Source organism: Legionella saoudiensis (genome assembly GCF_001465875.1).
GTDB lineage: Bacteria > Pseudomonadota > Gammaproteobacteria > Legionellales > Legionellaceae > Legionella > Legionella saoudiensis.
Map to the genome: position 1 here is coordinate 288,357 of NZ_LN901324.1, position 57,671 is coordinate 346,027.

A 57,671-nucleotide genomic window follows, 5' to 3' on the forward strand; every position below is an offset into this window, starting at 1 on the left:
ATCACCCGGTTTTTCAGCCGTATTATTTTATCTACCTTAGAGAAAAAGCGTGAAAAACTTTTAGCTTACGATGAAGAAAACCACGTAACTGAATTACAAAAAGAGCAAACACTAGTTATTGAATGGTCTGGAGCAAATGACTTAATCACTGTAAATGCTGAGCCATCAATTGCTGAAGTTGATAGAGCAATTAAAGAACGAGTAAAAAATATTGAAGTGCTTCTGCAAAAGGGATACCGCAATTTTGTCTGGTTTAACTTACCTGATCTTTCATTAACGCCACGTTTTCAAAATAAGACGGGCGATTCAGGAGAAAAGGCTCGCGCTAATGCTCATCAATGTGTTAATTATTTTAATCAGGAACTGGCTAAAGCCTGTGAAAAATTTAAGACGATGTTTCCCCACTGTTATTTTGATGTTTTCGACATCAATAGTGTTTTTGTTCAGGCTTATAGTAATCCAGAAAAATATGGCCTGGATCCCGCTAAGTTAAAACAACCTTTTACTACCTCGCCAGATTTTAGGATTTTACCTAATAAAACAGCTCCAGCTAAGGGATATGCATTTTGGGATGATATCCATCCGACAGCAGATGTTCACGCAATATTAGGAAATGAGTTTTATAAAAAATACAATCCGCAATTTGCATTTACTGAACCAGAAGACAATGTTAATCCAGTGATAAATGTTTCTTCTGCTCAATTACAAAAAGCCTTTTGCACCCGCTATGCAGATAAATTGGCAAAAACGCATTCAGGTTTTTTTGGACATAAAAAAGCAAGTCTTCCATACCAAACGGCAACCCTTGATGAAATTTTGCAACATGCCTTTACTGAAAATGGAAGTGATGTTCGCGAAGTGCTTTCTGAGTTGCAGTGGATTAACAAGGCAGGGGAACTGAATTTAAGGATTCCTGCTTTAGAAAAAGCAATGGCTAAATTGCAAGCTCCAGAACTCAATGCAGTTACACCAATTGTTTAAAAAAATAGCCCGTATTAGACGAAGTTGTAATACGGGCTACTACGCTACTATGCCCTGAGTCCTAACCATTCATCCTATACTAGGATTCCACTTCAACTTACATTCAGTGTATAATGGCACCAATTTATTTCCAGGTTGCACCATGAATAAGCAGGACTTTTATTTTGATTTACCCGCTGAGCTTATTGCTCAATATCCCTTAGCTAATCGCAGTGATTCTCGGCTCTTAACTTATAATCGCCAAAGTGGCGAGTATGGCCATCACCAATTTAAAGAGATTGCTGATTTTCTTAAACCCGGTGATCTTTTAGTCATGAATAATTCTAAAGTTATCCCGGCGCGTCTTTATGGACAGAAGGCAACAGGCGGTAAGGTAGAGTTATTGGTTGAGCGGATTACTGGAGAGTTTACTTTTCTAGCCCATATAAAAGCCAGTAAAGCATTAAAGCCTGGCGCCGTAATTTATTTAGCTCAAGAAAAGCAGCTAGAGGTTATTGACCGCAATGATGATTTATTTGTTTGTAAAGCCAATATGGATGTATTGACGTTATTGCATGGAGTAGGGCATATCCCTTTACCCCCATACATTACACGCAGTGATGAAGATTTAGATGAAGATCGCTATCAAACTATTTATGCCCAATATGAGGGCTCTGTGGCAGCGCCAACAGCAGGATTACATTTTGATGATGCAGTAATAAACAGCTTAAAGGCACGTGGTGTCCAGATTGCTTATGTTACACTTCACGTAGGTGCAGGTACTTTTAGGCCTGTACGTTGTGACGACATTAAAGAACATAAAATGCACAGCGAGCACTTTACAATTACCCCCGAGCTTTGTGCGGCGGTGGAGGCGACTAAAGCTGCTGGAAACCGTGTGATTGCAATTGGCACCACGGCATTACGGAGTTTGGAAAGTGCGGCTCAAAATGGTGCGCTTACCCCATGCAGTCAAGATACGGATATTTTCATTTATCCTGGATATGAATTTAAAATTTGTGATGGCTTAATGACAAACTTTCATTTGCCTGAATCTACATTATTAATGTTAGTTTCTGCATTTATCGGCCATAAAGAAGCAATGGCTCTCTATCAAGAGGCAATTGCGAAAGGTTATCGATTTTTTAGTTATGGTGATACCAGTTTATTGCTCTAAAGGGAGATAGTGAATGTTGGCAACAACGCAAAGTTACATACCAGTAGGCACTTCAGAGGCAGGCTTATGCTTAACTGCTGCTAATTGGCAGGAAGCAAAAGTAAATACCTTATCATTCTCTTTAGAGTTTCTACTCTATAAGCCTGGTATTGCCTTGTTAAAAAAGATATCTTTGTCCAAATACTTGGGGTGGTCCGGCGCGATTATTTTAAATGCCAGTTCACTAAGTGCCAATCGAGAGGGCACTTATCTTCTTAAATCACCTTTTGATGGTTCTAAAACTAAACTATCTGCAATGGAATTGGTAGAGCTTATCGTGCATTTAAATCCTGACGCAGTAATTCTTCCTAAAAAAATTCTTCAGGATTGCCCACAACTTTGGACGATTTTGAAGAAATCTATTATGCCTTTTTTTAATGCAGAAGAGTTAAGCCAATACCAGCCTAGTCAAGAGCATGGGGTCTATTTCCATGAGACAGATGCTTCTTTATTGGAGAAATGGGCACAGGTTCCACGTTACGTGATGGGTGATTTTAATGCAGAATCCATAAACCACCTGCGTGCACAAGGCGTAGAGTATATTGAAACAGATGCGCCGGTCAATGCAGCCTTTAATGGCAAGGTTTATAGCCGACAAGGTGAGATTGATTTAACTAATAAAGTTACAGAAATACAATTTGAGCCAATTGATTCGACCTGTACTTGTCCTGTTTGCACCCAACAATTTACCAAGGCTTATTTTCATCACTTAATTGAGCATACCCCTTTACTTTGCCAGCGATTTTTAATTCAGCATAATGTATTTTGGATGGCGAATTAGCAAAAACCAATTAAGCTTATAGATAGTAAACAATAAAGGATTATTCATGATAAACGTTAATATCTTAGGCTTTGAAGACCTAACACTCACGGACGTGATCTTTGATTATAATGGTACCTTAGCTGTTGATGGTATTTTAATCAAAGGTGTTGCTGAGCAGCTCATTGCATTAGCCGAAAAAATTAATATTCACGTGGTGACTGGCGATAGTTTAGGCACCGCGAGAGACGAACTAAAAGGCATACCTTGTACGGTGTTTATCACTCCACAACGAGAGCAAGGTTTGGCGAAACAGGCGTATATACAGAAATTAAATCCCCAAAGTACTATCTCCATAGGTAATGGCAGAAATGATCAACAAATCATGAAGGAATCAGCGGTAGGGGTGATTATCTTAGGTCCGGAAGGGGCTGCAAAAGAGGCTGTGATGGCTGCCGATATTATAGTAACAAATATTTTCGATGCGATTAATTTACTACTTCATCCTGGACATTTGCTGTCCACTTTGAGATCTTGATAAATGCTTGGCGTAAAAAAAACTCTACGCCAAGCCTATTGGATCTTCTTATTTTAATCCAGGTACTTCTTCGTGTTGCACTACTTGATCTTGTGCAGATACTGTTGGTAGAGACTTGCGCAAAAGATTAGTATCAGGCACTGGCACGTAACCTACGCTAGAATCATCTTTGGGAACTGTACTGAAATTGAGCCCAGATGCCATTTTGTTATAAGATGATAGGTTCTCTTGGCTTTTGCTTATTGGCAAACGGAAATCAGCTGAAAGCGGTTGTACTGGCTCTACATGACCTTCGGTGCTCCATTGTGAAGGAGACTCATCCTTCTTCTCACGTGGAGATTCAAAATTATCCTCTTCATCTGAACTATAGTCTGATGAGTGTTCATCAGAAGAATGATTTGAATGGTGTGAATGAGAGGAGTGATTTGAATGAGAAGAAGATAATAAATCGTTTTCTTCGTCTGTATCTTCGTCATCAAAAAGATCGTTGCGTGGATTAGAACTATTATTTTTAGTAGATGGCTTGGAATTAAACACATTCACTACAGCCTTAGCTGCCACACCCGCTACTCCACCAACCAGCAAGAATGGAGACCAAAGAACTGCACCAATAGTATTGAATAAACCACCGTTAGTAAGGCGTGATTTTAATAAATCTAAAGGGCCATGCTCACTGCTATAACATTCTCTCGCACCAGAGAACATATAAGCTACACCAATAGAACCATAAACGATTAGTGCGCTAAGGCTTAAAGTAGATAGGCCTAAGAATGCGGTGCTACTTGTAGCAATCAACATAGGAGCGGTCATATATTCAAAGTAGCCAAGAATAAAAAGAAATGGTGAACCCAGTAAAAGGCCTGCAAACATTAAAAAAACACCGGTATCAGCTTGATGATTACGGTGACCATGATAGTGGCCATGACCGTAATAGCCGGGGCCGTTATAGACGCGAACGCGGGGCATATTCTCTCCTTTAGTATTAATTATTTTTAACCGGGCGCCATTATATTCAATAATTAATCATTTTTCATTATAATTGTAAATTTTATTCTCAGATTGTTAGGTCCTTACATTCAGGAGTCATAATGAAAACCATTAGGGTTATTACAGGAAGTACCGCAGATGTATTAACAGTGCAAGGGCTAGGTCTTACTTTTGCGAAGAGGAATGTAATTCCAGATGCTATAAAAATAGGGGCATCTACCTCAGCGGACGAAGCCGTTCAGGCTCTTCACACTTTAGATCAATACCCTGGTTTTGTCGTTGTGGATTGTTCTTTACCTTTGCAGAGCATCCAGAAAACAGGCTCTAAAATAGATCTGTGGATTCTTAAGGTTCATGAAGTAGAGCTTCTTTTAAATTGTATAATTAATTCACAAGAGGCCTGTGAAAAGGCGGCCGCGCAATTACTTGCATTTGGAGTAAACAGTGTACTTATTAAAGGGGAGCAACAACGTGAACCACTATGGGTTCATGATTATTGGAGCAATGGTACCCGTTCATTCTGGCTTACTCAACGCCGTTATGCTGAGGCTAACTACTCAGGAGCAGGGACTACATTTTCAACTGCAATTACCTCGGCATTAGTACTGGGTTATCCTCTGGAGGATGCATTGGTTATTGCGAAGATGTATGTCAATCAGGCAATACGTTTGGCTAAAACGGAACTTTATTATGGTGGTTTTCCTGAGGCTGAACTCGATCTTCCCTATATCGCTTCAAGCCCCTTACATGCAGCCCCCCAACCGTTTAAACCCGCTCATTATTTAGGACTGTATCCTGTTGTTGATAGCGCGGATTGGGTAGAGGCTTTATTAAAAATGGGAGTAAAAACTGTTCAATTACGCATTAAAGAGCGCACCGATAGTCTTGAAGATGAAATGAAACGTAGTATCACTTTAGCTAAGGAACATCAGGCAACATTATTCATCAATGATCATTGGGATATGGCATTGAAGCTTGGGGCAGAGGCGATTCATTTAGGTCAAGCTGATTTGGAGACAGCAGACTTGCAGACTATTCAAGCCAAAGGGCTTTTATTAGGTGTAAGCACTTATTGCTATCATGAAGTCGCACGGGCGCATGCAATTAATCCTTCTTATATTGCAATTGGCCCCGTGTATCCCACCCAGAGTAAAGATTTGGAATATGCGGCTCAAGGTATTGAAAATCTACTGCGCTGGAAACGTACTTTAAGCTATCCCTTAGTTGCTATTGGGGGAATAAATCAAGAGCGCATAACGGAGGTTGCCGCAACTGGGGTAAGTGGGGTTGCCCTTATTTCCGCTATTACGCAAGCTGCCAATCCACAGCTTGCTGTAAAACAGCTATTAGCATGCGTATAGGAATCATGATGATACCATCACGTTGAGATAAAACTAAAAATCTGCAAAATTAGCAATGGAATTCCGCATCGATTCATTTACCTTCTAATCAATTCCCTATATGATGTCACGCGATTAAATTAATAGCAGTTTTAAGGAGATATTATGAGTTTTTTTATTAGCGATGCTCTGGCCGCTGCAGGCACAACACCATCTGCCCAAGCTGATGGAACCTTTTCACTCATTATGATCGCCGCTATCTTTGTGTTGTTTTATTTCATGTTGATTAGACCACAGAATAAAAGAGCTAAAGAACATCGTGATTTGATAAGTCGCCTAAAGAAAGGGGATGAAATTGTTACTTCCGGCGGTATTTTGGCCCGAGTAGTAAACCTGGACGAGCAATACATTAAAGTGAGTCTTGCTGAAGGGGTGGAAATTAACTTACAAAAAGGTGCTGTTGTTGCTGTATTGCCAAAGGGCACTATTAAATCGCTTTAAGCCAGTCATAGGGACACGGAAATATGCAAAATAAATATCCTCTATGGAAAAACCTGATGCTGATAATTATTGCAGTGGTTGGGTTCATCTATGCTTTACCTAATTTGTATTCAGAAAACCCTGTGGTACAAATTTCCGCTGAATCACCAGTAGATTACGATGTGCTAAAAGGTCAGATTGAAGGAGTTCTTCAGAAAGATAAGCTAGCCTTTAAAGCAATTAATGCGACTGATGATGGAGTAGAGGTTGTCTTTACATCTACTGATTCTCAGTTATTAGCGCGAGATGCAATTAAGAATGCCTTAGGCAATCAATATACTGTTGCTTTAAACTTAGCGCCTTCAACTCCAGCTTGGTTGCGTTCTATTCGTGCCGAACCCATGAAACAAGGTCTGGATTTACGTGGCGGAGTACACTTCTTATTAGAAGTTGATGTTGATAGCGTAATTAGCCGACGTTACGAAGGCATCATGAAAAATATTGGTCAAGCCTTACGTGAAATAGGCGTGCGTTATTCCGGCATTCGTTATGTGGCTGATAAAGGCGTTAACTTACGTTTCCGTGATCAAGAATCCATGGAAAAGGCCCTTACTGCTCTTAGAGATAAAATGCCTGATGTGCTTTTTGTTAAAAGTAAGGCACAAAACGAGCTGGTTGCTTCTATTCCCCCTGCTGAACTCAACACCATGCGTCAAAATACAATTGAGCAAACGATGAGTATTTTGCGTAATCGTGTGAATGAATTAGGAGTTGGTGAGGCAGTGGTACAGCAACAAGGTGCTACTCGTGTCGCAGTTGACTTACCTGGAATTCAGGATGCTGCACGTGCGAAGCAGATCCTTGGTGGTACGGCAACGTTACAATTTTATTTGGTTGATCAGGATAATGATCCGCAAATTGCTAAGCAAACAGGTTCAGTGCCTGTAAGTGATAAGCTGTACATGATGGATGGGCATCCTATTCTTTTAAAAAGACAGGTTGTTTTAAGCGGGGATTCTATTACCTCTGCGGTATCCAGCTTTGATCAACAAACAGCTACTCCAGCGGTACAAATCCAATTAGGCGGTGGCGGTGAAAGTTTGTTCACTAAAGTAACTCGTGAAAATATTGGTAAGCGTATGGCAATTGTCTACGTAGAAACCAAGAATGACATGCAAACGATTAATGGTACTGAAACACGGGTAACTCATAAAGAAGAACGCGTGATCAGCGCACCAGTAATTCAAAATGCTTTAGGTAATAATTTCCAAATCACCGGGTTAACTGATGCGAAAGAAGCAAGCAACTTGGCTTTATTATTAAGAGCAGGAGCACTTCCAGCAGCGATTTATCCCATTGAAGAACGCACTGTTGGGCCAACTTTAGGTAAAGAAAATATACATCGTGGTATGGTTTCTTTAGCAGTTGGTATGGGTTTAATTTTAGTCCTGATGTTAGTCTACTACCGATTCTTCGGATTAATTGCAAACCTGGCCTTGGTACTTAACTTGATTTTATTATGCGCCTTGTTATCAATAATTGATGCAACTTTAACGTTGCCAGGAATCGCGGGGATAGTACTTACCGTGGGTATGGCCGTTGATGCCAATGTATTGATTTATGAACGTATACGCGAGGAGTTGCGTCATGGATTATCACCTCAAGCCGCAATTTATGCAGGTTATGAGCGTGCTTTTTCGACCATTCTTGATGCGAACGTGACTACTTTAATTGTAGCCATCATTCTGTTTGCAGTAGGTACCGGCCCTGTACGTGGATTTGCAGTAACCCTTTCTTTAGGGCTATTAACCTCCATGCTGACAGGTATTACATTCACTCGTGCTATTGTCAATTGGTATTATGGCGGTCGTACAGTGAAAAAATTATCCATTGGTATTTAAGGCGAGGCTCAGATGGAATTTTTTAATCCAAATTCAAAAGTGGACTTTATGGGCGCTCGTCGTTGGACAGCGCTGTTTTCTATATTAATTTTTGTGGTTTCAATAGGTGCTTTGTTAATTCATGGCCTAAAATGGGGGCTTGATTTTACTGGTGGAACGCAGATTGAAATATCGTACCCGCAGGCAGCTGATCTTACTGAAATTAGAAATAGCTTAAGCAATGCAGGCTTTAAAGAAGCTCAAGTGGTGAGTTACGGTACTTCTAGAGATGTTTTGATTAGTATTGCTCCCCGAGAAGATATTGATCAAACTCACCTGGTTAATCAGGTAATGAGTACTTTGCCAGGTGCAGTAAAACAACGTGTTGATTTTGTTGGACCTCAAGTAGGGCAGGAGTTAGCAACCAAAGGTGCTTTGGCGGTTCTCGTTTCTTTATTGGCGACTATGATTTATATTGCCATGCGTTTCGAATATCGTCTTGCAGTAAGTTCTGCTGTTGCGTTGATTCATGACCCGGTATTAATTCTAGGTATTTTTGCCTTTTTTGGCATAGAGTTTGATTTGAAGGCACTAGCCGGTTTGTTAGCGGTTATCGGTTACTCTTTAAATGATACCATCGTTGTATTTGACAGGGTTCGTGAGAATTTTATTAAAATTCGTCGCGGCACTCCAATAGAAATCATGAATATTTCCATTAACCAAACGTTGTCTAGAACAATTATGACCTCATTGTTAACCCTTTTTGTGGTGGTTGCGCTCTTCGTTTATGGTGGGGAAGCAATTCATGGATTCTCACTGGCATTAATTATTGGTATCGTTATTGGAACGTACTCATCTATTTACGTAGCTGGAGCATTAGCTGTAGCAATGGGATTAGATAGAAAAGACTTTATGCCAAGTCAGCGCAAAGAGCTGGATGACCGTCCTTAAAAAAAAGCAACCTGGTTGCTTACAACCAGGTTGCACCTCAACTAAGCCAGAGATTTAAGGCGTTAATAAAAACGATTTTTCCGGCGCACTTTCCTCAAGCTCTTCTATTAATGGGCCGCTAGGAGTCTTCGGTTCGAGCTTTTCCTTAAGTTCTTTAATAACCAGTGCCATCTTGTCATCAAAAACAGGCTCATCAACATGCTTACCATCTACAGTAATTTCACCATTTTCTGTTATTTGTAATCTTGGTTTAGGCATAAGCTGTTGAGGAACCACATTAAGCTGAATTGGTCGGCCCTGGACAGCAGGAACCCCCTTAGCAATGCAAATGCCGTCTAATGGAGCAAGACTTGGTGGCTGCGAGGAATAATGAACTAAAAGTGAGCCTGTGGCTTTAAGCAGATTATACGCGATATCAAAAGGCAAGCCAGCCGCCTGGCCTGTGACTTGACCAATAAATCGTCCAGCTTTTCCGGACATGCTTGAAAAACTGAAGTTGCAAAATGTAGAAATAAGACGAGAAGCGATTGTGGGGGCTAGTAACGCGACTCCAGCAACATTAGTTGGGCCAATGAATAATAAGGCGCTACTCACCCAGGAGGTAACTTCAAGACGTGGGGTAATTGCTGCAGATGAACTGCTCACCGCCCCTGCAACTACCCAGCCGATAGTTAAGCCAACATAATAAAATGTTTCACCAAAAACAGGAGCAAAAGCATTCCCAATTGGAAGATAATTTGATGGAGGTACCGGGATTGAGCGCTTTTTTTCTTGTCCAGTAATGAAATCAGAGAATAATTTCCACTCTGCTTCAGTAAATTCTTTGTGTTTTAATAACTGCAGCTCGTGGTTGAGATGTGTTAGTACATCTTGAGTTTTTATTAATGTATAGGCTGTTTCATAGCAACTCAATTTATCCTCATTATCCAGGAAGTTTTCCGCTGTAACACCTAAATACTCATTGATTAATTGATACAGAGCGGATTTTTCCTCACATTTACCGATTTGATGCTGCATATAAGTGCTTTTAATTTCTTCTTGTATACAAAGACAGGCAGCAATCATAATTCGTGAGGCCATTAAATTTGCCTGAAATTCTTGTTGTGTAGTGAATTGTTCGCCCTTATGAAGAAAATGCTCTAAAACGGCGAACATTTTTTCTAAAAAAGAAATTTGCCTATTCCTGGTTTCAACATCTGTAGCACCAAAAAAGGTGAGCCATGAGGTAGTGGCTTTATCTAAATTAATTTGTCGTCTTTCCTCATAATCGTGGCGCAAATTCTTAAATTTTTGTACTCTTCCAGCTACTAGAATGAATTGCATAATATCTCCCGTCCCTAGATGTTTCGACTTAAGCTTGCAAAAATGCAAACAGCGTTTATCCTCTTGTATATTTTATCTTACTTCGTCATTGTCTAAATGCAATGTTATTTGATTATTTTTTATTAAAATACGTTCCACTCCTTTTTATTTAGCAATTAACTTCTTGAAATGATGATTTTTTTCTAAATTATGATACTTTTAGTATCATTGTATTTACTGATGTATTGTGCAGTAATGCATGAGTTTTATTGAGTTTTGACCTAAATTAGGGTGATTGAATTGATAAATGACACGATAAAGGTAAGTTTCACAGAACGGCTTAAACATTTCTTCTTGCTGCTTCGTGTATCGCATTGGTCTAAAGCGGTTTTTGTGATGCTGGGATTTTGTTACACACCCATCCCAGGATATTTTGTGCCTGCCTTACTGGCTTCTTTGGCTTTTTGTTTAATTTCCAGTGCTGTTTATATTTATAACGATATTGAAGATCGTTCAGAGGATAGTTTGCATCCTCATAAACGTCATCGTCCTTTAGCCAGTGAGAAAATTTCATTAGCAGAAGCTATTTTTACGTTGTTTTTATTATTGGTTACTGGCCTGGCTTTAGGTTGGCTCATTTCGAAAAAATTAGCTTTGATCCTATGCTTTTATTTGGTAATTAACCTGGCGTATAACCATATATTTAAGCTTATTCCCATTTGCGATGTGTTATGTATTGCTGCTGGGTTTATGTTACGTGTTTTAGCTGGAACCGTTGGCATTGGGCTAACTATTTCAACTTGGCTTGTTATTGCGGCCACCTTATTAAGCTTATTTATTGCTTTAAACAAGCGACGTCTTGAGATGCGTTTAGGATTAAAGCACTCAACACGCTCCGTATTAAAAAAATATAATCCAGCAATGCTCCATGTTTTGATCATTGCCATAGGTATAGCCACATTTAGTACTTATATTCTTTATATTATTTATGCAAAGGACGAGTCATTTTACTTCATGTTAACGGTACCTTTTGCGGCGATTGCGTTGTGGCGTTTTGGTTGGCTGGCAACCTTGGATATTGAAAATGATGATCCCATAATCGTATTTTTAAGCGATCGATTATCACGTATAAATCTATGGTGTTTTGTAATATTGACCTTTATGGCTCTAACTCAATGAGATATCGTTTTCGCTGGTATGACAGTATTATTGCGCTACTGGCGATTTATTTGTTTGCATTTCAAATACAAGCAATTTGGCCTTTTACCATTGATGACATGTACATATCTTTACGCTATGCTAAAAATTGGGCGTCAGGATATGGGCTATTATGGAATGTACATGCACCGCCAGTTGAGGGTTACTCAAATTTTAGTTTTGTAGTTCTTGCTACTTTTGCTTTATTGTTAAAAGTGGATCCCGTTGTGGTCCTAAAAACGGCTGGTGTTTTAGGGCTTTTTTTTACCTGCTATTTTCTTTATTTGATAACGCGTTTTTGGTTTGATCAGAGAAGTTCTCTGCTCCCATGTTTTGCTTTGTTATTTTATAAAGGGCAGATTATTTGGACCGTAAGTGGTTTAGAAACTGCCGTTTATCAGGCATTTATTTGTGCGTCGGTCTATTTTTGTTTTCGGGGAATGGGGTATCAGCCATACCCAATGATTAGAGAAAGGTCGCAAAATCATGCGTTTATTTTAGCAGGATTATTCCTTACCTTAGCCGGATTAACGCGCCCGGAAACTCCTGCGTTAATGGTATTGTTTTTTATTCTTGTGTGCTTGGATAGGCCTAAGGAAACAAAGCTATACTGGCGTGGAGTTTTTCTATTAGGCCTTACAATAGCTCTTCTTTTTATTCCTTATTTTAGTTGGCGTTTTTTCTATTTTGGCTATTTGTTCCCCAATTCCGTATATTGCAAAGGGGTAACTAAAGCTTTTAGCCTATCTTTAGACCTAAACTACTTAAAGCTGGTTTGGCCTTTTGCTGTATGGGCTTTGCTTGCATGCATCAAGGTTCCTGATAAACGACATTATTTTTTATGGTTACCCAGCCTTACCTATTTGTTGATGTTAACTGATGCTGATCCCATTGTAGCTTTTGATAATCGCCTTTTTTTACCTGCCTTTACTTTAATAATCCCACTGGCACTGCAAGGTGTTAATTGGTTGTTATCACGATATTTACCCAACAATGATGGGCTCTACCCGTTAGCTTTGTATGTTTTGTTTTTGGTTATTGTGATTATTTTCATTCCAAGAATGTCTTTGCCAGATTATCGCTATTTCAGTGAAAACCCCTTGAAAGGGGAGCGACTACGGGCTGAGGTCGTGCAATGGTTAAAGACGAATATAAAACCTGAAGTGGATGTTGTTTTGGCTGACAGTGGTATGATTCCTTATTACAGTAACTTGAATTTTATTGACTCTTATTGTTTGAACAATCGGGAGATGGGGCATTATTCCACCAAACAACGATACGAACAGTTTTGTCGAGAGGTGATGCAGAAGAAACCTGAGGTGATTATTTTAACGTCGTTAGTTGAGCAGGGAAAGGTAATCTATACTCCAAGCGATCTGTGCTTAAAATCAGCCCTGGAAAACAACGATTATTATGTCTTGCGGCACTCGTTTAGCACCGATGACCCTAATTCTACTTATCGATATGAGTTATTTTCTCATTCAATATCAAGGCCATAAATATTTTTATCTAGATGACAGGAAATAAATTTATCTAAATTTCATACAATTTCTGATGTTATAACCAACAACATGGTGTACTATCTCTATCTAGAAATGGATTGAGCCCCTTATAGTTTATGATGCAAAAATTAACATTCTTTATGAGAAAATTCTTATTCAAATTGCCTGTCATCTCGTTTGACATTTTATCAATTCCCGTAGCATGGTATGCCGCGTATTGGTTACGTTACAACATGCAGCCATTCCCAAAAATGTTAACATCTACTCATTCATATATAGCTTTAGCTTTATTAACAGGGATTCAGACTGCTTGCTATTTTTATTTCAAAACCTATAGAGGATTGTGGCGTTTTTCTTCACTCAATGATGTGATGCGTATATTAAAAGCGGCACTGACTACAGTCATATTAGTTATCCCGGTTTTTTATCTCAGTTCAATAGTGCACCATTTACCCCGCTCTATTTTGCCATTGTATTTTATGATTTTAACGACATTGCTTTGTGCTGGCCGGTTAATCATACGCTTATATTGGGATAAAAAGGCACGAGGGTATGCCTTGGCGGATATTAAACGCGTTTTAATTGTGGGCGCGGGTTTGGCTGGTGAAAGTCTGGTTCGTGATTTAAAGCGCAGCCAAAATTATAAGCCAGTGGGTTTTGTTGATGACAACATTGGTAAGCGTGGTTTGGAAGTCCATGGCGTTCCCGTTATAGGCACGATACGTCAACTTGCTGACCGCGTTAAAGAGTACTCTATTGATTTGGTTTTTATTGCCATTCCATCAGCGCGTTCGGCAACAATGCGGCGTATTGTTACTCATTGCGAAAATTGCAATGTTCCTTTTAGAACTTTACCAAGTCTTACCGCCTTAGCTTCAGGAAGGGTAGAAGTTAATTCATTACGGCCAGTTAATATTGAAGACTTATTAGGGCGAGATGAAGTTTATTTAGAATGGGACAAATTAACCGCAGGAATTGCAGGAAAAAAGGTATTGGTTACTGGTGGTGGTGGCTCCATTGGTTCCGAACTCTGTCGGCAAATTATGGCGCTTAACCCTGCGAGTATTGCCATTGTAGAAAATAGCGAATTTAATTTATACCAAATTGAGCAGGAGCTAAGAGATAAATTTCCTAGTGTGTCTCTAAAGCTTTATTTGGTAAGCATCACCGATGAGGTAGCTATTAAAAATGTATTTACTGAACTCAGCCCTGAGCTTGTGTTCCATGCGGCTGCATATAAGCATGTTCCGCTGTTGCAGGAACAAATCCGGGTTGCCGTACTGAATAACGTATTGGGGACTCAGATTGTTGCTAAAGCGAGTGCGGCTATGGGGGTGGAAAAATTCATTTTAATTTCTTCGGATAAGGCAGTTAATCCCACCAATATCATGGGAACAACTAAACGTGTCGCTGAAATTTATTGCCAGAATATGAATCGTCGAGTCAAAACTCAGTTTATTACTGTACGATTCGGTAATGTTTTAGGCTCTGCTGGCAGTGTGGTGCCCTTATTCCAAAAGCAATTAAAAGCAGGTGGTCCTATTACAGTAACTCATCCTGATATGCAACGTTACTTTATGACTATTCCCGAAGCTTGTCAGTTGATTTTACAAGCAATGGTTAATGGTTCGGGAGGAGAGATTTTTGTATTGGACATGGGTGAACCCGTTAAAATCAGTTACCTGGCAGAACAAATGATTCGCTTAGCAGGAAAAGAGCCAGGAAAAGACATTCAGATTGAATACACAGGCTTACGCCCAGGTGAAAAGCTCTTTGAAGAATTATTTCATGAATCAGAACAGCTCGCACCAACGGAACATGAGAAGCTATTTAAAGCAAAATATCGTGAGTTGAATTGGGATGAACTATCGCAAACAATGTCTTTATTGAATCATGCTTGTGTCGAGTATCAAACCGGCGAGTTATACGTTTTATTAAAAAGCTTAGTACCGGAACTTCATTCAACTGATTTGCCCGTATCAGTGGCATAAGAGAGATTAACATGATAATAACCTATGATGACTTTGCGAAGGTAGATCTACGTTCCGGCACAATTGTTAAGGTTGAACCTTTTCCTCGCGCGAAAAAACCTGCCTATAAAGTATGGGTCGATTTTGGTAATGATATTGGAATACTGCAGACGTCAGCACAAATTACCGTGCATTATACCCCTGAAACTCTAGTAGGGCGCTCGGTAGTAGGTTGTGTCAATTTAGGCGAGAAAAATATAGCTGGATTTGTATCTCAATTTCTCTTGGTGGGTTTCACAGATGCTAATGGCGCCATTTGCTTAATAACTACTGAGCCACAAGTACCCAACGGCGAAAAGCTGCATTAATTCTGAATCCTACTTTGTTTGCAACTTGACGCACGATGTCGTAGCCCGATTAGCGCAGCGTGATACGGGCTACAGTTTCCAATAAATACTAATAGTTATACTGGCGGAAACAAATCCTGGAACTTAACTCGAGTTTTATGATGCAAAGCCTTACGTCTTTTCTTAGACAAATCAAATGCCTTATAAATAATAATAGGCACAATAAAGCTTACCATTCCAATATAAAATGCTAACTTGTATGCAGGATCTTTATTAAGTACTAGGAAAAATAAAGCAATGCACATTAAAACAATGGCGCCAATCCCCGTATAAGGAGAATAAGGGGTCACGTAACGAAGGTTCTCCGTAGTATATCCAGCCTGATACAACCGGCTTCTAAACCGAATTTGTGAAAGGCATAAAGAAATCCATGCTAAGGTGCCCGTAAAGCCAGAAACTAACAGCAAAGAAATATATAGTTTTGTTTGACCAAAAAAGAAACCCACGCCCAGCAATACCCACACCATAACTAACGTTGCGATTACGGCATTCTGCGGGACCGAATTCTGATTGAATTTAGCAAAAGTATGCGGAGCCATCCCATCACGAGCAAGCGCATTCAAGGCTCTAACCGTGCCATAAAAACCTGAGTTAGCGCAAGATAGGGTTGCACTAAGGGTCACAAAACTCGTAACTGTGCCGGCCCATTTTAAGTCATATAAGTTCAGTGCATCAGCAAATACAGAATTAGCTAAGCCTGCTTTTTGCCAGGGAAAAATTAGCACCAGACAAAATATAGGAATAATGTAGATAAAAAGAATTCTAAAGGTAACATTGCGAATCGCATGAGGAATCATACGAGCCGGGTTTTCAGACTCACCTGCAGCAAGGCCTATAATTTCAGAACCTTGATAATTAACGAGCAGAAGCACCATGGCGGTCAATAAAGGCATTACCCCATTGGGGAGCATTCCTCCATCACCTAAAATGTATCGAGTACCAATTACTCCCGCAGGCTCATTACCGTGTATAAGACCAAAGAATATTAAAATAGCTAAAATAACAAAGCCCAGCAAAGCCAAAATTTTGATCAAGGCCAGCCAAAACTCAATTTCACCAAAGGTATCGACTTTAGCGAGATTAATGTAAGTAATTAAAAGACCAAAACAAATGGCCCAAACATAGCCATTGACCCCGGTAAACATCTCCATGATGATACCCCCCGCGACACATTCCGCCGGAATATAGGCCACCCAACTAATCCAATAAGACCATCCAACGCCACAAGCGACGGAAGGGGATATAAAATCGGCCGTGTAGGTTACAAAAGAACCTGAAATGGGGATAGCAACAGCAAGCTCACCCATACAAAGCATAGTTAGGAAAATGATTAAACCACCAAGTACATAGGCTATAAAAACTGCAGGACCAACCAGGTTAATGACTTCGCCTGTACCTAGGAAATAACCGGAACCAATAATACCTCCAAGGGCAATTAATTGAACGTGTCTGTCTTTCAATCCACGGTTATAACCACTATCTTTAATAGGCTTAGTTGCTTTTGAAATACTATTATCCACGGGCTGTTTATTTCTCACATTATATTAGGTTAACGCTGATGAACTAATGTTATATTCATCCCAAACAATTTAAAACAATTCTCACTTAAAATGAGAAAAATAGTTTACAGCAAATACCAAAATCGCACCAAAGCAAACGAAAGCACAACTTAATGATATATTTTTGAGCATTTTTAACTATTTTTGACAAAAACGCAAGGGATTATAGGAAAAAATGAATAATTACACAACAGTAAAATAATCTATTGCTGCCAACCATTTTTATGTTGATTGGTAATCTGAAGATATTGGTCTCGATTCTTATCATTTAGAGTTTATAATCAACTGGTTAGCCTAATCAATTACTAGGTGCTCTTGACTTGAAATTGCTTTACTTCAAAATCAGCGTAGCCCCCTGTGTGTCAAGGCTACGCTTTTAATGGATTCCCATATTCTTGCAGATAGCGTTTTGCTAATTGGTAGGATGCATAATCGGTAATATGGCCTTCGTCTCTAAATGCTGGAACACCCTTGATCTCTGCGGTACATTGACCATTGGGGCATTGGATTTTTTTGGGGTCAATAATAATTAATTGGGGGTATTTATTTTTCATAACTAAAAATAGATTATTTACCCAATCTTCTTCGCTTTGTACTTCTGTGGTTTGTAACGTAAAATTACATGCTTTTGGGTCATAGTCTGCTCTTCGTTTTATATGCTTGAAAAAGCAAGTATGCATATTTTGCTTGGCCACTGCAGTGGGTTTTATTAGTACGGGTTTAGCGCCAGAGTTAATAATTATTTGCAGGGCGTTATCTAAAGCTGCTGCCATACGTTTCTTTGACAGTTCAAGCGAGCGATCATCATTTAAATTATTAATAATTTTATCACCTAAGTAGCCTTTCCAAGCCTCGCCTAGAATTACGTAATCATAGTGATTTGTCTTGATCATATTAAAATAGCGGGTGGTTTGTGCATAACATTCCTGATAAATAGCATTTTTCTCGTACCAATCGTATTGATATATCCCAGGAAGGGCAAGGCAGGAAGCGGTTGCATGAGCAAGAATTGTTATATTGGCTTGTTGTGCCAAAGTATCCATAAATACCCAGGCGTGATTAGAAAAAGAATCTCCAATCATTAAACCTGTTTGGCTATTTGCGTTTTTTGCTCCTAAAGTACATTGAGTATTAATTTCCGTATTTTTTCTTTGCAAGCAGAGCGCTCTTTGAGGGCTATTATAGCGGTCTAATTGCTTATATATGCGTACCACTTCTGGATTAAAACGCTCAGGATATCCTTTATATTTTTTTACATAATGGTTTGCCAGATAGGTTACTCCAATAGGAAGGGCAAGCAAATAAATGGCAGTGTATATAAACTTACTGTTATTGAATTTACGTGCAGGCTTTTCAATATAACGCCACGAAAGATAAGACAAAATAAAGATTAGGCTAAAAGCTAGTGCTAATGTTGAATAAGTAGTCTCAATGCTTTGATAATGCATTAGTGCAAATAAAGGCCAATGCCAAATGTATAAGGAATAAGAGAGTAATCCAATAAATACTACAGGCTTAAGAGATAGAAGCTTTGTTAAAGCGGTTTTGGGTTCATATTCACCCACAGCGATAATTACCGCAGTGGCCAGGCACAAGGCAAAAGCATAACCGTTAGGGAAGCCAAGGCTAATTTCGCTGCGAGTAGCGATGTATACAATTGCAAAAAGAGCAAGGAGGCTTAGTCCGTTTAATATATATTTGTTTGCCGTAGTTCGTTTTGGGGTTAGCGCCACACAAGAGCCAATTAAAAACTCAAAAATACGGCTTGTAAATTGATAATAAGACTTTTCAGGAAAACGGCTTGATAAATATAGAGATATAAAAAAGAAAATTAGCATACATAAATAAGTAATTCCAAGCATACTCTTTTTGGAAAACACTCGTTGTAGCAAATAGATTACTAGAGGTAAAATTAGATAACATTGCCACTCAATCGATAAAGACCAGGTGTGTAATAAAGGTAATTGATGCGTATCTGGCGCAAAATATCCTGAAGTGATGCGTTCAAAAAAACGATTGGACACAAAGAGTGAGGTTTTACGAGCACTTTTAAAATACTGGAGTAAGTCATCGGGTAAATAAAAGAGCAGGGTAACCACCATGGTTGTCACTATCAAGCAGATAAATAATGGCTGCAAACGCCATAGTCTATGCCCATAAAATTGTAAAAAAGAAAAACTATTGTTTTGTAGCGATTGATAAATAATGCGGGTGATTAAAAATCCAGAAATTACAAAAAAAATGTCTACCCCGACAAAACCTGAGGGTATTAACGTTAAGCCACTGTGAAAAATTAAGACGAATAGAATGGCAATGGCCCGCAATCCATCAACATCTGGACGGTATTTCATCCCAAGCCTTTTTAGAAAAAGGCATATTCTAGATCAAAAATTAGGTGTTAGGAAGTCGAGGGAAACCTTAGATTTTTAGAAGAAGTTAGTAAACTTGATTAACTTGAACTAAAATTAATAAAATAGGATTCTAAAAATTGGCTGTACATGAACGTTTTAAGGACCATATTCATCTAATCATAATTTTATCATCGTTCACGATCAGTAGAATCTAGTTCACATTCGTTACCACACGAAAAGGAGAACGGAAATGAAAATATTGATGGTGTTAACCTCTCATGATCAATTGGGTAATACTGGGCGCAAAACCGGTTTCTGGCTTGAAGAGTTTGCAGCCCCTTATTTTGTTTTTGCTGATGCAGGGGCCGAGTTGACCCTAGCTTCACCTAAAGGTGGTCAACCTCCGATTGATCCGAAAAGTGATTTACCTGAAAACCAAACGCCTGCCATGGAGCGGTTCAAAAAGGATGAGCGTGCGAAAAAAGCACTTTCTCAGACCGCGAAGCTTGCTGATATGAAGGCTGATGATTTTGACACGATATTTTATGTAGGCGGTCATGGACCTTTATGGGATCTTGCAGAAAGCCCTGTTTCCATAAGATTAATCGAGTCTTTTTATAATTCCGGAAAGCCTATTGCCTTGGTTTGCCATGCACCTGGGGTGCTGCGCCAAGTTACCTACAAAGGAGCACCTCTGGTAAAAGGAAAGCGTGTAACGGGCTTTACCAATAGTGAAGAGGCTGCGGTGAAGCTTACTGATGTGGTGCCCTTTTTGGTGGAGGATGAGCTAAAGCGGCTTGGTGGTTTATTTGAAAAGGCTCCTGATTGGCAAAGTCATGTACTAGTTGATGGTCGGCTTATTACTGGGCAAAATCCGGCCTCTTCTACCGCAGCGGCTCAAGCATTACTAAAATTACTTACACATAAAAGAGCCGCATAGATAGAAGCATGGGCTTTGGGCCCATTCTGAGGGATTCCCTCAGAATGGTGTCCTTGAAATGAATATTGGCTATATGTAGATCTTTGTCTAGAGTATAAATTACAAAAAATAATGTCCAATTTAAAGGAATAAATTATGTTAATAGGAGCATTTATTTTTTTTGTTATGGCAATCCTTATGGCGATTTACTTATTTAAAGGAACTAATCCTACACTTATTCTTCTTGCAAAAATTATTCTTTATTTTTCTGTAGCCGCTTTTTTTATTTTATTAATGACGGATCTTTTTAAAAACGCCCCACCAATTCCGGATGATAAGAAAAATCTTCCATTATAGATAGGGTTGCAAAGGCTTAAGCTAGACTCCTTTATGGATTTCCATTAATTATACTAACCTAACTCGGGATTGTTAAAGAATAGGCTCAGGATTAAAATTCCTAACATTGTGCAAATTGTGTCAACGTTTTTTCATCTTCATAGGGAATTGGGCTTATGAAAAAAAATAATCAAAATCACGTAAGTAATCAAGCTAAAGAAGATAAGCCGGTTCAAGAAGAATATATCCATATGCGTTCCAATAAAGACGTACCTACATATGGCTTTGATGTACATGGGTATTTTAATAATCAATCATCCAATGAGGTTGCAAAAAAGTTTGCGATTAAGGGCTTATTCTCTGTCCCAGATCTAGCTCGAAATGAAACATCGGATAGCCTTTTGGCTCAGGATGTTAAAAATTTTTCCGGAAGAAGAATGGGAATATTAATTGAGGATGGGGCAAGAGCATTAATTTTAAAGCATCTGCTTGAAGAAATTGAAAATGAAAAAGCGACTTATACTTTAATTGGTTGTCATGCCGGCGAAATAACTTTGGATAATAATGAGACGTTGGCTCTTCACACCAAAATTGAAGGCACCCCATCAGCTTTGTTTGACTCCATAGCGATTTTTCTTAATGATTCAGAATTATTACACCCTAAATTGTATGAGTTTATTTGGGATGCTTATTTTCATTGTAAATATATAGGTTATGTGCCTTCATTTGCTTCTGGTTTCAAAAGAATGTTTCATATTATTAAACCTGATGCAGGATTTATTGAACTGGATAGGCAAGAACGGGTTACTCAATTCATTTTGATGTGTAGGGATTTACGTTTTTGGCAGCGTATGATGTCTATATAGTTACATTAATGCAACCTTAGGTTGCATTAATGGTATTTAATAATTCAAAAGTTTACTGGTTTAGGTAGGGTGAAAATAAACCAAGCGCCTACCTTACTATTTTTTACATAAAGTTTGCCACCGTGTTCTTCTACAAGATTTTGACAAATAGTAAGTCCCAAACCAGTACCCTGTGGTTTAGTCGTAAAATAAGAATTTAAAATTTTTTCTTGTTGTTCTAGAGTAATGCCTGGTCCATTGTCACGAATATGAATCTCAATGTATTCATCATTACTCAGGGTTTTAATGCTTAATTCAGGTGCATCATTTTTCTCTTCTTGCATTGCTTCAATACTATTTCGAGCTAAATTTAAAATGACCTGCATTATTTGAATTCTATCGACATAAAGATTAGGGAGCTCATCCAATTGAAAAGATACCTTTAATTTCGAATAAGTTAATTCATAATTCAAGAATATCATCGCATCTTTAATTAACGAATTAAGATCGGTTTCTTCATGATAACATTCATTTTGAACAATAAAGCTTTTCATCCGACTCATTACCTTGCTGGCATGTTGTGCTTGGGAAATAATTTTATTTAAAAAATTTAGTAAATTGTTATCAGTTTGATGCTGCTTATTATTTTCCAATTGTAAAAGACAAGTTTGCGCATAAAGAAAGATTGCGGTTAGTGGTTGATTAATTTCATGCGCCAAGGCTGAGGCCATGCTCCCCATGGTATTTAAACGAATTGCATGCGTTAATTTTGATTGCTCTTGCATTCTTAATTGCTTTTTTAGAGAAAATTTAGTTAAGTCTTTAATGAGCAAAATAATTTCGATTTCTTGAGAGGAGGGGTTATAGATGGGATTAAAATTTATTTCAAAACAAAAATTAGCCTCACGGGAGTCATTGTAATTTTCTATTAAAATAGTTGTTTCTTCTCCAAGTAAAGCTTGGTTGCATGCATTAATGAGTTCTTCCTTGTATTCGGAGAAATCGGAAATAAGACTAAAAAAATTCATTCCCGCATTAATTTTTAAGGCAAAGATCTTTGAAAAAAACCGCACAAAAGAAGGATTTATTATTTTAAAATAAAATTCTTTATCCAATGTAGCGATTGCATCTGAAACGTTTTGTAATAAGTTGGTAAAAGTTTCCAAGGACTGTTTAAGTTGTATTCGCTCTGACTCTAATTGACGTATAACCGTAATGTCATTAAGAATAAGCTCTATTTGTCCTTCTTTTGCAATAAAACATTCGATACGTACGTATTTTCGCTCTCCGCCTTTAGGCAATAACTCAATTTCACAGATTTGCTTTATCTGTCTTTCTAATACTGTTTTAATTCGTTTTTTTAAAATACTCTGTTGGTAAATATTAATTAAATTTAAAAAGTTTTTATTAACCAATAGACCCCGATCATAATTAAGCAGAAGAGCAGCTTGAAAATTTACCGTTTGTATTATGTAGTTTTGATTAATGGTAATAAGAGCTGAAGGATTAAAATTGTAATATTCAGTAAATTGGTTTTTTAAGCCTTCTATTTGCTCATTAAAAGCATTAATTTCCTGTTCTTTTTCATTGAGCTTTCGCTGCTTAAACTGCAATTGCTCTTGAAGTACTTTAATTTCATGAAGTAGAGAAATTGATTCGGGATTTATTTTCAAGTCCATTGGCTTTATTCATATGATTAATTTGATGTTCTCCTTGAGCCCAGGAAAGTGCTGATAAGTTATCTGTTAAAGCGGAGTTCAATTTACACTGATTCCGCTTTGCTTATTAAAGGAACTATGCACATCCAGAATTTGTTTTAAATAGTATAAACAATACTGAATCCAGGACTCTTTGGATTTTTATTTTACAGTTCTTCTCATTAATATCAAGCTCAATTTCACTTGGAGCATTTTCTTTGCTAAAAAAGTCATCTATAAATTGCTTGAGCTTATTTTTATCAAATCTTAATGCTGATTTAAATAAATTATGAGTCGTAAGTTTGTCAACATTGTGAGTGTAAAGCTCGGAAAAACAATTATTTTCTAAAAGAACCTTATAATGCTTATCGATAAGCAAAGCAGGATAAGGTAACGTATTAATTAACTGGCTGGCAATTTCTTGTGCGGCTTTAAATTCGTGTCCTATTCTTATTAATTCATTTTCAGCCTTTTTTTGATTATGAATATTTAAGAAGGTAATCACGACTCCATCAATGATATTATTTACTGTACGGTAAGGAATGATTCGTACTACATACCAACGTCCACTCTTATCCATCACCTCTGTTGTTTTCGATTCTAACGTTTTAAGAACCTTACGTGCATCATCCAATAATTTATCGTACTGTAAATTTGATACAATATGGTTAATAGGACGACCAACATCGGTTGGAATTAAGTTAATAATATCTGTGGCTCTTGGAGTAAAGCGTTTAATACATAAATCTTTATCTAAAAATATGGTTGCGATTTCTGTATTATCCAGCAAGTTCTTAATATCATCATTGGCACTCGATAATTGCTCAATTCGGCTTTCTAATTCTGAATTAACTGTAGTTAGCTCTTCGTTCAATGATTGTAATTCTTCTTTTGAAGTTTCTATTTCTTCATTAGTGCTTTGTAATTCTTCGTTGGTTGATTGCAGCTCTTCATTACTGGATTTTAATTCCTCATTTGAAGTTTCTAACTCCTCAATTGTAGATTGTAAACTTTCCTTTGTGTATTTGAGCTCTTGCTCTAATTGAATGATTCTTTTGCCCAAATCACTTTTTTTATCATGTTTTGTTATTTCAGGGTTTTGAGTAACTGCTGGCAACTCTTCAAAAATCAATAAAAGAAGCATTCGATTAAACGGTTTGGCTTCAACTACAGGCCTAACGCGTATATTAATGTATTTAAATTCATTACCTTCTTTGAGCGGTAAATTATTAAGTAATTCTTCTTTTTGCAATGTTGATGCTTTCCTCATTGCATTTAACACCTTAGCTTTTAACTCAGGCCGAATCATATCGATGAAATTTAAGCGTACTTCACCTGATGTGAACTCAATAAATCTGCTGGTGCGACCATAGACATAAATGATTTTCCCATTTTCATCGAGGACGAAAGAAGCAGGGGTATAATTATTTAATAAAACATGTTCTACGACATGGGCCAAACTTGGTTCGATATCTTGAGTATTTCTTTCCATAATATTTATATTCATTGATTCTGATGGATTTGATGCATAAGGTAGACTCATTATTGTATTAAATGTTGTAGAACCACCTTTCCTTTGAAAAATCTTCCACCGTCTATTAAGAATTGTAAATAGATCAACAGAACCACTAATCGCTTCAGATGTTCCTAAAAATAATAGTCCATCAGATTTCAAGCTATAGTGAAATAGTGAAAAAAGTCTCTTTTGTAACTGGGAGCTTAAATAAATTAATAAATTTCTGCAACTTAATAAGTCAAGTTTTGTAAATGGGGGGTCTTTTATTAGATTTTGTACGGCAAAAATAATCATTTTCCGTATGTCAATATTCACCTTATAAGAGTTTTCTTCTCGGGTGAAAAAACGATTAAGCCGCTCTTCAGTGATGTCATTCTTAATATCAAGAGGAAAAATACCTGCGCGTGCGATTTCTATGGCTTCTTCATCAATGTCTGTACCAAAAATTTGCACATTGAAATGACACTTCAATTGTTCCATACATTCTTGCAATATAATGGCAATTGAATAAACCTCCTCTCCCGTTGAGCATCCAGGAATCCATACTCTTAGGCTTTCACTTTGTGACTTATTCATTAAAATTTTTTGCAGTAATATTTCTTTTAATGTGTCAAATGCATCAGGATCGCGGAAAAAATTAGTTACATTAATCAATAGTTCTTTGAATAAAATTTGAATTTCATTAAGGTTTTGCTGTAAGTAATGCGTATAAGTTGATAGGTTATCAATCTGCAAAATACTCAAACGCTTTTGGATGCGGCGAAAAATAGTATTGGGTTTATATAGAGAAAAATCATGCCCAGTGCTAGTTCGCAGTAAGGTTAATATTTGTTGTATTTCATCCGAGATACTAGCGGGTAGGTGCGGAGTTTCATTGACAAAATGAGCTACAAAGTTGACTAAAAAGGGGTATATTTGATTAGGTGGAAATATATAATCAACTAAGCCGGTATTAATAGCACTTTTGGGCATTACATCATAGGTAGCCGATTTAACCATTTGCGCAATGACTAACCCTTTTTGTTTGGAGATGACTCTTAGCCCGAGCGTACCATCGTTTCCTGTTCCAGAAAGAATAATACAAATGCTTCTTGAACCTTGATCTTCTGCTAATGAACGTAAAAAGAAATCAATAGGGTGCATCTTTGTTTCATTAGAGATTGGAGTTAAATGCAATACTCCTTTGCGAATTTGGACGTTTCTTCCTGGAGGTAGCACATAAATATGTTTTGGCTCAACTTTTTGACTATCAGTAATGGCTACTACTTTAAGCGGAGTATATTGTTGGAGTAGCTCGGGCAGTACACTGGTTTTATCCGGGCTTAAATGAGTTACCACCACAAAGGAAAGGCTCTCATTGGCTGTTGAGTTAGAAAAGACACCTTTTAATGCTTCTAGCCCGCCTGCTGAGGCGCCAACTCCCACAATAAAAAGAGGATGGTTTTTTTTCGGGTGGTATTCTAAGACATCCAACGCAGTTGAGGGTTCCTCTCCAATTGTATTATGCTTTTTTGAGCGCGTATTATTTTTTTTTGTAGTCATCTAGGTATCCTAGGATAAATTATCTCTATTTAACTATGGCAAGGAGCTGCAACGGAACAGTGTCTCCTTAAACGGCTTTTTATATAATTTTTAATCACAATACTTTTTTATAAGACTTAACAAATCATTGAGCTCGAAGGGCTTCGACAAGAATGATTCGTTGGGCATTCGTTCTATTTTTTCCAAATTAGTTTTTGCTGATGCAATGATAGTTGGAATATTTTTTAAACGCGGGTTTAATTTCTTTTTTTCGCGAAACTCAAAACCATCAAGCACAGGCATCATCAAATCTATAAAAATAATTAAAGGAAGAGGATCTTTTTCCAATAGGGTTAAGGCCTCTTGCCCGTTGCGGGCTGTTACCACTAAATATCCCACATACTCTAAGGCTCCGGCTAATGCTTCCCTTATGGAATCATTGTCCTCAACTAATAAAATAAGTTGTTTTTTCTTTTCAAATATCATTCGCCAGTTTCACGTTGAACGCTACCGCGTCATATTAAGCTATATTGCGGCCGTAGAAAACATATATCTATCTTATTGGTTATGGAAAACCACAATTGTAAAAAAAATGTTTAAAAACTAAAGTTGTTTGCTCTTGATTAGGGTGTGTTGGCAACTAGTCTCCCAGCAAACACACTCAATCAAGGCACATATAATTTTTATCAATAAATAATAGGGATATTTTATGGGACGTAAAGTTGCCGTAGTTACAGGAGGTACTGGTGGAATAGGCTCTGCAATTTGTAGACGTTTAGATAAAGCGGGTTATCAAGTTGTTGCCTGTTATTTCAAAGATGGAAATCATACTCAAGCTAGAAGATGGCAAGCGGCTCAAAGAGCTGCAGGATTTGATATTGAGATTCTATATGCCAATGTTAGCAAATTCTCAGATTGTGAAAATTTCGCCCAAATCCTTTTGGAGTGGTTTGGCCGCGTTGATGTCCTTGTTAATAATGCAGGGATTACCAGTGATTCCAGTTTTAAAAAAATGTCTTTTGAGCAATGGCAGCAAACGCTCGATGCTAATTTAACAAGTGTATTTAATATGACGCGCACCCTGTTATTACCCATGCTTGATAAAAGCTATGGACGTATTATTAATATTTCATCAGTGAATGGGCGAAAAGGCCAGTTTGGACAATGCAATTACGCCGCTACAAAATCAGCGCTATTTGGCTTTAGCAAAAGCTTGGCATTGGAGGTAGCGAAAAATGGGATTACGGTGAATACCATTTCTCCAGGTTATATTGAAACCCCCATGCTTGCCAAGATGAGCCCGGACATATTGAAATCAATTATCGGCAATATTTCTGTAGGACGTCTAGGGCAGCCTGAGGAGGTTGCAGAGGCGGTTGCTTTCTTAGCTTCTGACGAGGCAGGATTTATTACTGGTGCCAATTTGGATATTAATGGCGGCCAATACATGTAGGGCTCAGTTAAGTCATTCTCGCATGGAGTAGCGTTTTACTTGTAAACGGATTTTTGTCTGTGCGGGAATGAGTGGTTTTGGAATATTCCAGGATGGAGTCTGTATGAAAGAGCTAGATGATGTCGAAAAAATTGAAAGAGAAATACAAATTTTAACGTCTTTAGTCGAGCCTACTAATAAAGAGGAATATGTTTATTGGGAATCCGAAGAGGAGGCTGATGTAATACGCTCATACAATTAGTAGGCATAATAACTGGATCCATATTCTATCTTTAGTGCTTACTGCCATTTTTTTGTTTCATAATAAATATCCTAATCAAATTGGATATTATTTATCTTTATGTTAGATTCGCAACTATGGTGTGCTTATCAAAAACACCATCTTATGCAAGCTAATAGGTTTCTACTTAACGCTTATATTAAGGATAACCAGAATAAACTACCAAAAAACAATGGATTAACATATACAAAATAGGTCAAAACATAATTATATTGCGTGACATTATTGTGTTAAGTAAAAAATTTATTAGGCTATTTTCATAGGACATTTTAGGATATAACAATTAGATGAATGGATTAATGCAAAAAAACGTACATACCCAACTTCTATTGAAGTTTATTCATGAATTAAATCAGCCATTAACAGTAATTAAAGCCTATCTAGGTGGGTGTGAAATTAAGTTACAAAGAAATGAACTTAGCCCCAATCAAATAAACAACGCATTACAAAAAATTAGTGAGCATACGGAGTTATTTAAAAATAAAGTTTATTCGATGCAACAGTTAATCATTCAAGAAGAGCGTATAAACATTCCCCATATTATTACCGAAATAAGTTCTTTATTTTCTTTTGAGATAAAAAATCGTAATATTAAACTAAATTTAGACTTCCATGACTGTCTTTTTGACTTTAATATGAGCAAATCCCAACTCAAATGTGTTTTATTTCGCTTATTGAAGCAATGCATTGATACAGCAGGGAATCACATAGAACACAGCGAGTTATTTATTCAAACGAAACCCTATAAAAAGGATGCATTAAGGATGACCATAACCAGCAATTATCCCATAAAAGAGGAGAGCCTGGAAAGTGAATTGACTTATTGCCGCACGTTGTTCACTACTGATTGCGGTAGCTTATTAGCTGAATTAACACCTGATGGTATTTGCTTTCAACTTATCATGTTTCATAAGGGATTATTGATATGAGTACTAGTGCTCCGATGGTTATTATTGTTGATGATGACCCAGAAATATGCGCGTCATTTCGTTGGTTATTTGAGTCAGTAAATCTTCGGGTTCAAACTTATGATAATGCCAAGGACTTTCTTGATAATTATGATGCGAACCAATATGGCTGCCTAATTATCGATGTGAGGATGCCTATAATAAGTGGCCTCGAATTATTAGAATATCTTAATACAACCAAAAATCAGCTCTCTGTAATCATAATCACTGGTTATGGGGATATACCCATGGCAGTAAGAGCGATGAAAGCAGGAGCAGCAGATTTTATTCTTAAACCAGTAAATCATCAGGATTTATTAGAAATCACGCAAAGTTGTTTGAAAAAAAATCAAAATAATACCTTCCAAGTTCAATCTGATTATTGTCAGCGAATCAATAGCTTAACGAAACGCGAAAAACAGATTATGGATTTAGTAATTGAAGGGAAATTAAATAAGCAAATTGCGTATGAACTTAATATATCCATTTCTACAGTTGAAGCCCATCGCGCGAAGGTGATGAAAAAAATGGAGACTAGGACTTTGGCAGATCTGATACGAGCTAATTTACTGCATACGAGTAATACTGCTTCTTTTGAGTACTCTGATTAAATCCTCAAATGATGCGCGCAAAGAAGCAGGCGCGTAGATTCGTGATCAATTGCGTAGCGGAGCAACCAAGGTTTTGGGCGAGAGCCCCTGGGTTGCTACGCTCGCCATGAAAGTTATTTAAAAATAATTAGTCTTAGCAGTAAGCTTTGTGCTAAGCCTGTTAAGGCTTACAGAATGGCTCCAAATCCTGTTCACCCTCATTAGCAATTTGAGGCGGATTTGGGGTTTTAAAAAAAGAAGCTGCTTTTCTTGTGCCCTCAGGGATAAGTACGATAAATTCTTTATCCTCATCATTATGAGCATAATTATTACGGGGTGATGCCTCTGCTTCTTTAATGGCTTCATCGGCTAAAGGAAAGTTGTCATCTATAACTTCTTCTTGCTCCTCTTCTTTTTTTTCCGCAGTTGAGGTAAAGGATTGAAGAAGTTTATTGATTTCCTGGTTATATAAACCCCATTCAAAACAACCTGGCATCATGCAATAATTTCGGATTTGGTCGTCTGAAAAATTATAGGCAATCACAGCACTTAACATGCGGTTATAGTCTTCTTTACTGTCATCCAGTACATAAACGCAAGAGACATTTTCTGTTTGTGTTGATAAAAACTGCAGGACGGCTCTATCTTTTAATAAGGAATCACAAATGCCTAATCTATTAAGCTCCTCAGTGGTGAATCCTTGGTATGTTAGTAGGGCGCGTATGTAATCCTGGCGATTTCTGGTAATGATTTGCACGCAGACGTTTTCGTCTTTTAACATCTCATGAAGAAATTTAACGGCTTCACGGCTTAGCAATAAATCTGCTCCGGGCTGTTCATAGTTAAAATCTTTATTATATGGACCAAATTCTATTTCGAATAAGCTTTGTATTGTATCACTATTCTTTAGTGGTGTTAGTCTATACTCTTGATTTACTGCGCCAGGAACATAGCCTTGTAATAATGATTGATAAAATGGTGAAAAGACGGTTTTACTGCCATCTCTTCCGCTTAAAGTACCATCAAAATCAGTAAAAATAATAATCTTAGGCATTGTTTTCCTTGGAGTGTTTTTAAAAAATGGGTATTAATTTTAATATAATTATATTAAAAAAATATTAACGGGCTTTTGTTGGTAAATCTCAAGAATTCGCGATTGACACTGTATAACGCGCAGCAAAATCCGAGGATTTAAGCTTTATTAAAGCTCAAATCCTCAGGTTAAGCCGCACTTACAGCTACGCTTGTATTAAATAATGCCGATTAACTCAGTTTTTATAACCTCAACCTCAGCGGAGAATTTTTCCATATGCATTGCAGTATTGGTTGCAGGGGTTTTAAAGAAGGTTCCAAAATACCCTTTCTCTGTGGTCGCTTGAACAGTTATTGCCGGAATTAGGGTTGCCGCTGCAATAATCCCTGCAATTGCTCTTATCCATAGAGGGAAACCAAACCATCCTCGATGACTACTTAATACAGGATTTGCTCTTCTCAGCGCCTCATTACATTCGGATTCAAATTGTTGTACCGTGCTCATAGAAACATGAGTATTAAAGAATTTACTCCCAGCCGCCATTAAATGATCGCTAAGATTATACATAACTTGATAGGGACTATCAGCTCGTCTTGAATAGGGGAATTGATTGCGTTTGCTATCTAATCCCTGAATCAATTGTTTAAAATGATGAGATAATTTTTCCTGGATTCGTTGTTGCTCGATACGTTGTAAATCAATTTCACTAAGTCCTTGCTTTAATTTAGGGTCTTTATTTAAAAAATAATTAACAAAAGTTAAATCTCGCGCATCAATCGCATCAACAATATGACCTGTAGTGAGCTGTTTCGCGGGAATAGCATGTAGACGATTAGGATAAGTGTTTAATAACTCTTTGATGTCTGGACGGTCATTTAAGTCTTTAGCCCTACGTATGGTATAACCCGAATAGCTCGTTGGACTGGATTGAAATGCAGTAATTTCCCCGGCATAAACATTGGCCCCAGCCATCATTAAGTAGTGTGCTATGGATAAGTTACCTTTTTCACAGGCATGGAAGAATGGTGTTTTATTTCTTGAGTCTTTATATTCTAATAAGTCAGCTCGATGATTTAAAATGTATTTCACTGCATTAAGCGATTCACACTGTATGGCTCTCAATAGATCCTCAGGCGTTATCTCGTTGACAAACTCTGGCTTAGCTTGAGCGATGCACTCAGCTAAACTATGATCATTTGTTAGAATTGCTATTCTGTAGTTATCACTAGTAAATATAGCCTGATATTGCTCGGATTCTGGAGCTAGCCTTGTGTAATAAGGAATAAATAAGCCCCTGACTCTTTGATCTATTGTTGCGTTACGAGGTAATTTTCCTTGGTTATCTGCTTTAAAGAGATCTGCACCAGCTGCTATTAAATGCTGCGCAATGGGTTCATTGTTGAATTCGCAGGCATAAAATAAGGGAGTTTTCCCTAGTGAATCAGCCTGGTTAAGAAGTTCAGGTTTTAATACTAATAGAGCCTGAACCATGGCAAGCGATCTATCCCTTATGGCATCAATTAAAACTTGAAGCGTAATTTCATTTTTTAATTCAGGGAAATACTCTAATAATACTTCTACTAATTGATGCTCCCCTTGCTTTATAGCGGTTAGGAAATATCCAGGAGTAGAGAGCAATGGAAAACTATTTCCTTCCCTAAGTTGCTCTCTTACCCTTAGGTGATAATCCGTAAATAATCTATTTAGTGTTCTATCATTACGTTGGGCCGCATAGGATTTGGCGGTGGTATTCGCTGAACCAGTTGTCTCAAGAACATTAGCTCCTACCGACATGAAGTAGTTCACTATATCGGCTCTTCCTTCACGGCAAGCAACCATAAGAGGAGTACCATAATCAAGACGGGTTTCTAATAAGTTCGGTGCTAGTGCTAAGATAATTTTAATAAATTCTAATCGACCTTCACGGATGGCCTTTGCAAGTTGTTCTGTAGTTGCATAATGCATCATATAGTTAGAATTAGCACGAGTAAAACTGCTAACTAACTGCATATTTACAGGGGATTGATTAAAGGCTAACTGAAACAGTTTTGCGTCATGCACCCCTTGATTAACTAAAAATTCAGCGCACTTATATTTTCGCTTGTTAATAGCAAGCTCTAAAAGTTGCCTCTTTTGAGAGAATGAGAAGGTTTTTGCGTTATACTCCAGGGATTGGAGTGCCGCTTCTTCAAGTTCTGCTTGGCCATTTAATAATTCTTGGAGCAATTGGATATGCCCTTTGCGGTCAAGATAAGCTTCTTTATGTTCGAAAAATTTTTCAAAATTAGCATCAAATTCACGTCTCTTTTGCTCAGCACTATTAATAGTTCCTGACTCGGTAATTTCAGAGGTACTCCAGCACAGACGACCACCTATGACCAAATAATGTGTATTTTCCAGGACTTTAGTGCTACAGGCTACTTTAAGTTCATCAAAATGAGGTACATCAACATGGTCGGTAATAATCTCGAAAGCCGCATTTACAAGTGCATGATATTCCTGGGAGGTCACTCCATAAGTTTTCTGAAGCATTTTTATAAATTCAGCTTCATTAGAACATAATTGTTTAATTAATTGTTTCGCAGTAGCTGGTTGTTGTAATTCAGAAAGAAATTTCTTTGCATGCTCTGGATTTTTTAAGCGTAGTTGCAAAGCACACAAATAAAGAAAAGTTTGTAAGGAAAATAATTTATATGTAGGTATTTTATTAGAAGAACTACCATTTTTACCTTCAAACTCTGTAAGTGCTTGGTGAAAGATATTTGAAAAATATTTAGCTTGCTCTTGTGGAGCAAAGAACCCTGTTTGTTTAAGAATCAGTTGAATCGCATCTACAACTTCCTTTTCGGTATAATCTTTGTAATCTTCCTCATCACCATAAATTATCTTCAAGTTATCTGCTAAAGTATCAAAAAATCCTGAGTCCTTTTCCGTCAGCTTAGGATAGTGTTTATCTTTTAGAGCGTTATAAATGGTTCTAAATAATTGGGCAGGATTTTGAGTTAACCCTTGTCGGCACTTATCAAGGTCCTCTCTTACTTGTTCGCGAACATACGACACGAAGGGATCGACGTAGGTAATTTTAGGGATCGTGTTAAGGCTGGTTGAGATCTCCCTATCTCGAGCAAAACTTTCAGGAAGGAGTTTTTGTTTTTCTTCTCCTGCGGTAGTTAAATTTAACACATTTGGTAAGTTTAAATTCCTTACGCCATCAGGGTCCATACTGACAATAAACTCACCCTTAACTGCAAAACCCTGATTGCCATTGCATAAATCATCACGCATTTTATCGGTATTAGGATTTTTGCCCTGAAATTTATCGGCATCCTTTTTCTGCTCCTCTAAGGAATCTATGAGTGTTTGAATTACTGTCGCGTCATTTTTTACTGTTTGATGATGCATCAAGGCACGTAACTCTTTAATAAGATCGGCATACAACTGATCGAAACTTCTCTTAGGATTTGTCGCAGTAGAGGTTGGCTTAAAGAATTCTGTTCTTTCCAGATCCGATTTACAGGTGTTATCACCGAAGAGATAAAGTGCTGTCGCTTTTTCCGAGTTTGCGGTGAAATCAGCAGTAACTGTTCTGGCTCCGGTTAAGGGAACAAGTATGGTCAGCTCCCCAACTTTATCAATATGAATAAAGGGGTACTTACTTAATATTGAGTGTAATTGGTTTTTCATGAGAATGACCTTCTGCTGAGGGTTAACGATAATTGATAATTACGACGTTGGGTATAAAATAAAAAAAGATAACTAGGCTTCGTACATCGCTGTAGGACTGATTTGGAAGAATTACGGCTGTATCTCTGCATCATTAACAAATCTTATACCTTTATGTGCCCATAGTTTATCTTAGGAAAATTAAGAGAGCCTTAAGGGGGCACTTTTTTATTAAAGAACGAACTGTGTTAATTTTATCCTGTTTGTTCATCTGGAGCAATAAGATATGCTAATTTTATAATAAATATGATAAATAAAAAGGCTTTATTATGAATTTATATAAGTTGAGTATATTAATTTCATTTTCTTTCTTAACACTGATATCCAATGCCTCTCAGCTAGAAGCCCGCAAACTATGTATCAAAAAAACGGTTTCTAGTTGTCTGGAGCGATGTCAAAAAACAAAAAGAATTCATTGTGCTACGGCGTGCCCTGAAACTGCTCATAATCAATGCCGCCAGGCAGGAGAATAAATTAAAGGAATAGAATACTTGATGTGAAAGGATTGCGTTCTGTGCAAATATAATTCAAATTGTTTGCTTGGTAATGGTTTTTTTATGGTATGATCCATTTTGCTTTATCCATGATTGAAATTAAGGAGCCAAAATGGGTTATAAACGTTGCTTGACTCTCGCATTATTACTCAGTACCCCCTCATTGTTATTTGCAGCAGATAAACTAATTTTTGCCGTGGATATTATTCGCCATGGAGATAGAACACCAATTGTTTCTATCCCTGGCTTAAATTATGAGTGGACTGCAGGTTTGGGGCAGTTAACCGCAGAGGGGATGCAACAAGAATACAATATGGGTGTGGAGTTTCGTAAAAAATACGTAGAACAAACACATTTATTACCTGAGCACTATGAAGCAGGGACCATGTATGTGCGCTCCACCGATTATGAACGCACCCTTATGAGTGCGCAATCCCTACTGATGGGCTTGTATCCTCCAGGAACAGGTCCTAATACTTCAGAGTCAGCGATGCCCGCTTTGCCCCATTCATTTCAGCCCATCCCTGTCTTTAGCGCACCTTATAAGTATGATGATGTTATTGTACAACCTGTAAGTTCCCGCGTACGTGAAAAGCTTATGCAGCAGTATGTTTATCCAACCAAAGAGTGGCAACAAAAAAATAATGAATTGAAAGACAAATACCCACTTTGGAGCTCCTTAACCGGTATGCAAATTAATAAATTGCAGGATCTGGGATTACTTGGTGACACCTTATATATTCATCAACTGCACCATGCACCAATGCCTGAGGGATTAAGCTCACAAGATATTAATGACATCATTAAGGTCTGCAACTGGGCTTTTATGGCGCAAGAGCGCCCACAACAAGTCGCACGTGTATATAGCACTAAGTTAATGACTAATATTGCTAATTACCTTAACAGCGGAAGCCAAAATAAATCCAAACTAAAGTATGTTTTATTATCAGCCCATGATACGACGATTGCCAGCTCATTAAGTTTTTTAGGAGCGCCGTTAGAACAAGCACCTCCGTATGCATCCAATCTTAATTTTTCACTTTATGAAAGTGACGCAAATTCTTATACGGTTAAAGTAACTTATAATGGTGAACCTGTGAGTATTCCTGCCTGCGGTGGGACGGTGTGCAAGTTGCAACAGTTTATGCAATTGGTGCAGGGAGCATAATAAAGTTAAGGATTTGTCGTCCCAGCCCTGAGAATGGCAAATCCTTTAATACAAGAAGGCCAGAACATGGCCATCATTTATTCTGACAAATGATTTTTTCAACTTTAAAGCAAATAGCGATCTAATCTTATGTTTAGAGCCAGTCTTGAAAACTAGCTCTAGAATGTTCTTGAAGATAATGACTATTGTCCAGCACAAAAATAATTAACGTTATAAGAAGAGACGACAGACGCGGGAATTGTCGATAAAGTGATTCGATTCATAAGAAGCGTTCCAGGAAGGATAAAAGAATATTCCATGGACGTATTTGAAGGGAATACAGTAGTTGTATACACAGGTGTTACTCCGTTAAATGCCGTAAAGGTAAAAGACGAGAGGGTAATTACTCCTGCGGTGGCCATCTTCACGCCGATTTTCGTATAAGAAGTACTTGGTATGTCCATTATTATCGAGGCACCTGACAGAAGACTAATATTCATTGTTGCAAAATTATTTAAATTAGAATCAATTAAATTACCTAAATTAGTTACCGTGCCTGTGAAGCTTACCGATACTCCCGGGGTTGATTGACTAGTAATTGGTGCGCAGGTTGGCTCCACGGTAATCGTTGCCATGGAGCTATTGGTATTACTGCCACTAACCGTTACGCTTGTAGTTGGTGCACTTACTGGACTGGTCAATACTATTAAACAATTAGCTCCTGGGGCAAGAGGTCCAGTACAGCCATTATTTAATACCGTAATATTGCTTCCTATGGGAATGCTCGCCGTAATGTTCGTAGCATTGACGGGTGAAAGATTATTATTGGTTACGGTGAGAGTACCATTAGCTCCAGCTTCAAATGTCAATGAGCTCGGGCTTACACTAATTGTTGCTGTAGGTTGAGAAGTTACCGTGACTGCTACATTTTCTGTATTGGTATTATTCCCACTTACTATAATATTCGTTGGTCCTTCAACTGTGCTGCTGGTGTAAGTAATACTGCATGTGGCACCTATAGCAAGGCTTGGTAAACAGGTATTGCTTTGCTCAGTGATAGAGCTACTTACAGGAATTGTGGAGCCAACTGCATCTGCGGTTACTGCCGAACCAGAGCTGTTGGTTACGTTAATGGTCCCCGTTTCGCCAGCAGTAAACATTAGGGAGCTAGGGCTAACACTCAATAGAGCGGTTGGGTTAGTTGTTACTGTTACCATAACTGCTACGGTATTGGTATTGTCACCACTAATACTTATCGAAGTTGGGCCTTCGGCTGTGGTGCTGGTTAATGTAATTGTACAACTAGCGCCAACCGCAATGCTGCTATTACAGGTATTATTGGAAACCATAATATTGCTTCCTGGAGGGCTAATCGCAGTAACGTTTAGAGCAGGGACCGTTGATGAGGAATCATTAAAAATGGTTAATACTCCTGGGGTATTTTGGGTAAATACCAGCACAGTGGGGCTGACACTAATGTTTGAAACAGGAACAGGTGTTACTGTAACTGTCACCTGGCTGGAATTGGTATTGCTGCCACTAACTCCTATTAATGTGGGGCCTTCAGTTGCTGATGCAGTTAAGGTAATTGAACAACTTGTGCCAACAGCAAGGTTTGCACCACAAGTGTTATTTTGCACAGTAATGCTACTGCCGCTCGGAATAACCACATTTACATTCTTGGCAGGCTCGGAAGAACTGCTGCTGTTGGTTATAGTGAATGTAGCATTTGCCCCAGCGATAAAATTTAAACTGGATGGATTCACATTTATTACGGCACCTGTGGCCGAGCCGCGAGTAATATTTAAACTATTAGCAGCACTGGGCTGATAGCATTGATTAGGGATTGGAGAGCCATCTGAATTTGTTTGGCATAAGACGGGCCCATGATGAATCCCTTCACGTGGTAATGTACTGCCGGTAATACTTAAGTTTAGAACACAACTGCTTCCTGGCTGACCCTTAGGAGCTAAGATACAAGGAGTAGTTTGGTTTATTCCAGGTAGTGCTAACATAGTTAGTCTTTTTGATTTATGGGATTGATTTTGTACATTATATTGAACATTGGCTGTCCCATTTTCAGCAACCGTTAGTGTAGGGTTGCTTCCAGAAGAAGGTACAATAGTCCATAATGGGGTAGAGGCTTGCGCTGTAGAGAATAAAACACACGATATGAAAAAAATAAATAAACTATTTTTGCTTAAGCGCTCTTTCCAAGCCATGCCGAGGAGGTATGTCAAGTAATTCTGGGACACCAATTGAAGCTGGCCTAAGGCAAAGAAAAAACGTCGCATGCATACCTCCTTGTATGTGAAGTTAAAAAATCTTCTGTATAAACTTTTAGGCAGCGTATCACTAAAAGAGTTTATTGACTAGATAGAATGAGAAGATGAAGCTTTATGGTTTTCTTGCAGTTGAGAAAGGATGTACTTTTGTCTGATTTACGAGTCTAGGCAGGTCTCTGTAAGGAGAGAAAGTCTTGTTCGTGCTGGGTCCGGAAGTTGTACCATATTCTTTTGGTATTCTCACTTATTTAATCGGCACCTGTTTTAAATTATTATAGTGTAAGTTAATGTTCCAAGGAAATAGTATCATGGCTTCTTCTTTTTCAACTGGACTAGTTATGGGGTGCATGATTGGCGCTATAGGTCAATACTGCGTACAATTATTTTTAAGCGGTAGCAGCACAAACTCGTTAAAGAAAAATGAGAAAAAAACGGCATTAAATGAGCTGTTTTTGACTTATTCTTCTTTCTTGGAGCAACTTAAAAATGACTTTAATGAACCGGCTAACGCACAGATTAGAGAGTTTTTTGTGGTAGACAAATTGGCTATTATGAATTCCTCTGTGCCTCGTTTACGTTATAACTTATCAGAAGAAATTATCCCTCTTTTGAATCAATTGGAAGATTTAGGCTATATTCAGAGGTTGCCTAATGATTCTTTGCTTTACCAAATTAATGAGCATTTTATCCAGGATTTAAATACGATGAACTCTTCTCATCACAAGTTATTACTGGTTAGCGAGGCAAATTAATGAATCTTGAACAGCATTCGATTTATCTGAATACTGCCGGTAGAGGCACTATTGATATTACTGCAGAAGTTGCAGCAGTGGTCGCAAATACTAGTATTGATCAGGGCTTGTGCCAGTTGTTTCTGCAGCATACCAGCGCTTCACTGATGATTTGTGAAAATTATGATCAGCAAGTTCGCCTGGATTTAGAAAATTTTTTAGTGCGCCTGGTTCCAGACGGGGATCCTTTATTCAAGCATGTAATTGAGGGCAAAGATGATATGCCTGCACATGTTCGTACCGTTTTGACCCAAACCAGCCTCGCTATCCCAGTGCATAATGGAAAATTAGCCCTAGGCACATGGCAAGGTATTTATCTTTATGAGCACCGTTATCAGTCACACAAACGCCATTTATTGCTTACGGTTTTAGGACAAGTGCGTGCTTAAAAATTATCTTGTATGCCTACATGATTCAGCCTATAACTATAATGATGAGAACCTAATTTATTCGGTGCAAAATGGCTGCTAAGGAAAAGAGCTACATTAAAGTTCTGCATTTTTTATTACATGACATACGATGTTGTTTGGATTTGCAGTATGTAGAAAAAATATTCCCTTTGCCGCTACTGGAAACCATTCCGGGAAGCCCCATTTATCTTGCAGGGTTAATGAATTTGCATGGAAAATGTATTCCAGTTGTGGATTTGCGCATTTGTGCCGGATTACCTCGAGATGAAACGTACCCTTTAAGCATTCCTATTCTTATGTGCTCTGATGGAACACATCATATTGGTCTTATTGTTGATAGAATGATAGGGCTTGGCGAGATTGATAAAAATAAAATTGAAATACATGAAGAATTTACACGTAGCCATTCACTTTTTTATGGTGCAGTAACGATGAATAACGGTGTTTCATTGCTGATGGATGTGACATCGCTCTTTGCATTGAAATTAACAGAAGAGATAGACCAGGTTTCTGCCGATCATGACTAAATTATTAGATAATATAAAAACTCTTGAGCCGGCATTTATTAAGCTAATCCATGAACGATTCGGTCTAGTAACTCATATAAATCAAGCACGAGAATTAACAAGGATTATTGCCGAGGCTTGTACTTTGTCTAATTACCAGCCCGAGGAATATTTGGATAAGTTGAGGCATTGCTCTAGCAGCTCCGCTTTATTGGCAGACTTAGTTGCCGCAATTACTGTTGGAGAAAGTTATTTTTTCCGTGATAAAACGCAAATGCATTTATTGGAAAAAGAATTATTACCTAACCTCATAAAACGAAAAAAAGACATACGAACCTTAAAAATCTGGAGCGCTGGATGCTCATCAGGTGAAGAACTCTATACCATTGTGATGCTTCTTTTGAAGTTAATTCCTGATATTGAGCATTGGGATTTGCAATTATTAGGTACGGATATTAATGTGGCTGCCCTGGAAAAAGCAAAGACAGGTATTTATAGGCAATGGTCAATGCGTTCTATCCCTGAGAAGTATTTGCAAAATTATTTTACTAAAGTAAAACATACTTATGTGCTTTCATCAGAAGTTCGCGATAGAGTACGTTTTAAATACTTGAATTTATGTGATAATAGCTATCCTTCTATCATTAATGGCACTTACCAAGTCGATTTAATATTATGTCGTAATGTGCTAATTTATTTTGAGAATGATTTAGTTGTTAAAATCATAAAAAAATTAAGTCAGTGCCTGGCTGAAGGAGCCTATCTTTTACTGGGGGCATCAGATCCAATTATCATAGCCGATACAAACCTTGTATTTCACCATGATGGCGCCATTTATTTTACTTTGAATGGCGATAATAAATAAAAAAGGATTTTGGCAATGGCGACTAAATTACAAAAACATGCTTCTGAACTAATGCCTCAAAGCGAAGATGCTTTGCGCATTTTGAAGGCACGCGCAGAATTACTTGCCAAACCAGAAGTCAGCGCCATTGAGCTACGAGGTATTGATTACGTGCGATTTCAGTTGAACCCTAATGAGAATTATGGCATTTCATACCAATATGTCTATGAAATCTTACATCATGTTACTGTGTCTAAACCTCCATGCATTCCTCATTTTGTTGCGGGTGTAATTAACTGGCGTGGTTCATTAATTACCGTTGTTGATTTAATGAAATTTTTTCATCCAGATTATTCTGGAAAAGCAGGGGAGTTTATTATTATTGTGAGTGTCAATGATATGACGCTAGGCATACTCGCTTATTCCATTGAGGGAAGCTTAGTGTATCAACTCAGCCAATTAAATACGCCATTGTCCTCCACCAAAGTTGCAAACCCTGAGTACATTTTAGGATTGCATCAGTCTGTGACGGCAATTCTTAATATCGATGTTCTGATACCTGGTTTATACCAGGCAATTAGAGAAAGTATATATAGGATAGGAGATATCCATGGAAGTAAATAACTCTGGTTTTTTTATTTCACTTCGCGCACGTTTAATTATTGGATTTTTAACCCTCAGTTTGCCTTTACTGTTATTAATTATGTTGTTATTGCCTAAAGTCAATGCCGTGGTGTTTTACAGTAAAGAAATCTATGAAGAAAATCTGCCTCAGGTTTTGGATACGACGATTTTTCAATCACAAAACTTGGTTTTGGATTGGATAATAACTGGTGATCCAAAGTATCGGGCTCGTTTTGCTCATGTGTGGAGTGAAATAAACGAAATAAAGCAACAGTGGGATGAGGGCTTAGCTCGTTTGGGTAACGAGAAAATTTTGGATGAATGGCGAAAGCTCAGGGATTTATATGAGCCTTTATATCAAGCCCAATCCGCAATAATTAATGCGCCTAGAAGTTTAGATGTTATTGGGACCTTAAAAAAGAACCTCGAGCAAACTCAGCCCATTGAAAATCAAATGATTAATATTATTGATGGAGTATTTTCAGAGGATTTAGGCAAGCGTGTAGGAGGGTTAACCAATAACTTAGTAGCTCTAATTGATAAAAATACCTCACACATTAATCATAATTTACATGCCTTGACCCGCTCCGCCTATGTGTTATTAATTTTGGGAGTTATTTTAACCATAATTGTTCCACTGGGCACCTTAAGTTATTTAGCAAGCCCAATCGATCGGGTGATTGAGGTTGCGCAAAGAATTGCTGCGGGCGAGCGAGATATAGAAATTGAGATCCCTGCTTTGGATAGGTTAGGGCGTATGTTGCTTTCAGTTAAAACCATGCAACAGGCGATTAAAGAAAACGAAGAAAAGCTACGTGAGCAAGAAGAAGAGTCGCGGCAATTATTTGAACAATTAGTGAGTACCTCCAAAAAATTTAGCGAATACAGCAGCAAAGTAGCGGCAGGCGATCTTAGAGAGCGACTAAGTGTAGATAAGAATGACATTTTATATGAGTTAGGAAATGATTTAGATTCCATGACTGATGGTTTGGCATCAATTACTAAAAAAATTACTCAAGTAAGTAATGATATTGTTGCTATGGCAGACAAGGTTCTTACCTCCGCAAATGAGCAGACGGAAAGTATTAATTCGCAAGCCTCTGCAATTAATGAAATTAGTGCTTCTTTAGAGGAAATTGATAAAAGCACTAAACAAACAATGAATAAAGCTCAGACTCTACGTGAAGTTGCAAAAAGTACCTATGAGCAAGGAAAATTGGGGAGCGAATCGGTTGTCCAAAGTATTGAGGGTATCAAGATTTCTGAAGAGAAAATGCAATTAATTGCTCAGACAATTCGAGATTTAAGTACTCATACTCAACAAATTGGCGAGATAACTGCCGTTGTTAATACGCTTGCTCAACAATCTAAAATGTTGGCTTTAAATGCAGCAATTGAAGCATCCAAAGCTGGAGAGGCTGGTAAAGGCTTTGCTGCGGTAGCAACAGAGGTAAGAAATCTTGCTGAGCAATCTGAGCAATCCACAGTACAGGTGCAAAAAATTCTTGAAGATATAAAGCGAACCACGGAAAAAGCGGTTGAGGTAACTGAAGAAGGTGCTACATCTTTAGGCTCGGGGATGCAGTTAATTGAAAAAGCTGGGGAAGTTATCCAAACTCTAAGTAAGATGATTAATGAGGCGTCCATTTCAAGTCAACATATTGAAGTGGCCATACGCCAGGAAGCTGTTGGGATTGAGCAAATTGTAGAGAGTATGAATGAAATTAATCGAACCACCTCCACTTTTTCAGGTGGCCTAAAAGAAATGATGGATTTTATTCATAAATTAAATGCAATCGCCAAACATCTTAAAGACGATGTTAACATCTACAAGGTTTAGGAAACGATTATGACTCCCGACGATTCATTACTAAAACAACTTATAGAGACCTTTAGTACCGAGCTTGAGTCATTAATTTCAGTAATCATTAATAATTTACAAAAGATTAATAAAGATACGTCAGCGGCTGATTTAAATAAAATTGCCACAGAAATTTCACGCTCAGGACGTAATATTAAGGTTTCTGCTCTTTCTGTAGGTATTAACGATTTAGGCGCAATTGCGGAATGTATTGAAAAGCTTTTTATGCCCACAGAGCACATTTCCTTAGAATTGGTGAGCTTAACGCATGCTGCAGTGGAGGGTATGCGTGAATCCTTGCAAGATTTTATTGCAAAAAAACCGCCTTCCACTAAGCTGCGTGAGCTAGTAGCACAACTTCGTCAGCAAGCTCATATCCCTAATGCTGAAGAAGGCACAGAAGAAAAGGTGGTATTTGATGAACTCGTTTCGTCTAAGACTACTACCACCCCTGAAAGTGCATCAGAACGAGAGTTTTTAAAGAAAATCGTTGAAACTTTTAAAGCTGAACTTCAAGAAAATTTAATGACGATTACAGATGGCTTATTACGGCTTGAAAAAAAAGAGAGTAGTGGAGATGAACTTCAGCATTTATTCTCAGTAATTTTTCGCGCCGCACATAATATTAAAGGCTCTGCTCGTGGTATTGGGGCCATTGATGTAGGTGAAATTGCTCATCAGATAGAAACCTTATTTGCAGACATCCAGCAGCGAAATATTGAAATTTCCCCTGAAATTATAAATCTTTGCTTGCAGTCTATTGATTTCATGAATGAAGCAATGCGCTGTTATAGCGAAGAGATACCCACATCTTTTGATCTGCAAGACCATTTAAATCAACTTAAATACTACACCGAACATTCTCAATCTCAACAGCGACAATCTCCACAAATGGAGAAACAACCTGAAGTGTTGGTCGAAAATACCAAGGGCTTAGAGGCACGATTTAGAGCGGGTGAGTTTGAATCAATTCGTGTTTCGCTCCAAAACCTGGATCGTATTTCTGCTAATATGGAGGAACTTCAGGCAATAAAGATTATTATTGACGAGTATTATACAGACTTAATCAAAATAAATTACAAAATAGATTATTTTGTACAGGCATGGAAAAAGAATTTAACGAATTTAAAAACTCTTTTTAAGCACGAAGACGAACGTTTTAATGCCCTATTTTCAATGCCAGTTACTGAATTAACTGAAATTAATAATTCCATGCATTCAATGCAACGCGCTCTGCGTATGCCGATTCATGAATTAACCACCCTGTTAAGTTCTCTACAGGATGAGGTCCGTCGAATTCGTTTGATTCCCGTTGATGCACAATTACGTTATTTGCCACGCGTGGTCCGTGATTTAGCGCAGGGGTTAAAAAAACAAGTGAATTTCAATATCATTAATAATGACGTTAAAATTGATAAAATGATTCTTGATGGTCTAAAAGACCCCATTGTACATTTGTTGCGTAATGCTATTGATCATGGGATTGAACGACCAGATGCACGCCAAGCCGCAGGTAAATCCGTGCAGGGAAATATTCTTATTGAGGTACGCCAGGAAGATCATCAAATTATTTTTGAAATTTCAGATGATGGCGCAGGAATTAATCCGGAGGTGCTTATTCAGTCGGCACTGAAAAAAAATATTATTACTCGAGCAGAGCTGGAAGGAATGAATTCAGAGGATGTTCTTGATTTAATTTTTCGGCCAGGTTTTTCCACACGAGACACGGCTACTGATATTTCTGGGCGTGGGGTAGGTTTGGATGTCGTTCGTTCTAATCTAGTGCAATTAAAAGGCCAAGTTAGTGTGACCAGTCAATTGGGCAAAGGAACACATTTTCTATTACAAGTGCCGATTACCCTAGCCACCGAGCGTGGATTGATTATTTCCTGCAGTGACCAATTATTTGTTCTGATCACTCGAGCAGTGGACAGCGTATTTTTGTTAAAACAACAAGATATTATTGAGGTCGAAGGAAGTCCAACCGTGCTTGTCAATCAGCAGCCGGTTTTGCTATGCTCATTATCTAAGGTGTTGCATTTAAATGAAAAAGTACAGGAAAAAGAGCATTTATCTGTAGTGGTGATCCATAAGGAACAAGAGCGCATTGCTCTCCTTGTTGATGAAATCATAGGAGAAAGAGAAATTGTCATGAAGCCGCTTCAAGAACCATTAACGAATATACCCTGTGTTACTGGTGCTACTTTATCGGGCAGCAACCAAATTAATTTCGTCTTAAACTCAGCCGAACTTATTAAAAAAGCATTGTTTTGATACATGTCATCCTGAATGCAGTAAAGGGATTTCTCGAATGGGGCCCTGGTTTAATGAGGAGTACAGTATCCTGTTAGAAGCTCCTTTGCCGTAACTTTTTAGGATGAAGAACGGCGGAGATGATTTATTCATAAATAAAAGTGAACTATTGCCTATGATAAGAGTTTTAATTGTCGATGACTCTCCAACAGAAGTTGCCTTAATTCAGCATATTATTGAATCTGCCCCTGATATGATTGTGATTGGCGTTGCCAAAAATGGAAAAGAGGCAATAGAATTAACTGCTAAATTAAAGCCAGATTTGATTACCATGGACATTCAAATGCCGGTCATTGACGGGCTTGAGGCAACACGCATTATCATGGCACACCACCCAACTCCTATTGTGGTCATTAGCTCAACGGTTAGCGATGAATCAATTAATGCTACCTTTCATATTCTTGAAGCAGGTGCATTAACCGCCTTGGCAAAGCCTGTTAATATATTTTCCGCCTCATTTAAAGAACGAAGCGCCTACATTATTGATACATTACGTAGCCTTGCAGAAATTCGCGTTACTAAAAAGCCACTAAAACCCGTCTACGCTGGGGAAAAAAGAAAAATAAGTAAACCTGAACATAAAGATAAAGAGGGACACTATGAGATAATTGCTATAGGTGCTTCAGTAGGAGGGCCTATGGCATTAAAAACAATCTTATCGCACCTAAGTCCTGATTTTCCTTTACCCATTGTGGTTGTTCAGCATATGAGTAATGGATTTATTCGTGGCTTTGTTCAATGGCTAGCACAGAATGTAAGTCTTAAAGTGAAAGTGCCAACAAGCGGAGAGTTGTTAGAAAAAGGTACTGTCTATATAGCACCAGATAAAAAGCATCTTCAAGTTGAACGTCAGCATGACCGATTAATTGGTAAGCTTGTTGAGGGCAGCTCAAGTGAGGGTTTTTGTCCTTCAATTACCACCTTACTGCAATCAGTAGCTAAAGTTTCGGGTAAAAAAGCCATTGGTATGCTTTTAACAGGCATGAGCGATGATGGAGCTGAGGGGTTATTAGCATTAAAACACGCTCATGGGCATACTTTAATTCAAGATCCAGGAAGTGCTGTAGTTTTTGGCATGGGGGCGGTTGCTCAATCAATAGATGCTGTTGATCAGGTCATTGAGTTAGAGAACATTGCAAGTTATTTAACCACAATTTGTACTTCTAAGGCTGTGTGACGATATGGACAAGGAAAATGCATTAGTTTTAATTGTGGATGATAGTGCCACGATGCGTTTGCTTACCAGTAACGCATTAATCAATGCGGGGTTCACCGTTGTACAGGCGGAAAATGGCGAACAGGCCTTATCGATTTTAAATACAACAAAACCCGATGCCATTCTCTTAGATGTGGAAATGCCTGGATTAAATGGCTTTGAAGTATGTGCGCAAATTCGTAAGTTAGCTGATCACCTGTACACTCCAATTATGATGGTTACAGGCTTAGAGGATTATGAATCGATAAATAAGGCCTTTGAAGCCGGCGCTACCGATTTCACCACCAAGCCCTTGAATGCAAACTTAATTGGTTATCGAGTTCGTTATATGGTACGAACCAGCTTTTATTTCCAAGAGCTGCAAGTTGCTGAAAAAAAAGTTCATGCGCTTAATGATGAACTCATTAGCAAGCTTATGGAAATTCAACAAAATGCAGCAGCAGTAGCACGCTTCGTTCCTCAAAATTTTTTAAAAATGCTCAATCGAAGAAATGTTGCGGACATACGATTAGGGGATTGTGTGGAGAAGGTCATGACGGTTTTATTTATGGACATTAAATCGTTTACCACACTTTCGGAACAATTAACCTCGGTGGAAATTTTTAACCTGGTCAATACCTTAATGAGTTACATGGACCCGGTTATTGTGAAACATTCTGGCTTTATTGATAAATACATTGGCGATGCCATTATGGCATTATTTGATGATGCAGATGATGCCTTGTTAGCTGCATTGGATATGTTAGATGCTTTAAATACCTTTAATGCTGAGCGCAGTAGCCATAACCTGCCTCCAGTAAATGTGGGAATAGGGCTAAATACAGGGCCATTAATCGTAGGAACCGTTGGTTTTGAAGCACGGATGGATTGTAGTGTAATTAGTGATGCGGTCAATATTGCTTCACGAGTCGAATCATTAACTCGTGATTTTAATATCGAGTTATTAATAAGTGGTCAAACCTTCCAACAACTTAAATTTCGTCCCAAATACCATTTGCGCTCATTAGGCTTAACCTCGGTTAAAGGAAAGAGCCTTCCCATAGCTATTTATGAAGTGTTTAATAACAATAATTCCGTAGAAATAAAGCTGAAAGAAGATGCCGCCCCAATTTTTGTTAACGCGTTAAAGTTTTATGAGGAAAAGCAGTATCAAAATGCAGCAAACCTTTTCGGACAGATAGTCGCAAGCAATCCTAACGACTCTTCTGCATATTATTTTTTACAGCAATGTCAGTTGAAACTTCAGTAATTATCGTTGATAAAATCTCTTTACCTCTTGGTTGGACCTATGTGTTGTTATTTTTTAGCCATCTATCGTATAATTAATACATGATGACAATGTTTTGATCGACCCCCCAAGAGGTTAGCATGAGCTATTTAGGCCAAGGTTTATTAATAGATAATTTAAATAAAGAATTTAAGAAACAACGATTTCCTGCTCAATTTCATTTTAATGAGGGAGGGGTTTGTAACGGTTTAGCTATGGTTTATGCGCAATATGCATTACAGGGACCTGAAAAGGAAGCTGAATTTTTTAAAATTCTTCAGATAATTGCTGATGGCAAACAGAACGAGGAAAAGCAATATGGCCTGCATGAGGGGGCTATATTATTGTTTGCAAGCCAAGTATTACTAGCCTTTCAACCAGGAAAATACGAATTAAGCCAAACTCAGTCTACAAGTATGGAAATGTTAAAAATTAATGGAAAAACATTATGCTCTTCCTTTGATTTTGCTTTGGCTGCACCAGATACTGAATGGAGCCAAGTTATTGCCAAAATTGGATTACAAAACGATGAGGTAATGATAGTACAAAGCATTAACCATGCTGTCTCTGTACGTAAACTGAATGATAAATATCGAATTTACGATCCTAATTATGCTAGCGGCTTTAAAGAATTTGCCTCAGAAGAGGCTTTAATCAAGGAATTGCATCGCGAAGTTTTTGGTTATGGGAAAGGAAATATTGGACTGGAGGTGCATGTCGTGCGAAATCCAGACGCAGCTCCCAGACAAACCCCATTTCCAGTTATTCAAGAGCTTTATAAACAACATTTACCCTCTACAAATGCCACGGCGAAGATAGGTTCTAAAATATTCAATACACTTGCTGTTGCGGCAACTATTGTTAAAGATCCACATGCAATTGAGGCATTAATTACTCAGAGTAATGCGAGCGCAGAGGAAATTTACACTGCGGCAAAACGCGCAGTCTCAAATAATAATGTGGCTGCGCTAGGCCCCTTGTTAGAAAAAGTTATGGCTGAGCCGGAAGCACCTAAAAAATTAAAAATATTGCTTGAAATCGCGATTGGAACTGGTCGCCTAGATACTTATAACCAATTAGAAAAATATTTTCCGGAATGTTATGCAGCCGAACATTTAGGCCACCTTATAGTACTTGCGGCTAAGGGTGGAAACCCAAAAATATTGGAGCAGGTTCTAATAGCGGTGCAACCTAGCATGAAGGCATATGTTGATAAGCTTGTAACTGATAATATGGAAAATGGCGCATTGACCACTGCTGGAATGAATGCAGAGGCTGCAAAAGCGGCTTATTTACATATTTTTCTTAACAAAAATATGGTCGAGGGAATTCATGTAGCGATAGGTCATGCTATAGAAAAAGGTAATACGGAATGTATTAAAATATTAGTAGATCAATTACGAAGTTATAATGAACCTCTCAATGAAAAACAACTTTTTAATTATTTCTTGAGGGCGATTGAGCATAATCAACCTTATGCATTAGAGAAATTAATCGATACCCATCCGGATATGTCCAAAGAAATACTACCACTTCTAGCTATGTCTCCTTTATCTGTTAAACGAACAAATTTAGACGTATTGAGAGTACTAAAACAGAACGGGGTGCTTTTCTCCGCTCAAGCGGAAAACATTATTCAGGGCAAGGAGAAAGATGAATATCGTACTTTCTCTACAGTTATAAATCTGCTCATTAATTACATTCAAAATCTTTTTGGTAAAAAACAACTGAATTATGATGAGCAGCAATTACTTGCAATGAAAAAAAATGAATGCGAAAAGACAATTAAGGAAATAGAGGATGAGTTAGCTGATTTAAAAGAAACCGATAAAGATCAATATGAAATTTACCTGAAAGCACTCAATACTGAACGAAAAAATCTTGATGGTGAGAATGATTTTTCCAATGTCATACGTATTGGTAATAAGTTACGAGGCTTGCTCAATAAGGTAGCATCCCCCATAGTCCTTAATTTGAATGATTTTATTCTGGATGATTTGAATACTGAAGATGACGAACAAAGTTTAGAGGATATTGCTACCTTGTTTGATGAAAGCCAAGAAGACGAATCGCTCTCGGGAGATCTTGCTGCATTATTTGCAGAAAACCAAGAAGAGACATTTTCAGAGGATATTGTGGAATTGTCTGATGGAACCCCTGAAGTGCAAGTGCTTCAAGAGGAAGTGAATGTATTACCGGAAAATAATTATATAGAAAAAACAAGTGGGGTAATAAATAAATTCAAAGAGCAGATAAGTGAAATAAGAAATACAGAAACAGAAGAAAATCAAATAGATATACGTATTAATCCTTAAATTATTCCTTGCTTGCAACTAAAGGCACTTATTTAAGGCTTTTGAGGGATGTCATGCCCTTTGCTCCTGTGGCATGGATTGCCTCATTCACACCAGGGGATACATAGGCTCTGGATGATGAGCTTTCCGCCATGAACTTTTTGCTACCTGTCTACATAAAATTAGCAAGCTCATCCAATTGTTTTGCGCGTTCAGTAGTGAGCAATGTTTTCCAATTGTTGATATTAGCATTGGGACATTTAAGCTGGGCAAAGGTTATCCAGGCATCTCGGTAATTCATCCAGGCTCGCTCAGTTTTTTGTATCCCTTTACCAGTAATGGCTACATCAGCAGGAAAAGGTTTTGCTTGGGTTATTTTATAAGTATGATTGAGCTGAGCATCTGCAAGTCGGTATTGCTGCTCGGTCGAATTAGGTAGTTTACATTCCAAACTGTTTTTAACCATTTGGAGCATTTTTCTGTTCAGAGTCATGCGTTCGGCGATGGCAAAAGCAGAGGCTCCAGTTCCCCGATTATCTAGCTCGTTATCAACACGGGTATTAAAATAAATCACACTTGCATCCTGCAATTTTTGCAGGGCTGCTCGCTCTGCAGGACTTAGCTTTTGCTTTATCTCAGCTAAATATTTCTGTTGTTGGGGTTGGGCTTGTGATTCATCAATACTTGCGCATACGCCCATCATATAGCCACTGGTGATATCATCGCAGATATCAAAAGGGGATTTTTCCGTTCCTGCTTTTATCTGCGCTAAATGGCTAACTCGGCCTTCCATTTCTGCGGGTGCTGCTTGCATTAGACAAGCATAATGAATGGCGAGATCCAGGTCAGGCTTCACCCCTTTGCCATTGGCGTAAATCATGGCCAGTACGTCATAATTTTGTTTAATGAAGGCACATTTTCTTGCCTGTATATAATCAGGGGCATTTCCAAAACCATAATAAAGGGCGCTGGCATCACATTGAGATAATAATTGTTTCTCGGGCTCGCTGGCTTGGTCCTGTTTAGGGGCCGTGGCATTTTGTGTTGCTGCACACAGGGTTTGGGTTTCTTGTGCTAATGAATCCAAGTTCTCCGCATATCCAGTATGCAGCGCAGTAATTAATGTAAAAAAACCTAAAGCCTGCCTATTGATAAAAGTAGCCATTTAGGAGCCCTCATTGATAAAACTTCCCACTTTCGCACTTTGCTTTTCGATTAGCACTAAGGCAATGACCAGTATCCACACTATACTCAAGGTTTCCGCAAAACTGAGTAATGGATTAACTCCTAAATAGCCCATCACGATCACCCAAATTGTGGCAAAACTCATATTAATGAAACTCATCATTCCTGCAGCACTTGCTTTATCGCTCAATGCATTTGATGCAATGAACGAGCCACTGGAAAATAATAGACCATTAAATAAATAAAAGCTGGAAGCAATTAAGAAAAACCACAGGGCCGAGTGGCTATTCATGGTCCACATAAAAAATAAATTCATGATGCCTAAGGCGATACCAAAAAAACCGATGGCAATAACTTGAATTGCTGAGAAACGTGCTAAAAGTTGTTTTACAATCAGGCCGCCTGCTAGCATGCCAATAATATTCATTCCGTTCCAGTATCCATATTCGGCCGGAGAGAGACCTAATATATCTTTGGCAATTTGTGGACCTGCTGCAGAAAAGCAATAAGAAACTGCGGTTGAACTTCCTACGACCAGAGAAAAAATAACCAGTTTGGTGGAGGACAAGGCGGCAGCATAATCTTTAATAATTGTAAGAACGTGAATTGGCTTCGAGACAAAGGGAGCTTCTTTGAAAACATAGGTGCCACCAAGCACTAAGATTGCATGAGCTAATAAAAACCAAAAACAACCTTGCCATTGCCAATAGTCAGTAATTAAACCACCTAATATTACGGCAATACCTAAGCCTAGCGCAAAGGAAAGTACTGAATAGGCCATGGCTGTTTTGCGTTGTTGCTCTGGTAGCCAGGCATTGATCAGCATGAATGTACAGGCTAATCCACTGGCAGCGCCTAAGGCGGTAATTAAACGTCCAATGACCAAAAGCCAATAACTATTAAGCGAAAGAGCAGTAAGACAAGTAAGTGTTCCTAATAAATTAATTATTAGTCCAAAACGTAATGCCTTTAAGCTGCCATAACGATTGGCAAGCGGAGCATAAAGGAGTTGTCCTAGTGTATAACCAATTAAGAACGCTGATACCAGCCATTCTACAGCTCCCGGATTTAAAGCATAGTACTGCTGAATTAAGGGAAGTGCAGGGGTAATAATTGTGGCTGATACGGAGGCGATAGAAATATAACTTAATAACCAGATGAGTTTAAATGAAGAGATAGGTTGATTCGACATAAAGCACTTTTATTATATGAGCTTAGATAAAGCTGCAGTTAAAGCATTGTGGACATTTTAAGTTCTTATAATTTTTAGTCAATAGGCTCTACTCTATAGCTGACTTACGGAAGGTACGGATGACTTTTTGAGTTTGGTTATCAACGATTTTCCCATGAATGTTTCCTATGTGCGTGCTTCCTTGGGTGAGCATCCAAGTATAGAGCACATCAATGTCATTCCCAGCCTGGTTAGCAATCTGTTCTTCGCCACAGTATACAGATGCGGTGTATTGCTCGTTCATTTGGGGACCCTATGGGGAAGGCTACTCTCTAATCTAAGTGTAGATTGACATATATCAAGTTGTCAATAATTTGAACAATAAATAAAGTGCTCTGTAATTATGAGTTGTTGGAATACTTTTATTGCTTGGGCTTTTTTGTAGGTAGTCCTACTTGCCCTGACGCAAACTCACCGTATTAAAGGATTTAATATGGTGATGTATCACTTTTTTTGTTAAATTACCTTTTTTAATTCGAATGAGAATCTTATGCCATCTTTTGATATTGTTTCAGAAACGAATGAGGTCGAACTACGCAATGCGGTGGATAATGCAGTGCGGGAAATGGGAACCCGTTTCGATTTTCGTGGGGTTGAATCAAGCATTGAGTTGAAAGAACTAACGGTTACTTTGCGCGCTGAGTCTGAGTTCCAAGTACGTCAATTGGAAGATCTCTTCCGTAACCATTGCAGCAAGCGTAACCTGGATGCATCGGGTGTTGATATGGAAGATAAGCCGGTGCATAGCGGCAAATTTTTCTCTTTGAACATGACCTTTAAGCAAGGGATTGATCAGCCAACGGCGAAGGAAATTGTGAAATATCTGAAAGAAGCTAAGTTGAAAGTACAAAGCTCTATTCAGGGTGATAAGGTGCGGGTGACAGGTAAGAAGCGTGATGATCTTCAAGAGGCGATTGCTTTATTGAAGAAATCAGATATTAAGTTGCCTATGCAGTATGAGAATTTTAGGGAATAAGTACTAGGTTGGGTCGAAACCCAACCTACTCGTAATTGCAGTGTATTAATGCACAATCTCATCAATTTTAGCCGAAATCCTCGCCTGCAAATACTCATCATTTTTAGCTAAAGTACGCGCTACTTTTAATTGTGCGACTGCGGCTCTCTTTTGTCCCTCAAGTAGTAAGCATTGCGCCTGCGTAAAATACGCATAGCCTTTTTGATTAGACTTAGCTTGCGCACGAGCCAGCTCGCGGCAAAGAGGAAGGTCTTGCTTATATTGACGACTGCCTTTGAGCAAAATGCTGGTTGCTTTTGCCGGTTGGTCTGCTGCCAATAAGGCTTGAGCATGGGCCATAAGTACAGCATAACTATTAGGGTAATTAGTTTGCATTTCCGCCATACGGGCTAGGGCGGCTTGATGCTGAGATAATCCCGTTTCCGCCTGGCTCATGGCAATTTGGAAATAGAGATTATTATTTTGTGCTAATAAAGGGGCCAATAATGCATGAGCTTGGGAAAATTTATTCGAATTTAACAGGGCTAAGGCTTGCCCATATTGGCAAGCGCTTATGGGGCTTACTTTAGAGCAATGATGTGCATAATAGTCAAACAGCGACCTTGGGTCTGATGTTACCGCATTACGAATAATTTCTTTAACAAAAGCATAATCAGTAGAGCTGGGGTAGCTTTTCTTGGCAAATTGAGTAGTACGACTCTCTGCTTCCGCAATTCGGTCAGAATCCAGAGGATGGGTACGAAGAATAGCCGGTACATTTGCAGTATAATAATAACGTGAGTTTTCCTGCATTTTTTTAAAAAAGGCAGCCATACTGTGAGGGTTGTAGCCGGCTTTAATTAGCATATCGATACCAATTCGGTCCGCTTCTTTTTCTTTGGAGCGGGTAAAATTAATATTTTCTTGGTTAAAACCAGACAAGGAACCCATCATTGCTCCCATACCTACTGTAGGATTAATCACACCTAAGGCAGCAGAGGCAAGCAAAGAGGCAAGCATAGGAATGCGCATTTGTTTTTGATGCTCAATGGCACTATATAAATGATGTAAACGTACGTGAGCTATCTCGTGAGCCATTACTCCGGCTAGTTCACTTTCATTTTGGGTGATCAAAATAAGTTGGGAATTAATACCAATATGCCCTCCAGGGCCTGCGAAGGCATTAATTTCATGAGATTTCACAATAAAAAAATGCGGTGTTCTAATGCGTCCATGAGTAGCCAGATTTTTCCCGATGTGATTCACATATTGGGTGGCTAAAGGATTACGCTCCACGCTATCTGATTGATTAATTTGCTGAACAAATTCTTTTTCCAATTGTTCCAGCTCACTTGTGGAGTAAGGGGATAACCCTTGTGCTGCCACAGGTTGAATAAATATGCTTGCCAGAAGCATTCCAAAAACATAGTTTTTAATTTTCAATTTAATCATTAGGCTACTCAAAAATTGAATAATTTGTTATCATTCGTACAGCGTTTAAAGGTAACATACATCAATGCATAAAAAATTTTTGCTAGCAGCACTCGAACAAGCCCGACTCGGGCTAGGTTTTTGCGCTCCCAATCCCTGTGTTGGAGCTGTAGCTGTGCAAAATGGAAATATTATAGCACAGGCTAGTCATTGTGGGGCAGGTACTCCACATGCAGAACCCTTATTGTTAGCACAAATCCCACCTAAAACGCCAGGAATTAGTCTTTATATTTCTCTTGAGCCATGCAATCACTGGGGACGAACTCCTCCTTGTGTTGATGCAATCATTAACCATGGGGGGGTTGAGCATGTTATTTTTGCTTACTGCGATCCCAATCCTATTGTGGCGCAAAATAATTCTGCTGAAAAGTTGCGGGCTCAAGGAATTAAGGTAACTCATTATCCAGTAGAAGAGATTACTGAGTTTTATAAAAGTTATACCCACTGGGTATTAACTCGCAGACCCCGGGTAACCGTGAAAATGGCCCATACTCTAAATGGTAAAATTGGGCGAGCAGTGGGCGAGCGGGTTATATTGTCGAATTCACTTTGTGGGGAGTTTACCCATCAAAAACGAGCAGAAGCCGATGTGATTTTGACGAGTGCGCGCACAATCCATATAGATAATCCTAAGTTAAATGTGCGCTTAGCAAATGAAGAAAAAGGAAAGCCTATAGCCATTATTGATAGGCAATTAACACTGCCTAAAGAGGCCACAATTTTTTCAACCGCTTCTCATTGCCACATTTATCATTGTGATGAGCGTCAAGTAGCTTATCCAAATAGTAGCATGCATTTAATGCCTATAGTGGATGGGGGAATGGATTTAACTGCGGTAATTCAGCACTTAGGTGAATTAGGATATCATGATGTTTGGGTCGAAGCCGGGGGTGCTATTTTTAGTGCCTTACATCGGGAAGGATTAGTTCATCGAACTTATTTGTATCTCGTTCCAACCAGTTTGGAGCCAAATGCAATTTCTGCATACCAGCAAAAAGAGATATTTAACCGTCCACATACTGTCTCATGGAAGGCTATGGGGGATAATATGATCGCATGTATTGATTGGCAAGAAGACCAATCTACTCTGCATTAAATGAGGTCGCGTTTATGAAGCATTTACTCGCAACAATAGAACAGGCAGTGGAAACACTAAAAGCCGGTAAGATGATCATCCTAATTGATGATGAAGATAGGGAAAATGAAGGGGATTTAATTATCGCCGCAGAGCATGCCACCCCTGAAGCAATAAATTTCATGTCGCGATATGGTTGTGGCTTAATTTGTTTGTCTATGGCAGAAGAGTTGGTTGATAATTTACAACTACCCATGATGGCTCAAAAAAATAAATCACCTTATGGCACGGCTTTTACAGTTTCTATTGAGGCAGCAGAAGGTGTATCGACTGGTATTTCAGCAAAAGATAGATCACATACGATTCAGGTCGCTATTAATCCTAAAAGCACTGCGGCAGATATTATTTCTCCAGGGCATGTTTTTCCTTTGCGTGCTCGAAAAAAAGGCGTTTTAGAACGACCAGGCCAAACTGAAGGCAGTGTTGATTTAGCGAAAATCGCAGGGTTAACTCCTGCTGCCGTGATTTGTGAAATTATCAATGAAGATGGCACTATGAGTCGCTTTGATGACTTGGTTCGATTTTCTCAACAACACAATATTCCTTTAGTCACCATTAAAGACTTAATCGATTACAGAGTACGTCATGAAGTTTTGGTAAGCGAGGCAGCAACTGCACGTATTCCCTTGCAGGATAAGGGAGACTTTAGTATGACTGTCTTTACAAACGAACTGGACTTAAAAGAGCATTTTGCTTTAGTTAAAGCACCTAAGCATGCAAATCGCGTACCCTTGGTTCGTATTCATTCGGAATGCATTACTGGTGATATTTTCGGCTCATGTAAATGCGATTGCGGCAAGCAGCTTGATAAGTCACTAACGCTAATTGCTGAGGAAGGAGGGGTATTAATTTATTTACGTCAAGAAGGGCGGGGCATTGGTTTAACTAATAAGCTAAAGGCTTATGCGTTACAAGATCAGGGGTTGGATACGGTGGATGCAAATTGCAAACTAGGCCTTCCGGTGGATAATCGTGATTACACTATTGCGTATCAAATATTAAAGCATTTTGGGATTGATAACGTAAGGTTATTAACGAATAACCCATTGAAAATTTCTGCTATCGAGAGTTTTGGTATTAAGGTAACTGAGCGTATGCCTTTAGAGGTTGATGCCACCGCTGAGAGTCAGGGTTACTTAAAAACTAAAAAAGAAAAAATGGGCCATTTGTTGGCTATTGGTTAGCAGTGTCCAAGAATGCAGGTTATTGTTTGCTAAAGCTACTCGGCGTAACCTGATTGCATGCTTAGGGAAATTTAAGATACTCCTCTCTCCCGCGCTCAACAGTATACGCTACTTTTCCGCGGGCGAGGGAGCCATTTCGTGTCAAAGATTAGCCAGCCCTTATGCGTTTTCACATGGA

The 57,671-nt window shown here is 38.4% G+C and carries 47 protein-coding genes (1 of these 47 only partly in view); 33 read left to right on the forward strand and 14 right to left on the reverse strand.

The features are described from left to right. From BN3124_RS10345 to BN3124_RS10360, 4 genes are all read left to right on the forward strand, one after another. Positions 1-981: the 3' portion of an SGNH/GDSL hydrolase family protein gene (locus BN3124_RS10345; RefSeq protein ID WP_058534724.1), read on the forward strand. It extends 405 nt beyond the left edge of the window; the window shows 981 of its 1,386 coding nt (coding positions 406-1,386); its start codon lies beyond the left edge, outside the window; the stop codon is at positions 979-981. 142 nt (positions 982-1,123) lie between these two features. Beyond that, positions 1,124-2,137, forward strand: a complete 1,014-nt coding sequence (gene queA / locus BN3124_RS10350) for a tRNA preQ1(34) S-adenosylmethionine ribosyltransferase-isomerase QueA (RefSeq protein WP_058535872.1) — start codon at positions 1,124-1,126, stop codon at positions 2,135-2,137. Between the two features lie 13 nt (positions 2,138-2,150). Continuing rightward, complete coding sequence (locus tag BN3124_RS10355; RefSeq protein ID WP_058534725.1) at positions 2,151-2,957, forward strand: tRNA-guanine transglycosylase; 807 nt, start codon at positions 2,151-2,153, stop codon at positions 2,955-2,957. 46 nt (positions 2,958-3,003) lie between these two features. Continuing rightward, on the forward strand, positions 3,004-3,474 hold the full coding sequence (locus BN3124_RS10360; protein WP_058534726.1) for an HAD family hydrolase: 471 nt from the start codon (positions 3,004-3,006) through the stop codon (positions 3,472-3,474). A 48-nt stretch (positions 3,475-3,522) separates the two neighbouring features. Here the strand turns inward: BN3124_RS10360 and BN3124_RS10365 are convergent, their stop codons facing one another. Further along, positions 3,523-4,440 (reverse strand): hypothetical protein, encoded by a 918-nt coding sequence (locus BN3124_RS10365; RefSeq protein WP_058534727.1) that lies wholly within the window; start codon positions 4,438-4,440, stop codon positions 3,523-3,525. 122 nt (positions 4,441-4,562) lie between these two features. Between BN3124_RS10365 and thiE the strand changes: the two genes are divergently transcribed. From thiE to secF, 4 genes are all read left to right on the forward strand, one after another. Beyond that, complete coding sequence (gene thiE / locus BN3124_RS10370) at positions 4,563-5,822, forward strand: thiamine phosphate synthase (RefSeq protein WP_058534728.1); 1,260 nt, start codon at positions 4,563-4,565, stop codon at positions 5,820-5,822. 144 nt (positions 5,823-5,966) lie between these two features. Beyond that, positions 5,967-6,302 carry a preprotein translocase subunit YajC gene (gene yajC, locus BN3124_RS10375; protein WP_058534729.1) on the forward strand — a complete coding sequence of 112 codons (336 nt, stop codon included), beginning with the start codon at positions 5,967-5,969 and terminating at the stop codon, positions 6,300-6,302. Between the two features lie 23 nt (positions 6,303-6,325). Beyond that, positions 6,326-8,182, forward strand: a complete 1,857-nt coding sequence (gene secD / locus BN3124_RS10380) for a protein translocase subunit SecD (RefSeq protein WP_058534730.1) — start codon at positions 6,326-6,328, stop codon at positions 8,180-8,182. A gap of 12 nt (positions 8,183-8,194) precedes the next feature. Next, positions 8,195-9,112, forward strand: coding sequence for a protein translocase subunit SecF (gene secF, locus BN3124_RS10385; RefSeq protein WP_058534731.1), 918 nt, complete (start codon positions 8,195-8,197; stop codon positions 9,110-9,112). A 54-nt stretch (positions 9,113-9,166) separates the two neighbouring features. On the opposite strand, the gene BN3124_RS10390 is transcribed toward secF, so the two are convergent. Beyond that, positions 9,167-10,435, reverse strand: a complete 1,269-nt coding sequence (locus BN3124_RS10390) for a hypothetical protein (RefSeq protein WP_058534732.1) — start codon at positions 10,433-10,435, stop codon at positions 9,167-9,169. 270 nt (positions 10,436-10,705) lie between these two features. Here BN3124_RS10390 and BN3124_RS10395 point away from each other — a divergent pair, with 270 nt between their 5' ends. The 4 genes from BN3124_RS10395 to BN3124_RS10410 all read left to right on the forward strand — a co-directional run bounded on the left by BN3124_RS10395 (position 10,706) and on the right by BN3124_RS10410 (position 15,451). Next, a complete protein-coding gene (locus BN3124_RS10395; RefSeq protein WP_058534733.1) occupies positions 10,706-11,593 on the forward strand; it encodes a decaprenyl-phosphate phosphoribosyltransferase in 888 nt (295 codons plus the stop codon). Further along, positions 11,590-13,110 carry a glycosyltransferase family protein gene (locus tag BN3124_RS10400; protein ID WP_058534734.1) on the forward strand — a complete coding sequence of 507 codons (1,521 nt, stop codon included), beginning with the start codon at positions 11,590-11,592 and terminating at the stop codon, positions 13,108-13,110. Before BN3124_RS10395 ends, BN3124_RS10400 begins: the two co-directional genes overlap by 4 nt. A gap of 122 nt (positions 13,111-13,232) precedes the next feature. Beyond that, a complete protein-coding gene (locus tag BN3124_RS10405) occupies positions 13,233-15,104 on the forward strand; it encodes a polysaccharide biosynthesis protein (protein ID WP_407927395.1) in 1,872 nt (623 codons plus the stop codon). Between the two features lie 11 nt (positions 15,105-15,115). Continuing rightward, positions 15,116-15,451, forward strand: coding sequence for a tRNA-binding protein (locus BN3124_RS10410; protein WP_058534736.1), 336 nt, complete (start codon positions 15,116-15,118; stop codon positions 15,449-15,451). Positions 15,452-15,546: 95 nt separating this feature from the next. Here the strand turns inward: BN3124_RS10410 and BN3124_RS10415 are convergent, their stop codons facing one another. Beyond that, positions 15,547-17,010: an amino acid permease gene (locus tag BN3124_RS10415; protein ID WP_230849132.1), complete on the reverse strand. Its 1,464-nt coding sequence runs from the start codon at positions 17,008-17,010 to the stop codon at positions 15,547-15,549. A gap of 407 nt (positions 17,011-17,417) precedes the next feature. Next, positions 17,418-19,400: an acyltransferase family protein gene (locus BN3124_RS10420; RefSeq protein ID WP_058534738.1), complete on the reverse strand. Its 1,983-nt coding sequence runs from the start codon at positions 19,398-19,400 to the stop codon at positions 17,418-17,420. Positions 19,401-19,650: 250 nt separating this feature from the next. On the opposite strand from BN3124_RS10420, the gene BN3124_RS10425 reads away from it, so the two are divergent. The 3 genes from BN3124_RS10425 (at position 19,651) to BN3124_RS10435 (ending at position 21,521) form a co-directional block, all read left to right on the forward strand. Further along, positions 19,651-20,340 carry a type 1 glutamine amidotransferase domain-containing protein gene (locus tag BN3124_RS10425; protein ID WP_058534739.1) on the forward strand — a complete coding sequence of 230 codons (690 nt, stop codon included), beginning with the start codon at positions 19,651-19,653 and terminating at the stop codon, positions 20,338-20,340. A 135-nt stretch (positions 20,341-20,475) separates the two neighbouring features. Continuing rightward, positions 20,476-20,676 (forward strand): hypothetical protein, encoded by a 201-nt coding sequence (locus BN3124_RS10430; RefSeq protein ID WP_058534740.1) that lies wholly within the window; start codon positions 20,476-20,478, stop codon positions 20,674-20,676. A 155-nt stretch (positions 20,677-20,831) separates the two neighbouring features. Then, positions 20,832-21,521 carry a type 1 glutamine amidotransferase family protein gene (locus BN3124_RS10435; protein WP_058534741.1) on the forward strand — a complete coding sequence of 230 codons (690 nt, stop codon included), beginning with the start codon at positions 20,832-20,834 and terminating at the stop codon, positions 21,519-21,521. Between the two features lie 44 nt (positions 21,522-21,565). On the opposite strand, the gene BN3124_RS10440 is transcribed toward BN3124_RS10435, so the two are convergent. The 3 genes from BN3124_RS10440 to BN3124_RS10450 all read right to left on the reverse strand — a co-directional run bounded on the left by BN3124_RS10440 (position 21,566) and on the right by BN3124_RS10450 (position 26,720). Further along, entirely contained in the window at positions 21,566-23,179 is a 1,614-nt protein-coding gene (locus tag BN3124_RS10440) for a PAS domain-containing sensor histidine kinase (protein WP_058534742.1), read from the reverse strand. Positions 23,180-23,294: 115 nt separating this feature from the next. Next, the gene (locus tag BN3124_RS10445; protein ID WP_058534743.1) at positions 23,295-26,255 is read right to left on the reverse strand and encodes a CheR family methyltransferase; all 2,961 of its coding nucleotides are present in this window, start codon (positions 26,253-26,255) and stop codon (positions 23,295-23,297) included. 90 nt (positions 26,256-26,345) lie between these two features. Next, positions 26,346-26,720 carry a response regulator gene (locus tag BN3124_RS10450; protein ID WP_058534744.1) on the reverse strand — a complete coding sequence of 125 codons (375 nt, stop codon included), beginning with the start codon at positions 26,718-26,720 and terminating at the stop codon, positions 26,346-26,348. A 223-nt stretch (positions 26,721-26,943) separates the two neighbouring features. Here BN3124_RS10450 and phbB point away from each other — a divergent pair, with 223 nt between their 5' ends. The 4 genes from phbB to BN3124_RS10465 all read left to right on the forward strand — a co-directional run bounded on the left by phbB (position 26,944) and on the right by BN3124_RS10465 (position 29,525). Continuing rightward, positions 26,944-27,687: an acetoacetyl-CoA reductase gene (phbB, locus tag BN3124_RS10455; RefSeq protein WP_058534745.1), complete on the forward strand. Its 744-nt coding sequence runs from the start codon at positions 26,944-26,946 to the stop codon at positions 27,685-27,687. Between the two features lie 103 nt (positions 27,688-27,790). Continuing rightward, positions 27,791-27,928 carry a hypothetical protein gene (locus BN3124_RS17090; protein ID WP_155522665.1) on the forward strand — a complete coding sequence of 46 codons (138 nt, stop codon included), beginning with the start codon at positions 27,791-27,793 and terminating at the stop codon, positions 27,926-27,928. A gap of 326 nt (positions 27,929-28,254) precedes the next feature. Beyond that, entirely contained in the window at positions 28,255-28,896 is a 642-nt protein-coding gene (locus BN3124_RS10460; protein ID WP_058534746.1) for a sensor histidine kinase, read from the forward strand. Further along, complete coding sequence (locus BN3124_RS10465) at positions 28,893-29,525, forward strand: response regulator transcription factor (RefSeq protein ID WP_058534747.1); 633 nt, start codon at positions 28,893-28,895, stop codon at positions 29,523-29,525. Before BN3124_RS10460 ends, BN3124_RS10465 begins: the two co-directional genes overlap by 4 nt. A 160-nt stretch (positions 29,526-29,685) precedes the next feature. Here BN3124_RS10465 and BN3124_RS10470 read toward each other — a convergent pair whose 3' ends face one another. Together BN3124_RS10470 and BN3124_RS10475 are read right to left on the reverse strand one after the other, a co-directional pair. Next, positions 29,686-30,558, reverse strand: coding sequence for a hypothetical protein (locus BN3124_RS10470; RefSeq protein ID WP_058534748.1), 873 nt, complete (start codon positions 30,556-30,558; stop codon positions 29,686-29,688). A gap of 195 nt (positions 30,559-30,753) precedes the next feature. Then, a complete protein-coding gene (locus tag BN3124_RS10475; RefSeq protein WP_058534749.1) occupies positions 30,754-34,221 on the reverse strand; it encodes an ankyrin repeat domain-containing protein in 3,468 nt (1,155 codons plus the stop codon). Between the two features lie 645 nt (positions 34,222-34,866). Here BN3124_RS10475 and BN3124_RS10480 point away from each other — a divergent pair. After that, complete coding sequence (locus tag BN3124_RS10480) at positions 34,867-35,922, forward strand: histidine phosphatase family protein (protein ID WP_058534750.1); 1,056 nt, start codon at positions 34,867-34,869, stop codon at positions 35,920-35,922. A gap of 182 nt (positions 35,923-36,104) precedes the next feature. On the opposite strand, the gene BN3124_RS10485 is transcribed toward BN3124_RS10480, so the two are convergent. Continuing rightward, positions 36,105-38,195: an autotransporter outer membrane beta-barrel domain-containing protein gene (locus BN3124_RS10485; protein ID WP_058534751.1), complete on the reverse strand. Its 2,091-nt coding sequence runs from the start codon at positions 38,193-38,195 to the stop codon at positions 36,105-36,107. Between the two features lie 299 nt (positions 38,196-38,494). Between BN3124_RS10485 and BN3124_RS10490 the strand changes: the two genes are divergently transcribed. From BN3124_RS10490 to BN3124_RS10535, 10 genes are all read left to right on the forward strand, one after another. Further along, positions 38,495-38,938, forward strand: coding sequence for a hypothetical protein (locus BN3124_RS10490; RefSeq protein WP_058534752.1), 444 nt, complete (start codon positions 38,495-38,497; stop codon positions 38,936-38,938). Further along, positions 38,938-39,366 (forward strand): secondary thiamine-phosphate synthase enzyme YjbQ, encoded by a 429-nt coding sequence (locus tag BN3124_RS10495; protein WP_058534753.1) that lies wholly within the window; start codon positions 38,938-38,940, stop codon positions 39,364-39,366. Before BN3124_RS10490 ends, BN3124_RS10495 begins: the two co-directional genes overlap by 1 nt. A 71-nt stretch (positions 39,367-39,437) precedes the next feature. Beyond that, on the forward strand, positions 39,438-39,914 hold the full coding sequence (locus BN3124_RS10500; RefSeq protein ID WP_058534754.1) for a chemotaxis protein CheW: 477 nt from the start codon (positions 39,438-39,440) through the stop codon (positions 39,912-39,914). Then, the gene (locus BN3124_RS10505; RefSeq protein WP_058534755.1) at positions 39,907-40,758 is read left to right on the forward strand and encodes a CheR family methyltransferase; all 852 of its coding nucleotides are present in this window, start codon (positions 39,907-39,909) and stop codon (positions 40,756-40,758) included. The genes BN3124_RS10500 and BN3124_RS10505 overlap by 8 nt, the downstream gene beginning before the upstream one ends. A 15-nt stretch (positions 40,759-40,773) precedes the next feature. Then, entirely contained in the window at positions 40,774-41,361 is a 588-nt protein-coding gene (locus BN3124_RS10510) for a chemotaxis protein CheW (RefSeq protein ID WP_058534756.1), read from the forward strand. Next, positions 41,348-43,201 (forward strand): methyl-accepting chemotaxis protein, encoded by a 1,854-nt coding sequence (locus tag BN3124_RS10515; RefSeq protein WP_058534757.1) that lies wholly within the window; start codon positions 41,348-41,350, stop codon positions 43,199-43,201. The genes BN3124_RS10510 and BN3124_RS10515 overlap by 14 nt, the downstream gene beginning before the upstream one ends. A gap of 9 nt (positions 43,202-43,210) precedes the next feature. Beyond that, positions 43,211-45,496 (forward strand): chemotaxis protein CheA, encoded by a 2,286-nt coding sequence (locus tag BN3124_RS10520; RefSeq protein ID WP_058534758.1) that lies wholly within the window; start codon positions 43,211-43,213, stop codon positions 45,494-45,496. Positions 45,497-45,650: 154 nt separating this feature from the next. Further along, on the forward strand, positions 45,651-46,712 hold the full coding sequence (cheB, locus tag BN3124_RS10525) for a chemotaxis-specific protein-glutamate methyltransferase CheB (protein WP_058535873.1): 1,062 nt from the start codon (positions 45,651-45,653) through the stop codon (positions 46,710-46,712). 4 nt (positions 46,713-46,716) lie between these two features. Continuing rightward, positions 46,717-48,000 (forward strand): response regulator, encoded by a 1,284-nt coding sequence (locus BN3124_RS10530; RefSeq protein ID WP_058534759.1) that lies wholly within the window; start codon positions 46,717-46,719, stop codon positions 47,998-48,000. 119 nt (positions 48,001-48,119) lie between these two features. Then, complete coding sequence (locus BN3124_RS10535) at positions 48,120-50,333, forward strand: hypothetical protein (protein WP_058534760.1); 2,214 nt, start codon at positions 48,120-48,122, stop codon at positions 50,331-50,333. Between the two features lie 151 nt (positions 50,334-50,484). Here the strand turns inward: BN3124_RS10535 and BN3124_RS10540 are convergent, their stop codons facing one another. From BN3124_RS10540 to BN3124_RS10550, 3 genes are all read right to left on the reverse strand, one after another. Continuing rightward, a complete protein-coding gene (locus BN3124_RS10540; protein ID WP_058534761.1) occupies positions 50,485-51,477 on the reverse strand; it encodes a lysozyme inhibitor LprI family protein in 993 nt (330 codons plus the stop codon). Continuing rightward, entirely contained in the window at positions 51,478-52,689 is a 1,212-nt protein-coding gene (locus BN3124_RS10545; RefSeq protein WP_058534762.1) for an MFS transporter, read from the reverse strand. It lies immediately after the preceding gene. Between the two features lie 88 nt (positions 52,690-52,777). Then, positions 52,778-52,972, reverse strand: a complete 195-nt coding sequence (locus tag BN3124_RS10550; RefSeq protein WP_058534763.1) for a hypothetical protein — start codon at positions 52,970-52,972, stop codon at positions 52,778-52,780. A gap of 246 nt (positions 52,973-53,218) precedes the next feature. Here BN3124_RS10550 and BN3124_RS10555 point away from each other — a divergent pair, with 246 nt between their 5' ends. After that, positions 53,219-53,704 (forward strand): YajQ family cyclic di-GMP-binding protein, encoded by a 486-nt coding sequence (locus BN3124_RS10555; protein ID WP_058534764.1) that lies wholly within the window; start codon positions 53,219-53,221, stop codon positions 53,702-53,704. A gap of 45 nt (positions 53,705-53,749) precedes the next feature. Here the strand turns inward: BN3124_RS10555 and BN3124_RS10560 are convergent, their stop codons facing one another. After that, complete coding sequence (locus BN3124_RS10560) at positions 53,750-55,099, reverse strand: M48 family metalloprotease (RefSeq protein ID WP_230849160.1); 1,350 nt, start codon at positions 55,097-55,099, stop codon at positions 53,750-53,752. A 100-nt stretch (positions 55,100-55,199) separates the two neighbouring features. Between BN3124_RS10560 and ribD the strand changes: the two genes are divergently transcribed. Further along, a complete protein-coding gene (ribD, locus tag BN3124_RS10565) occupies positions 55,200-56,270 on the forward strand; it encodes a bifunctional diaminohydroxyphosphoribosylaminopyrimidine deaminase/5-amino-6-(5-phosphoribosylamino)uracil reductase RibD (protein ID WP_058534766.1) in 1,071 nt (356 codons plus the stop codon). Between the two features lie 14 nt (positions 56,271-56,284). Beyond that, a complete protein-coding gene (locus BN3124_RS10570) occupies positions 56,285-57,493 on the forward strand; it encodes a bifunctional 3,4-dihydroxy-2-butanone-4-phosphate synthase/GTP cyclohydrolase II (protein WP_058534767.1) in 1,209 nt (402 codons plus the stop codon). Positions 57,494-57,671 lie beyond the last annotated feature (178 nt).

Excerpts from the sequence above, each read along its gene's own strand:
- BN3124_RS10510 (WP_058534756.1), top strand. The coding sequence starts at position 40,774 with ATGGCGACTAAATTACAAAAACATGCTTCTGAACTAATGCCTCAAAGC.
- BN3124_RS10550 (WP_058534763.1), bottom strand. The coding sequence starts at position 52,972 with ATGAACGAGCAATACACCGCATCTGTATACTGTGGCGAAGAACAGATT.
- BN3124_RS10460 (WP_058534746.1), top strand. The coding sequence starts at position 28,255 with ATGAATGGATTAATGCAAAAAAACGTACATACCCAACTTCTATTGAAG.
- BN3124_RS10505 (WP_058534755.1), top strand. The coding sequence starts at position 39,907 with ATGACTAAATTATTAGATAATATAAAAACTCTTGAGCCGGCATTTATT.
- BN3124_RS10360 (WP_058534726.1), top strand. The coding sequence starts at position 3,004 with ATGATAAACGTTAATATCTTAGGCTTTGAAGACCTAACACTCACGGAC.
- yajC (WP_058534729.1), top strand. The coding sequence starts at position 5,967 with ATGAGTTTTTTTATTAGCGATGCTCTGGCCGCTGCAGGCACAACACCA.
- BN3124_RS10540 (WP_058534761.1), bottom strand. The coding sequence starts at position 51,477 with ATGGCTACTTTTATCAATAGGCAGGCTTTAGGTTTTTTTACATTAATT.
- queA (WP_058535872.1), top strand. The coding sequence starts at position 1,124 with ATGAATAAGCAGGACTTTTATTTTGATTTACCCGCTGAGCTTATTGCT.
- BN3124_RS17090 (WP_155522665.1), top strand. The coding sequence starts at position 27,791 with ATGAAAGAGCTAGATGATGTCGAAAAAATTGAAAGAGAAATACAAATT.
- BN3124_RS10475 (WP_058534749.1), bottom strand. The coding sequence starts at position 34,221 with ATGAAAAACCAATTACACTCAATATTAAGTAAGTACCCCTTTATTCAT.
- secD (WP_058534730.1), top strand. The coding sequence starts at position 6,326 with ATGCAAAATAAATATCCTCTATGGAAAAACCTGATGCTGATAATTATT.
- thiE (WP_058534728.1), top strand. The coding sequence starts at position 4,563 with ATGAAAACCATTAGGGTTATTACAGGAAGTACCGCAGATGTATTAACA.
- BN3124_RS10435 (WP_058534741.1), top strand. The coding sequence starts at position 20,832 with ATGAAAAAAAATAATCAAAATCACGTAAGTAATCAAGCTAAAGAAGAT.
- BN3124_RS10400 (WP_058534734.1), top strand. The coding sequence starts at position 11,590 with ATGAGATATCGTTTTCGCTGGTATGACAGTATTATTGCGCTACTGGCG.
- BN3124_RS10440 (WP_058534742.1), bottom strand. The coding sequence starts at position 23,179 with ATGGACTTGAAAATAAATCCCGAATCAATTTCTCTACTTCATGAAATT.
- BN3124_RS10410 (WP_058534736.1), top strand. The coding sequence starts at position 15,116 with ATGATAATAACCTATGATGACTTTGCGAAGGTAGATCTACGTTCCGGC.
- BN3124_RS10500 (WP_058534754.1), top strand. The coding sequence starts at position 39,438 with ATGGCTGCTAAGGAAAAGAGCTACATTAAAGTTCTGCATTTTTTATTA.
- BN3124_RS10545 (WP_058534762.1), bottom strand. The coding sequence starts at position 52,689 with ATGTCGAATCAACCTATCTCTTCATTTAAACTCATCTGGTTATTAAGT.
- BN3124_RS10495 (WP_058534753.1), top strand. The coding sequence starts at position 38,938 with ATGAATCTTGAACAGCATTCGATTTATCTGAATACTGCCGGTAGAGGC.
- BN3124_RS10465 (WP_058534747.1), top strand. The coding sequence starts at position 28,893 with ATGAGTACTAGTGCTCCGATGGTTATTATTGTTGATGATGACCCAGAA.
- BN3124_RS10355 (WP_058534725.1), top strand. The coding sequence starts at position 2,151 with ATGTTGGCAACAACGCAAAGTTACATACCAGTAGGCACTTCAGAGGCA.
- BN3124_RS10480 (WP_058534750.1), top strand. The coding sequence starts at position 34,867 with ATGGGTTATAAACGTTGCTTGACTCTCGCATTATTACTCAGTACCCCC.
- BN3124_RS10365 (WP_058534727.1), bottom strand. The coding sequence starts at position 4,440 with ATGCCCCGCGTTCGCGTCTATAACGGCCCCGGCTATTACGGTCATGGC.
- BN3124_RS10485 (WP_058534751.1), bottom strand. The coding sequence starts at position 38,195 with ATGCGACGTTTTTTCTTTGCCTTAGGCCAGCTTCAATTGGTGTCCCAG.
- BN3124_RS10470 (WP_058534748.1), bottom strand. The coding sequence starts at position 30,558 with ATGCCTAAGATTATTATTTTTACTGATTTTGATGGTACTTTAAGCGGA.
- BN3124_RS10450 (WP_058534744.1), bottom strand. The coding sequence starts at position 26,720 with ATGATATTTGAAAAGAAAAAACAACTTATTTTATTAGTTGAGGACAAT.
- BN3124_RS10570 (WP_058534767.1), top strand. The coding sequence starts at position 56,285 with ATGAAGCATTTACTCGCAACAATAGAACAGGCAGTGGAAACACTAAAA.
- BN3124_RS10515 (WP_058534757.1), top strand. The coding sequence starts at position 41,348 with ATGGAAGTAAATAACTCTGGTTTTTTTATTTCACTTCGCGCACGTTTA.
- BN3124_RS10530 (WP_058534759.1), top strand. The coding sequence starts at position 46,717 with ATGGACAAGGAAAATGCATTAGTTTTAATTGTGGATGATAGTGCCACG.
- ribD (WP_058534766.1), top strand. The coding sequence starts at position 55,200 with ATGCATAAAAAATTTTTGCTAGCAGCACTCGAACAAGCCCGACTCGGG.
- BN3124_RS10555 (WP_058534764.1), top strand. The coding sequence starts at position 53,219 with ATGCCATCTTTTGATATTGTTTCAGAAACGAATGAGGTCGAACTACGC.
- BN3124_RS10520 (WP_058534758.1), top strand. The coding sequence starts at position 43,211 with ATGACTCCCGACGATTCATTACTAAAACAACTTATAGAGACCTTTAGT.
- BN3124_RS10535 (WP_058534760.1), top strand. The coding sequence starts at position 48,120 with ATGAGCTATTTAGGCCAAGGTTTATTAATAGATAATTTAAATAAAGAA.
- cheB (WP_058535873.1), top strand. The coding sequence starts at position 45,651 with ATGATAAGAGTTTTAATTGTCGATGACTCTCCAACAGAAGTTGCCTTA.
- BN3124_RS10390 (WP_058534732.1), bottom strand. The coding sequence starts at position 10,435 with ATGCAATTCATTCTAGTAGCTGGAAGAGTACAAAAATTTAAGAATTTG.
- secF (WP_058534731.1), top strand. The coding sequence starts at position 8,195 with ATGGAATTTTTTAATCCAAATTCAAAAGTGGACTTTATGGGCGCTCGT.
- BN3124_RS10430 (WP_058534740.1), top strand. The coding sequence starts at position 20,476 with ATGTTAATAGGAGCATTTATTTTTTTTGTTATGGCAATCCTTATGGCG.
- BN3124_RS10420 (WP_058534738.1), bottom strand. The coding sequence starts at position 19,400 with ATGAAATACCGTCCAGATGTTGATGGATTGCGGGCCATTGCCATTCTA.
- BN3124_RS10445 (WP_058534743.1), bottom strand. The coding sequence starts at position 26,255 with ATGACTACAAAAAAAAATAATACGCGCTCAAAAAAGCATAATACAATT.
- BN3124_RS10405 (WP_407927395.1), top strand. The coding sequence starts at position 13,233 with ATGCAAAAATTAACATTCTTTATGAGAAAATTCTTATTCAAATTGCCT.
- BN3124_RS10490 (WP_058534752.1), top strand. The coding sequence starts at position 38,495 with ATGGCTTCTTCTTTTTCAACTGGACTAGTTATGGGGTGCATGATTGGC.
- phbB (WP_058534745.1), top strand. The coding sequence starts at position 26,944 with ATGGGACGTAAAGTTGCCGTAGTTACAGGAGGTACTGGTGGAATAGGC.
- BN3124_RS10425 (WP_058534739.1), top strand. The coding sequence starts at position 19,651 with ATGAAAATATTGATGGTGTTAACCTCTCATGATCAATTGGGTAATACT.
- BN3124_RS10560 (WP_230849160.1), bottom strand. The coding sequence starts at position 55,099 with ATGCTTCTGGCAAGCATATTTATTCAACCTGTGGCAGCACAAGGGTTA.